At 66.8% G+C, this 53782-nt stretch carries 57 protein-coding genes (1 of these 57 only partly in view); 32 read left to right on the top strand and 25 right to left on the bottom strand.

Annotation, left to right across the window (positions count from 1 at the left end; genetic code table 11):
- On the bottom strand, nucleotides 1-1013 hold the 5' portion of the coding sequence (gene exbB / locus AYB31_RS08300; protein ID WP_068827596.1) for a tonB-system energizer ExbB. 91 nt of this gene lie to the left of the window's left edge; only the first 1013 of its 1104 coding nucleotides appear in the window; it begins with the start codon at nucleotides 1011-1013; the stop codon falls past the left edge of the window.
- 141 nt (nucleotides 1014-1154) lie between these two features.
- Between exbB and AYB31_RS08295 the strand changes: the two genes are divergently transcribed.
- A complete protein-coding gene (locus AYB31_RS08295) occupies nucleotides 1155-2012 on the top strand; it encodes an NAD-dependent epimerase/dehydratase family protein (RefSeq protein WP_068827594.1) in 858 nt (285 codons plus the stop codon).
- A gap of 143 nt (nucleotides 2013-2155) precedes the next feature.
- A complete protein-coding gene (locus tag AYB31_RS08290) occupies nucleotides 2156-3652 on the top strand; it encodes a methyl-accepting chemotaxis protein (protein WP_068827592.1) in 1497 nt (498 codons plus the stop codon).
- On the opposite strand, the gene AYB31_RS08285 is transcribed toward AYB31_RS08290, so the two are convergent.
- Nucleotides 3649-4431 carry an NRDE family protein gene (locus AYB31_RS08285; RefSeq protein WP_068827590.1) on the bottom strand — a complete coding sequence of 261 codons (783 nt, stop codon included), beginning with the start codon at nucleotides 4429-4431 and terminating at the stop codon, nucleotides 3649-3651. The two genes, AYB31_RS08290 and AYB31_RS08285, sit on opposite strands and share 4 nt — an antisense overlap.
- Before the next feature lie 119 nt (nucleotides 4432-4550).
- On the opposite strand from AYB31_RS08285, the gene AYB31_RS08280 reads away from it, so the two are divergent.
- The 10 genes from AYB31_RS08280 (at nucleotide 4551) to AYB31_RS08235 (ending at nucleotide 14662) form a co-directional block, all read left to right on the top strand.
- On the top strand, nucleotides 4551-5333 hold the full coding sequence (locus tag AYB31_RS08280) for a sulfite exporter TauE/SafE family protein (protein WP_068827684.1): 783 nt from the start codon (nucleotides 4551-4553) through the stop codon (nucleotides 5331-5333).
- A gap of 10 nt (nucleotides 5334-5343) precedes the next feature.
- Nucleotides 5344-6129, top strand: a complete 786-nt coding sequence (lgt, locus tag AYB31_RS08275) for a prolipoprotein diacylglyceryl transferase (RefSeq protein ID WP_068827588.1) — start codon at nucleotides 5344-5346, stop codon at nucleotides 6127-6129.
- 79 nt (nucleotides 6130-6208) lie between these two features.
- The gene (locus tag AYB31_RS08270) at nucleotides 6209-7003 is read left to right on the top strand and encodes a thymidylate synthase (protein WP_068827586.1); all 795 of its coding nucleotides are present in this window, start codon (nucleotides 6209-6211) and stop codon (nucleotides 7001-7003) included.
- Nucleotides 7004-7006: 3 nt separating this feature from the next.
- Nucleotides 7007-7867 (top strand): LysR family transcriptional regulator, encoded by an 861-nt coding sequence (locus AYB31_RS08265; protein ID WP_068827584.1) that lies wholly within the window; start codon nucleotides 7007-7009, stop codon nucleotides 7865-7867.
- Nucleotides 7868-8013: 146 nt separating this feature from the next.
- Nucleotides 8014-9054, top strand: coding sequence for a putative 2-aminoethylphosphonate ABC transporter ATP-binding protein (locus AYB31_RS08260; protein ID WP_068827582.1), 1041 nt, complete (start codon nucleotides 8014-8016; stop codon nucleotides 9052-9054).
- On the top strand, nucleotides 9054-10796 hold the full coding sequence (locus AYB31_RS08255; RefSeq protein ID WP_082805248.1) for a putative 2-aminoethylphosphonate ABC transporter permease subunit: 1743 nt from the start codon (nucleotides 9054-9056) through the stop codon (nucleotides 10794-10796). Before AYB31_RS08260 ends, AYB31_RS08255 begins: the two co-directional genes overlap by 1 nt.
- Before the next feature lie 17 nt (nucleotides 10797-10813).
- Entirely contained in the window at nucleotides 10814-11641 is an 828-nt protein-coding gene (gene phnX / locus AYB31_RS08250) for a phosphonoacetaldehyde hydrolase (protein ID WP_068827581.1), read from the top strand.
- A gap of 53 nt (nucleotides 11642-11694) precedes the next feature.
- Entirely contained in the window at nucleotides 11695-12714 is a 1020-nt protein-coding gene (locus AYB31_RS08245) for a putative 2-aminoethylphosphonate ABC transporter substrate-binding protein (RefSeq protein ID WP_068827579.1), read from the top strand.
- Nucleotides 12715-12944: 230 nt separating this feature from the next.
- Nucleotides 12945-14102, top strand: coding sequence for a TIGR03364 family FAD-dependent oxidoreductase (locus AYB31_RS08240; RefSeq protein ID WP_068827578.1), 1158 nt, complete (start codon nucleotides 12945-12947; stop codon nucleotides 14100-14102).
- On the top strand, nucleotides 14099-14662 hold the full coding sequence (locus AYB31_RS08235) for an HD domain-containing protein (RefSeq protein ID WP_068827576.1): 564 nt from the start codon (nucleotides 14099-14101) through the stop codon (nucleotides 14660-14662). Before AYB31_RS08240 ends, AYB31_RS08235 begins: the two co-directional genes overlap by 4 nt.
- Before the next feature lie 78 nt (nucleotides 14663-14740).
- On the opposite strand, the gene AYB31_RS08230 is transcribed toward AYB31_RS08235, so the two are convergent.
- Nucleotides 14741-15652 (bottom strand): LysR family transcriptional regulator, encoded by a 912-nt coding sequence (locus AYB31_RS08230; protein WP_068827574.1) that lies wholly within the window; start codon nucleotides 15650-15652, stop codon nucleotides 14741-14743.
- 85 nt (nucleotides 15653-15737) lie between these two features.
- Here AYB31_RS08230 and AYB31_RS08225 point away from each other — a divergent pair, with 85 nt between their 5' ends.
- The gene (locus tag AYB31_RS08225) at nucleotides 15738-16616 is read left to right on the top strand and encodes a DMT family transporter (RefSeq protein WP_068827573.1); all 879 of its coding nucleotides are present in this window, start codon (nucleotides 15738-15740) and stop codon (nucleotides 16614-16616) included.
- A 15-nt stretch (nucleotides 16617-16631) separates the two neighbouring features.
- Here AYB31_RS08225 and AYB31_RS08220 read toward each other — a convergent pair whose 3' ends face one another.
- From AYB31_RS08220 to AYB31_RS08210, 3 genes are all read right to left on the bottom strand, one after another.
- Nucleotides 16632-17168, bottom strand: a complete 537-nt coding sequence (locus AYB31_RS08220) for a hypothetical protein (RefSeq protein WP_068827571.1) — start codon at nucleotides 17166-17168, stop codon at nucleotides 16632-16634.
- Between the two features lie 167 nt (nucleotides 17169-17335).
- On the bottom strand, nucleotides 17336-18709 hold the full coding sequence (locus AYB31_RS08215; RefSeq protein ID WP_068827570.1) for a GTPase/DUF3482 domain-containing protein: 1374 nt from the start codon (nucleotides 18707-18709) through the stop codon (nucleotides 17336-17338).
- The gene (locus tag AYB31_RS08210; protein WP_082805247.1) at nucleotides 18702-20096 is read right to left on the bottom strand and encodes a DUF2868 domain-containing protein; all 1395 of its coding nucleotides are present in this window, start codon (nucleotides 20094-20096) and stop codon (nucleotides 18702-18704) included. Before AYB31_RS08210 ends, AYB31_RS08215 begins: the two co-directional genes overlap by 8 nt.
- Nucleotides 20097-20220: 124 nt before the next feature.
- Between AYB31_RS08210 and AYB31_RS08205 the strand changes: the two genes are divergently transcribed.
- The 3 genes from AYB31_RS08205 (at nucleotide 20221) to AYB31_RS08195 (ending at nucleotide 22699) form a co-directional block, all read left to right on the top strand.
- Nucleotides 20221-21405, top strand: a complete 1185-nt coding sequence (locus tag AYB31_RS08205) for a GGDEF domain-containing protein (protein ID WP_068827679.1) — start codon at nucleotides 20221-20223, stop codon at nucleotides 21403-21405.
- A 45-nt stretch (nucleotides 21406-21450) separates the two neighbouring features.
- Nucleotides 21451-21963 carry a dihydrofolate reductase gene (locus tag AYB31_RS08200; RefSeq protein ID WP_068827569.1) on the top strand — a complete coding sequence of 171 codons (513 nt, stop codon included), beginning with the start codon at nucleotides 21451-21453 and terminating at the stop codon, nucleotides 21961-21963.
- A gap of 88 nt (nucleotides 21964-22051) precedes the next feature.
- Nucleotides 22052-22699 carry a YitT family protein gene (locus AYB31_RS08195; protein WP_068827567.1) on the top strand — a complete coding sequence of 216 codons (648 nt, stop codon included), beginning with the start codon at nucleotides 22052-22054 and terminating at the stop codon, nucleotides 22697-22699.
- On the opposite strand, the gene AYB31_RS08190 is transcribed toward AYB31_RS08195, so the two are convergent.
- The 4 genes from AYB31_RS08190 to ilvD form a co-directional block, all read right to left on the bottom strand.
- A complete protein-coding gene (locus AYB31_RS08190) occupies nucleotides 22692-23177 on the bottom strand; it encodes a metallophosphoesterase family protein (RefSeq protein WP_236715520.1) in 486 nt (161 codons plus the stop codon). The two genes, AYB31_RS08195 and AYB31_RS08190, sit on opposite strands and share 8 nt — an antisense overlap.
- Entirely contained in the window at nucleotides 23174-23560 is a 387-nt protein-coding gene (locus tag AYB31_RS08185) for a carboxymuconolactone decarboxylase family protein (RefSeq protein WP_068827564.1), read from the bottom strand. Before AYB31_RS08185 ends, AYB31_RS08190 begins: the two co-directional genes overlap by 4 nt.
- Before the next feature lie 59 nt (nucleotides 23561-23619).
- A complete protein-coding gene (locus tag AYB31_RS08180) occupies nucleotides 23620-23988 on the bottom strand; it encodes a MerR family transcriptional regulator (RefSeq protein WP_068827562.1) in 369 nt (122 codons plus the stop codon).
- A 173-nt stretch (nucleotides 23989-24161) separates the two neighbouring features.
- Nucleotides 24162-26000, bottom strand: coding sequence for a dihydroxy-acid dehydratase (gene ilvD, locus AYB31_RS08175; protein ID WP_068827560.1), 1839 nt, complete (start codon nucleotides 25998-26000; stop codon nucleotides 24162-24164).
- 450 nt (nucleotides 26001-26450) lie between these two features.
- Here ilvD and AYB31_RS08170 point away from each other — a divergent pair, with 450 nt between their 5' ends.
- The gene (locus AYB31_RS08170) at nucleotides 26451-27290 is read left to right on the top strand and encodes a poly(ethylene terephthalate) hydrolase family protein (RefSeq protein ID WP_068827558.1); all 840 of its coding nucleotides are present in this window, start codon (nucleotides 26451-26453) and stop codon (nucleotides 27288-27290) included.
- A gap of 142 nt (nucleotides 27291-27432) precedes the next feature.
- On the opposite strand, the gene AYB31_RS08165 is transcribed toward AYB31_RS08170, so the two are convergent.
- Complete coding sequence (locus AYB31_RS08165) at nucleotides 27433-28629, bottom strand: class I SAM-dependent rRNA methyltransferase (RefSeq protein WP_068827557.1); 1197 nt, start codon at nucleotides 28627-28629, stop codon at nucleotides 27433-27435.
- Nucleotides 28630-28760: 131 nt separating this feature from the next.
- Here AYB31_RS08165 and AYB31_RS08160 point away from each other — a divergent pair, with 131 nt between their 5' ends.
- From AYB31_RS08160 to AYB31_RS08145, 4 genes are all read left to right on the top strand, one after another.
- Nucleotides 28761-29627, top strand: coding sequence for an HDOD domain-containing protein (locus AYB31_RS08160; protein ID WP_068827555.1), 867 nt, complete (start codon nucleotides 28761-28763; stop codon nucleotides 29625-29627).
- Nucleotides 29628-29687: 60 nt separating this feature from the next.
- On the top strand, nucleotides 29688-30500 hold the full coding sequence (mutM, locus tag AYB31_RS08155; RefSeq protein ID WP_068827553.1) for a bifunctional DNA-formamidopyrimidine glycosylase/DNA-(apurinic or apyrimidinic site) lyase: 813 nt from the start codon (nucleotides 29688-29690) through the stop codon (nucleotides 30498-30500).
- Between the two features lie 50 nt (nucleotides 30501-30550).
- The gene (locus AYB31_RS08150; protein ID WP_068827551.1) at nucleotides 30551-31129 is read left to right on the top strand and encodes a lysophospholipid acyltransferase family protein; all 579 of its coding nucleotides are present in this window, start codon (nucleotides 30551-30553) and stop codon (nucleotides 31127-31129) included.
- Between the two features lie 84 nt (nucleotides 31130-31213).
- Entirely contained in the window at nucleotides 31214-31552 is a 339-nt protein-coding gene (locus tag AYB31_RS08145; RefSeq protein ID WP_068827549.1) for a multidrug transporter, read from the top strand.
- A 35-nt stretch (nucleotides 31553-31587) separates the two neighbouring features.
- On the opposite strand, the gene ggt is transcribed toward AYB31_RS08145, so the two are convergent.
- From ggt to AYB31_RS08110, 7 genes are all read right to left on the bottom strand, one after another.
- Complete coding sequence (ggt, locus tag AYB31_RS08140; RefSeq protein WP_068827547.1) at nucleotides 31588-33285, bottom strand: gamma-glutamyltransferase; 1698 nt, start codon at nucleotides 33283-33285, stop codon at nucleotides 31588-31590.
- Nucleotides 33286-33350: 65 nt separating this feature from the next.
- Complete coding sequence (locus AYB31_RS08135) at nucleotides 33351-33602, bottom strand: YfhL family 4Fe-4S dicluster ferredoxin (protein ID WP_068827545.1); 252 nt, start codon at nucleotides 33600-33602, stop codon at nucleotides 33351-33353.
- 114 nt (nucleotides 33603-33716) lie between these two features.
- The gene (gene coaD, locus AYB31_RS08130; RefSeq protein WP_068827543.1) at nucleotides 33717-34196 is read right to left on the bottom strand and encodes a pantetheine-phosphate adenylyltransferase; all 480 of its coding nucleotides are present in this window, start codon (nucleotides 34194-34196) and stop codon (nucleotides 33717-33719) included.
- 67 nt (nucleotides 34197-34263) lie between these two features.
- Nucleotides 34264-34635, bottom strand: coding sequence for a phosphopantetheine adenylyltransferase (locus tag AYB31_RS08125; RefSeq protein WP_068827541.1), 372 nt, complete (start codon nucleotides 34633-34635; stop codon nucleotides 34264-34266).
- Entirely contained in the window at nucleotides 34632-36224 is a 1593-nt protein-coding gene (locus AYB31_RS08120; protein ID WP_068827539.1) for a GMC family oxidoreductase, read from the bottom strand. Before AYB31_RS08120 ends, AYB31_RS08125 begins: the two co-directional genes overlap by 4 nt.
- Before the next feature lie 62 nt (nucleotides 36225-36286).
- Nucleotides 36287-36832 carry a twin-arginine translocation pathway signal protein gene (locus AYB31_RS08115; RefSeq protein ID WP_068827537.1) on the bottom strand — a complete coding sequence of 182 codons (546 nt, stop codon included), beginning with the start codon at nucleotides 36830-36832 and terminating at the stop codon, nucleotides 36287-36289.
- A gap of 25 nt (nucleotides 36833-36857) precedes the next feature.
- Complete coding sequence (locus AYB31_RS08110) at nucleotides 36858-38288, bottom strand: coniferyl aldehyde dehydrogenase (RefSeq protein WP_068827534.1); 1431 nt, start codon at nucleotides 38286-38288, stop codon at nucleotides 36858-36860.
- Nucleotides 38289-38433: 145 nt separating this feature from the next.
- Between AYB31_RS08110 and AYB31_RS08105 the strand changes: the two genes are divergently transcribed.
- The gene (locus AYB31_RS08105; RefSeq protein ID WP_068827532.1) at nucleotides 38434-39093 is read left to right on the top strand and encodes a TetR/AcrR family transcriptional regulator; all 660 of its coding nucleotides are present in this window, start codon (nucleotides 38434-38436) and stop codon (nucleotides 39091-39093) included.
- 172 nt (nucleotides 39094-39265) lie between these two features.
- Here AYB31_RS08105 and AYB31_RS08100 read toward each other — a convergent pair whose 3' ends face one another.
- From AYB31_RS08100 to AYB31_RS08080, 5 genes are all read right to left on the bottom strand, one after another.
- Nucleotides 39266-40243, bottom strand: coding sequence for a hydrolase (locus AYB31_RS08100; RefSeq protein WP_068827529.1), 978 nt, complete (start codon nucleotides 40241-40243; stop codon nucleotides 39266-39268).
- A gap of 84 nt (nucleotides 40244-40327) precedes the next feature.
- Complete coding sequence (locus tag AYB31_RS08095) at nucleotides 40328-40543, bottom strand: hypothetical protein (protein WP_068827527.1); 216 nt, start codon at nucleotides 40541-40543, stop codon at nucleotides 40328-40330.
- A gap of 21 nt (nucleotides 40544-40564) precedes the next feature.
- Nucleotides 40565-41152 (bottom strand): 16S rRNA (guanine(966)-N(2))-methyltransferase RsmD, encoded by a 588-nt coding sequence (gene rsmD / locus AYB31_RS08090; RefSeq protein ID WP_068827524.1) that lies wholly within the window; start codon nucleotides 41150-41152, stop codon nucleotides 40565-40567.
- The gene (locus AYB31_RS08085) at nucleotides 41152-42630 is read right to left on the bottom strand and encodes a M16 family metallopeptidase (RefSeq protein ID WP_068827522.1); all 1479 of its coding nucleotides are present in this window, start codon (nucleotides 42628-42630) and stop codon (nucleotides 41152-41154) included. Before AYB31_RS08085 ends, rsmD begins: the two co-directional genes overlap by 1 nt.
- Nucleotides 42627-43994, bottom strand: coding sequence for a M16 family metallopeptidase (locus AYB31_RS08080; protein WP_068827520.1), 1368 nt, complete (start codon nucleotides 43992-43994; stop codon nucleotides 42627-42629). Before AYB31_RS08080 ends, AYB31_RS08085 begins: the two co-directional genes overlap by 4 nt.
- Before the next feature lie 128 nt (nucleotides 43995-44122).
- Here AYB31_RS08080 and ftsY point away from each other — a divergent pair, with 128 nt between their 5' ends.
- The 5 genes from ftsY (at nucleotide 44123) to AYB31_RS08055 (ending at nucleotide 48861) form a co-directional block, all read left to right on the top strand.
- The gene (gene ftsY, locus AYB31_RS08075; protein WP_068827518.1) at nucleotides 44123-45574 is read left to right on the top strand and encodes a signal recognition particle-docking protein FtsY; all 1452 of its coding nucleotides are present in this window, start codon (nucleotides 44123-44125) and stop codon (nucleotides 45572-45574) included.
- Complete coding sequence (gene ftsE, locus AYB31_RS08070; protein WP_068827516.1) at nucleotides 45571-46239, top strand: cell division ATP-binding protein FtsE; 669 nt, start codon at nucleotides 45571-45573, stop codon at nucleotides 46237-46239. The genes ftsY and ftsE overlap by 4 nt, the downstream gene beginning before the upstream one ends.
- A complete protein-coding gene (gene ftsX, locus AYB31_RS08065; RefSeq protein ID WP_068827514.1) occupies nucleotides 46236-47246 on the top strand; it encodes a permease-like cell division protein FtsX in 1011 nt (336 codons plus the stop codon). Before ftsE ends, ftsX begins: the two co-directional genes overlap by 4 nt.
- A 114-nt stretch (nucleotides 47247-47360) precedes the next feature.
- Nucleotides 47361-48215, top strand: coding sequence for an RNA polymerase sigma factor RpoH (gene rpoH / locus AYB31_RS08060; RefSeq protein WP_068827512.1), 855 nt, complete (start codon nucleotides 47361-47363; stop codon nucleotides 48213-48215).
- A 58-nt stretch (nucleotides 48216-48273) separates the two neighbouring features.
- Nucleotides 48274-48861 (top strand): hypothetical protein, encoded by a 588-nt coding sequence (locus tag AYB31_RS08055; protein WP_068827510.1) that lies wholly within the window; start codon nucleotides 48274-48276, stop codon nucleotides 48859-48861.
- A gap of 24 nt (nucleotides 48862-48885) precedes the next feature.
- Here the strand turns inward: AYB31_RS08055 and mtgA are convergent, their stop codons facing one another.
- On the bottom strand, nucleotides 48886-49629 hold the full coding sequence (gene mtgA / locus AYB31_RS08050; protein ID WP_068827507.1) for a monofunctional biosynthetic peptidoglycan transglycosylase: 744 nt from the start codon (nucleotides 49627-49629) through the stop codon (nucleotides 48886-48888).
- A gap of 66 nt (nucleotides 49630-49695) precedes the next feature.
- Here mtgA and AYB31_RS08045 point away from each other — a divergent pair, with 66 nt between their 5' ends.
- The 5 genes from AYB31_RS08045 to AYB31_RS08025 all read left to right on the top strand — a co-directional run bounded on the left by AYB31_RS08045 (nucleotide 49696) and on the right by AYB31_RS08025 (nucleotide 53481).
- Nucleotides 49696-50067: a DUF423 domain-containing protein gene (locus AYB31_RS08045; protein WP_068827504.1), complete on the top strand. Its 372-nt coding sequence runs from the start codon at nucleotides 49696-49698 to the stop codon at nucleotides 50065-50067.
- 93 nt (nucleotides 50068-50160) lie between these two features.
- Entirely contained in the window at nucleotides 50161-50361 is a 201-nt protein-coding gene (thiS, locus tag AYB31_RS08040; RefSeq protein WP_068827502.1) for a sulfur carrier protein ThiS, read from the top strand.
- A 17-nt stretch (nucleotides 50362-50378) separates the two neighbouring features.
- Entirely contained in the window at nucleotides 50379-51170 is a 792-nt protein-coding gene (locus AYB31_RS08035) for a thiazole synthase (protein ID WP_068827500.1), read from the top strand.
- Nucleotides 51171-51304: 134 nt separating this feature from the next.
- Entirely contained in the window at nucleotides 51305-51976 is a 672-nt protein-coding gene (gene trmB, locus AYB31_RS08030; RefSeq protein WP_236715521.1) for a tRNA (guanosine(46)-N7)-methyltransferase TrmB, read from the top strand.
- A gap of 158 nt (nucleotides 51977-52134) precedes the next feature.
- The gene (locus AYB31_RS08025; RefSeq protein WP_068827495.1) at nucleotides 52135-53481 is read left to right on the top strand and encodes a DUF1329 domain-containing protein; all 1347 of its coding nucleotides are present in this window, start codon (nucleotides 52135-52137) and stop codon (nucleotides 53479-53481) included.
- A 49-nt stretch (nucleotides 53482-53530) separates the two neighbouring features.
- Here AYB31_RS08025 and AYB31_RS08020 read toward each other — a convergent pair.
- Nucleotides 53531-53782, bottom strand: a 252-nt coding sequence (locus AYB31_RS08020) for a YMGG-like glycine zipper-containing protein (protein WP_442961796.1), incomplete at its 5' end; no start/stop codon positions are given.

The raw sequence follows: 53782 nt of genomic DNA, 5'->3' as shown, positions 1-53782 counted from the left end.
GAGGCGTCGGCCACCTGGGCCCGGTAGCCGGCGATGGAGCGGGCGAAGACGTTGTAGATGATCACGGCGGGAATCGCCGCGACCAGGCCCAGGGCGGTTGCCAGCAGGGCTTCGGCGATACCCGGGGCGACCACGGCGAGGTTGGTGGTCTGCGATTTGGCGATGCCGATGAAGCTGTTCATGATGCCCCACACGGTACCGAACAGGCCGACGAAGGGCGCGGTGGAGCCGATGGTGGCGAGTACGCCGGTGCCCTGGCTCATGCTGCGGCCACTGGCGGCAACCAGGCGCTCGAGGCGGAAGCTGACGCGTTCCTTGATGCCTTCCTTCTCCTGGCTGCCGGCGGACAGGCGCAGCTCATCGCGGGCGTCTTCGATCAGCACGCTGCTGAAGCTGTGCTTGGCACGGGCCTGTTCGGCGGCTTGGGCCAGGTTGCGTGCGGCCTTGAGCTCGGGCACTTCGCGCTGCAGGCGACGGCGGGCGATGATCAGCTCCAGGCCCTTGGCGATCCATACGGTCCAGGTCAGGATCGAGGCCAGCACCAGGCCGATCATCACGCTCTTCACCACCATGTCGGCGTTGCGGTACATGCCCATGGGCGAGAGGTCGTGCAGCAGGGTCTGGTCTTCCGCCACCACGGCCTCCCCCGCATTCTCGCCGGCCAGCAGCTTGCTCAGGTCCTGGCCCAGGGTCGCTGCGCTGTCCAGCGCCTGCAGGGTCTTGGTGATCTCTTCCGTGGAGGCGCCGGCTTCCGTCAGGTGCTGTCGGGCGGCTTCGCGCAGTTGCTCGGGCGTGGCCTGCGGGCCGAGGGCCTGCAGCTTCTGTAGCAGGGCATCCTGCTGCGGCTCGGCGGCGGCCGGTTGCACTTGCTCGCTGCTGGCAACGGCTTCAGGTCTGGCCAGCGCAGCTTCCTCGGCGAAGGCGCCGAATGGCAGCAGCAGACCCAGCAGCATGGCGGCGAGGGTCAGTCGAGGGGCGAGAGTGGGCTGGGCGCGGAGGGCGGTAGAGTTCATGCTGGCCGGACCTGGAAGTAGAGAGGCCTGTCCCGGGTTCGGGTCAGGTGGAAGGCGCAGTATTATTGCAATTAATTCTTGTTTATGAAAGTAACGATGTAACATTTTCACCCGCAGGACTCCCCCAGAACAGGAACCACGATGACTCAACATACTTTGATGATCGCCGGTTGTGGCGATGTCGGCAGCCGTCTCGGCGAGCGCATCAGCGCACTGGGCTGGCAGGTGCATGGCCTGCGCCGTGAGGTGTCGCGCCTGCCGGCTGGCATCCTGCCGGTGGCGGGCGACCTGCAGCAGCCGAGCTGCCCGCCAGCCTGGCCGAAGGGGCAACTGGATTACCTGGTGTATTGCGCGGCAGCCACTCAGCATGACGAGGCAGGTTATCGGCGCGCCTATGTCGACGGCTTGCGCCATGCATTGACCTGGCTGGGCGAGCACGGCCAGCGCCCGCGGCGTCTGTTGTTCGTCTCCAGTACCGGGGTCTACGCCCAGCAGGGGGGCGAGTGGGTGGATGAAACCGCACCGGCCGAGGCCGAGGGGTATTCCGGGCGGGTGATGCGCGAGGCCGAGCGGCTGGCCCTGGAAAGTGCTGTGCCGGCCACGCTGGTGCGTCTGGCGGGTATCTATGGTCCGGGGCGCGAGTGGTTGCTCGGCCAGGTGCGCCAGGGCTATCGGGTGGCCAGCGAGCCGCCGCTGTACGGCAACCGCATCCATGCCGACGATGCCGCTGGCCTGCTGGCCTTCCTGCTGCAGGCCGATGCGGCGGGGCAGGCGCTGCAGGATTGCTACCTGGGCGTGGACGACGCGCCGGCACCGCTGCACGAAGTGGTCGGCTGGTTGCGCGAGTACCTGGGCGTCAGCCACTGGGCCGAGCAGCAGAGCGTGCGCCGCGCAGGTAGCAAGCGCTGCAGTAACGCCCGGGCCCGCGCGCTGGGCTGGGCGCCGCAGTACCCGAGCTATCGCGAGGGGTACGCCGCGATACTGTCTGGTCAGCGCTAGCACAATCCGCCTCGGTCGCGGCGCTGGGGTGTGAGAAGGGGCGCAGGTATGGGGCGAGGCTGGAGGGTTGGCTATACCTTGTTGTACAGAGTTGCTGTTTTGTACAATATTGCTCGAGTGAGCCGCTGCCAGGTGCCCCTGCCATGAGTCGATCCGCCTTCAACCTCGATGCTCATTACCGCAGGGCCGACCGCATCATGCTGGGCGTGCTCTGGCTGATGGCCCTCTATTCCCTGGGGCTGGCTGCCTGGCATGACACCTGGGCGCAGGCCCTGCTGGTCGGTGGCACTACTGCGCTGGTGCTGACCCTGCTCAATGCCCTGGTCGGTGGCAGCCGCCTCATGCGTTGCTGCATGGCGGCGGCGTTCATGGTGCTGTCGGCGCTGCACATCAATTTGAGCGGCGGGATGCTGGAGATGCATTTCGGCATCTTCGTCCTGCTGGCCTTTCTGGTCTATTACCGCGACTGGCTGCCGATTGTGGTAGCAGCGGGTGTCATTGCGACCCACCACCTGACCTTCTTCGCTCTGCAGCAGCAGGGGGTTGGCGTGTATGTGGTGCCGCAGGGAAGTTGGCCGATCATCTTCCTGCATGCCTTCTATGTGGTACTGGAGAGCGCGATTCTCGTGTACCTGGCGCGACAGGCCTATGCCGAGGCGCGTGAGGGTGAGGCGCTGATGCAGGTGGTGACCAGCATTACCGAGCAGGAGGAGAGCATTGATCTCCGTCAGCGCGCCCAGTCCAGTGGACCTGTGGTCGGACGTTTCAACCATTTCCTCGAGTTGCTGGAGGAAATGGTGGCCGAGGTGGTCATCGACACCGAAGGCCTGGGCCATACGGGCGACAGCCTGAACCGTGCCACCCAGCAACTGCGTCAGGGGTCATCCCGCCAACTGGAAGAAATTTCCCACATGGCGGGGGTCATGCAGGAAATGAGTATGGCCATCGACGAGGTCGCCAAACACGCCCAGCAGGCTGCCGGTGCCACCCAGGGGGCCACGGCCAAGGCGTCGGAAGGGCGGGCTGCGGTTACTCAGAGTGCCAGCGAGATTGCCCGTCTGGCCGAGCTGATCGACGCTACCGATCGTGAGGTGCAGTCACTGGACGAGCAGTCCCAGCAGATCGGCCGGGTGCTGGAAGTGATCCGCGCGATCGCCGAGCAAACCAATCTGCTGGCTCTGAACGCTGCTATCGAAGCGGCACGGGCCGGTGAGCAGGGCCGTGGCTTTGCCGTAGTCGCCGATGAAGTGCGCAACCTGGCGCAGAAGACGGCGACCTCCACGGCCGAGATTCAGGACATCATTGCCCGCCTGCAGCAAAGCAGTGGGCAGGCCGCTCGAGCCATGCAGGACAGCCAGCAGGGTGTGAGCCGTTGTGTGGCGGACAGCCATCGGGCCGGCGAGTTGCTGCTGGCCATCGTCGGTGAGATCGAGGCGGTCAGCCAGATGAGTGACCTGATTGCCGGCGCCACCCATGAGCAGGCCAAGGCCAGTGGCGAAGTCACCCGCTACCTGACGGGAGTGCAGCAGGTGGCCGAGCAGAATGCCGAGGACGCCGAAGTGCTGGATGGCGACAGCCAGCGCTTGCGTGAGCTGGCCCGGCGCCTGGGCGAGTTGAGCGTGCGATTCGTGGTCAGCTAGCGCCGACTGCTTTGGGCGAGCGGAGCGCCGGCGCCCAGGTGCAGTTCGACATCGCCGGTAACCTGACCCTGGGTGTCGTAGCGGCGCTCGACCAGGTGTACCTCGCCGTCTGCTCCCAGTAGCAATGCGCTGCTGGAGCAGGTGCCATAGCCCGGGCCGACGATGAACATGCTCGACAGCAGCAGCTCCCAGTCGACGCCGATGCCGGTATCCGGCAGCAGTGCCCGTGGTGGCTGGCTGCGATCGCGCATCAGCTCCAGCAGGTCGCCCGGTTGCGGCGTTTCCAGGCAGGCGGCGAGGCGTTCGCTGGCGCGCAGCACCTTCGGCCAGGGGGTATCCAGCTCGGCATTGGACAAGCCATAGAGCCCGGGTGCCAGGCGCCGGACCTGGCCTTCCTCGGAATTGAAGTAGTACAGCGCGTGGCGATCACCCAGCAGCAGGTTGAAGCCGCTGTACAGCTCCAGGCGTGGTTGCAGTTCGGCGAGAAAGGCCTCGGCGTCCAGCTCGCCACGGAGGAATTCGACCGGCAGCTCGCCGCGTGAGTTGGGGCCCTTGGCCAGCTGCGGATCGCGAATATTGGTCAGGGCGGCGAAGCGTCCCCGGCCGTTCACGCCCAGCCAGGTGCCGCCGGCCTGCAGGTCGCGCCCGGCATAGACGCCGGGCAGGTCCGGCCATTCGCCCAGCGGCAGGCTGGCGCGGTCATAGAACTCGTCGCGGTTGGCGGCCAGCACCAAGGGCAAGGCATGCTCGGGGCGCCAGGCGAACACGATCAGGCACATGGGACCTCCGGGTCCTGCGGGCGTGGCCGCAGTCTAGCAACAAAGTGGCGGGCGTCACCGCCTCGCTGGAGGGCGGCCAGGGCATCCGTTACCATGCCGCTTCGCATTGGGAGGGCTGCATGGAATTCCTGCTCTATCTGCTATTGGGCGCGGCCGCCGGTGTGCTGGCCGGGCTGTTCGGCGTCGGCGGCGGCATCATCATCGTGCCGGTGCTGGTATTCAGCTTTACTGCCCAGGGCATCGACCCGGCGGTGCTGACCCACCTGGCCGTGGGTACTTCGCTGGCCACCATCGTCTTCACCTCGATCAACTCGATCCTCGAACACCAGCGCAAGGGTGCGGTGCTGTGGCCGGTGTTCGCCTGGATGACCCTCGGCATCCTGCTCGGCGCCGGCCTGGGTTCGCTGACCGCCGCGGCCATCAACGGCCCACTGCTGCAGAAGATCATCGGCGTGTTCGCCATCATCATCGCTATTCAGATGGGCCTGGAGCTGAAACCCAAGGCCGGTCGCGCGGTCCCAGGCAAGCTGGGGCTGACCGCCGCCGGTGGGGTGATCGGCTGGGCCTCGGCGATCTTCGGCATCGGCGGCGGCTCGCTGACCGTGCCTTTCCTGACCTGGCGCAGCGTGCCGATGCAGCAGGCGGTGGCCACTTCGTCGGCCTGCGGCCTGCCGATCGCCGCGGCCAGCGCCCTGAGTTTCATGGTGATCGGCTGGCAGGAGCCGGGGCTGCCGCAGTGGAGCGTCGGTTTCGTCTACCTGCCGGCCATGGCCGGGATCGCCATCACCAGTATGTTCTTCGCCCGTTTCGGCGCGCGTCTGGCGCACAAGCTGTCGCCGCGCCTGCTCAAGCGTCTGTTCGCCCTGCTGCTCTTGGTAGTGGGCGTGAATTTCCTGATCTAAGGAGTTGTGAATGCTGCCTTACCCGCAGATCGACCCGGTGGCCATCGCCCTAGGGCCGCTGAAAATCCACTGGTACGGCCTGATGTATCTGGTCGGTATCGGCGGCGCCTGGCTGCTGGCCTCGCGCCGGCTGGCCCGGTTCGACCCGACCTGGAGCAAGGAGAAGCTCTCCGACCTGGTGTTCTGGGTGGCCATGGGCGTGATCCTCGGCGGCCGCCTGGGCTATGCCCTGTTCTACGACCTGTCGGCCTACCTGCATGATCCGCTGAAGATCCTGCGGGTTTGGGAGGGCGGCATGTCCTTCCACGGCGGCCTGATCGGCGTGATGCTGGCCACCTGGTGGTTCGGCCGGCGCAACGGCAAGAGCTTCTTCCAGCTGATGGACTTTATCGCCCCGCTGGTGCCGATCGGCCTGGGCGCTGGGCGCATCGGCAACTTCATCAATTCCGAGCTGTGGGGCAAGGTCACCGACGTGCCCTGGGCCATGGTCTTCCCCAATGGCGGGCCGGACCCGCGCCACCCCTCGCAGCTGTACCAGTTCGCCCTGGAAGGCGTGGCGCTGTTCCTGATCCTCTGGGCCTACTCGCGCAAACCGCGCCCGACCATGGCGGTGTCCGGCCTGTTCGCCGCCTGCTACGGGGTGTTCCGCTTCATCGTCGAGTTCGTCCGCGTGCCGGATGCCCAGCTCGGTTACCTGGCCTGGGGCTGGCTGACCATGGGCCAGGTGCTGTGCGTGCCGATGATCCTTGGCGGCCTCGGCCTGATGGTCTGGGCGTATCGTCGGGCCAAGGCCTGAATCGCCGGCGATTTAGGTAAACTGCGCGCTTTTTCCGGGTGCCTGGCCAGGCACCCGCGACCTTCCCAGCGGAGCTGAGATGAAACAGTACCTCGACCTGATGCGCCTGGTGCGCGAGACCGGCACCTTCAAGAGCGACCGCACCGGCACCGGCACCTACTCGGTGTTCGGCCACCAGATGCGCTTCAACCTGGCCGATGGCTTCCCGCTGGTGACCACCAAGAAGTGCCACCTGAAATCCATCATTCACGAGCTGCTGTGGTTCCTTCAGGGCGACACCAACATCAAGTACCTGAAGGACAACGGCGTGCGCATCTGGGACGAGTGGGCCGACGAGAACGGCGACCTCGGCCCTGTATACGGCTACCAGTGGCGCAGCTGGCCGGCACCGAACGGCGAGTCGATCGACCAGATCAGCAAGCTGATCGCGATGATCAAGAACAACCCGGACTCGCGCCGCCTGATCGTCTCCGCCTGGAACCCGGCGCTGGTCGACGAAATGGCCCTGCCGCCATGCCACACCATGTTCCAGTTCTACGTCGCCGAAGGCCGCCTGAGCTGCCAGCTGTACCAGCGCTCGGCGGACATCTTCCTTGGCGTGCCGTTCAACATCGCCAGCTACGCCCTGCTGACCCTGATGATCGCCCAGGTCTGCGGCCTCGAACCGGGCGACTTCGTCTGGACCGGCGGCGACTGCCACCTGTACGCCAACCACATCGAACAGACCGACCTGCAGCTGACCCGCGAGCCGCTGCCGCTGCCGACCATGAAGCTCAACCCCGAGGTGAAGGACCTGTTCGCCTTCACGTTCGAGGACTTCGAGCTGCAGAACTACCAGGCCCACCCGCACATCGCCGCGCCGGTCGCGGTGTAAGCCATGCTGGCGGCCGAGCTCAAGGCCTTTCACATGGTCGCGCGCCTGGGCAGCATCACCCAGGCGGCGAAGAAACTCGGCCTCAGCCAGCCCACCGTCACCACGCAGATCCGCAACCTCGAGGCGCAATACGGCGTCGAGCTGTTCTTTCGTGGCGGTCGCCGTCTGACCCTCAGCGACGAAGGCGTGCGCCTGCTGCCGATGGTGCAGCAGCTGCTGCAGCAGGAGGCCGACATCGAGTTCTTCCTGCGCAACTGCGGCCAGGTGCAGGGCAGCCTGCGCATCGCCGCCACCGCGCCCTATTACGTGCTCGACCTGATCAAGCGCTTTCGCGAACGCCTGCCGCAGGTGCAGGTGACGCTGGAGATCGGCAACTCGCAGCAGGTCATCGAGGCGCTGGAGGAATACCGCGTCGACCTGGCCGCCTCCTCGCAGCTGGAGCAGGACGCGCGCTTCACCCGCCTGGTGCTGGGCCAGGACCCGCTGGTGCTGGCCGCGCACCGCAATCACCCGTTGGCCAACCATCAGCGCCTGTCGCCCAGTGCCCTGGCCGGGCACTGTCTGCTGATGCGCGAAGCCGGTTCCAGCACGCGCGTGCTGACCGAACAGATGCTCCGCGAAGCTGGCGTCGCCCCCGGCCCGTTGCTGGAGATCGGCAGTCGCGAGTCGATCCGCGAGGGCGTGCTGCGCAACATCGGCGTCAGCGTAATCGCCCGCCACGAGGTGCCGGGCAACCCCGAGCTGCGGGTGATCGAACTGGACGACGCGCCGCTGATCCCGGAATACCTCTACTGCCTCAAGGAGCGCCGCAGCGCGCGCCTGCCGGCGGCCTTTCTGGCCCTGGCACGGGAAAGCACAGTGTAGAGCTATCACTTCCCCTCTCCCTCTGGGAGAGGGAGCCATACCCAAATCCGCCGATACCACTATCGGCAGCTTTTGCCCAACTGCCATAAAGCCTTAGCACTGCACCCGCAGCATGAGCCTCGTACCGATATTCACGAGGCTCCGCCATGGCTACCGTCGATCTGCAGCTGCGCGACATCCACAAGGGCTTCGGCGCCTTCAAGGCGCTGGACGGTGTGTCGCTGGACATTGCCGCTGGCGAGCTGGTGTGCCTGCTCGGCCCGTCCGGCTGCGGCAAGACCACCCTGCTGCGCTGCATCGCCGGCCTGGAGCAGCAGGACGGCGGCGCCATCCGCTTCGCCGGGCGTGATGTCTCCGCGCTGCCGCCGCAGGCGCGCGACTACGGCATCCTGTTCCAGTCCTACGCGCTGTTCCCCAACCTCACGGTGGCGCAGAACGTCGCCTACGGCCTGGCTGGCCAGGGCCGCGAGGCGATCCGCGCACGGGTGAACGAGATGCTCGAACTGGTCGGCCTGGCCGGCAGCGAGCAGAAGTACCCGGCGCAGCTCTCCGGCGGCCAGCAGCAGCGCGTGGCCCTGGCCCGCGCCCTGGCGCCGGCGCCTTCGCTGCTGCTGCTCGACGAGCCGATGTCGGCCCTCGACGCCCGGGTGCGCGAGCACCTGTGCGGCGAGCTGCGCGCCCTGCAGCGTCAGCTCGGCATCACCACCCTGATGGTCACCCACAACCAAGATGAGGCCATGCTGATGGCCGACCGCATCGCCGTGATGAACCATGGCCGCGTCGAGCAATACGCCTCGCCCTGGGACATCTACCGCGCGCCGGCCACGCCCTTCGTCGCCGAGTTCGTCGGCCAGGGCAACTGGCTGCCGTTCGAGCGCGATGGCGAGCACGCCCGCGTCGGCGACCTCAGCCTGCGCCTGCACGGCCAGCAGCCGCGCGAGCGTGGCCGCCTGTTCTGCCGCCCCGAAGCGGTGGTGATCAACCCGCCGGTGCACGAGGACAACCTGTTCCCGGCGCAGATGCGCGAGATCACCTTCCTCGGCAACCGTTGCCGTATGAGTTTCGAGCTGGACGCCCTGCCGGGCCATGCCCTGCTCGCCGAGCTGGCGCCGGAGGCCATGCCGCGTCTGAGTGGAGCCGAGATTTGGGTGGCACTGCCGCCGCGCAGCCTGCAGGTGTTTGCCTGATGGAACTTGAGTGCCCTCAATCGCGGCTGAAGCCGCTCCCACAGGGGGCGGCGAGGCAAGGTGGGAGAGGCTTCCGCCTCGATGCCTCTCTGGCCGACCTCCTGTTCATTCGCGGCGGCCAGTGGCTGCTGCTGGTCCTGCTGCTGCTCGCCGTGCTGCTGCCGCTGGCGGCCATGCTCTGGCGCGGCCTGGCCGGTGACCCTGCCCAGGGCGGCGGTCTGGCCGCGGCGGCCGAGCTGATCGGCAGCAGCAACTTCCGCTGGCTGCTCGGCAACAGTCTGAAGAGCGCGCTGGCCGTGGTGCTGATCGTGGTGCCGCTGGCCTATGCCTTCGCCTACGCCCTGCAGCGCACCTGCGTGCCGGCCAAAGGCCTGTGGCGCGGCATCTCGCTGCTGCCGCTGCTGGCGCCGTCGATGCTGCCGGGCATTGCGCTGATCTACCTGTTCGGCAACCAGGGAGTGCTGCGCCATCTGCTGACGGACAATATCTACGGCTTCTGGGGCATCGTCCTCGGTCAGGTCATCTACACCTTCCCGCACGCGCTGATGGTGCTGCTCAGCGCCCTGGCCCTGGCCGATGCGCGGCTGTTCGATGCCGCGTCGAGCATGGGCGCGTCGCCCTGGCGGGCATTTCGCAGCATCACCTGGCCGGGCAGCCGGCAGGGCGTGTTCGCCGCCGCCTGCCTGGTGTTCACCCTGTGCGTGACCGACTTCGGCGTGCCGGTGGTGGTCGGTGGCGACTACCAGGTGCTGGCGCTGGAGGCCTACAAGGCGGTGGTCGGCCAGCAGCAGTTCGGCCGTGGCGCGCTGATCGGCATGCTCCTGCTGCTGCCGGCGCTGCTCAGCTTTGCCGTCGACCTGTGGCTGCGCCGCCGCCAGCGTGACGCCATGAGCGGCCGCGCCCAGGTCTACCACCCGCAGCCGCAGCGTGGCCGCGATGGTGCCTTCCTGCTAGTGCTGGTGCTGGTCTGCGCGGCGCTGCTCGGGGTGTTCGGCATGGCCGTGTACTCCTCGCTGGTCAAGTTCTGGCCCTACAACCTGAGCCTGGTGCTCGACCACTACGCCTTCTCCGAACTGCCCGGCGGCTGGCTGGCCTACCGCAACAGCCTGCTGATGGCCGGCTGCAGCGCCCTGTTCGGCGGTCTGCTGATCTTCACCGGCGCCTACCTGCTGGAGAAGACCCGGCAGAGCCCGCTGACCCAGCTGCTGCGCCTGCTGTGCTTCATTCCCATGGCGGTGCCCGGTTTGGTCCTCGGCCTCGGCTACGTGTTCTTCTTCAACCTGCCCGGCAACCCGTTGCACGGCCTGTACGGCAGCCTGGCGCTGCTGGTGATCTGCACCGTGGCGCACTTCCTCACCACCGCGCAGATGACCGCTGCCGCCGCGCTGCGCCAGCTCGATGGCGAGTTCGAGGCCGCCGCGCTGTCGCTCAAGGTGCCGCTGCTGCGCCATTTCCTGCGCGTGACCCTGCCGGTGTGCCTGCCAGCACTGCTCGACATCGTGCGCTACCTGTTCGTCTCGGCGATGACCACGGTGTCGGCGGTGATCTTCCTCTACAGCCCGGACAGCATGCTCGCCGCCATCGCCGTGCTGAACATGGACGACGCCGGCAACGTCGGCGGCGCCGCCGCCATGTCCACCCTGATCCTGCTCACGTCCGCCGGCGTCTCGCTGCTGCTGGCCGGGGCCTCGCGCGGCCTGCTGCGCCGATCCCAGGCCTGGCGCGCGGCGCCTGCTCATTGATCCATCGGAGAACCTTCATGCGCTACCAGCACCCCCACCGCCTGCAAGCCGCCATCCTCGACTGGGCCGGCACCGTGGTCGACTTCGGCTCCTTCGCGCCAACCCGCATCTTCGTCGAGGCCTTCGCCCAGTTCGATGTCGAGCTGAGCCTGGAGGAAGCCCGCGGGCCGATGGGCATGGGCAAGTGGGACCACATCCGCACCCTGTGCGACGTGCCGGCCATCGCCGAGCGCTACCAGCGCCGCTTCGGTCGCCTGCCGAGCGATGCCGACGTGACCGCCATCTACGAACGCTTCATGCCGCTGCAGATCGCCAAGGTCGGCGAGCACTCGGCGCTGATTCCCGGCGCGCTGGAGGCCATCGCCGCCCTGCGCGAGCGTGACCTGAAGATCGGCAGCTGCTCCGGCTACCCGCTGGCGGTAATGGGCAAGGTGGTCGAACTGGCCGCCGCCAAGGGCTACAGCCCGGACCATGTGGTTGCCACCGACGAGGTGCCCAAGGGCCGGCCGAGCCCGGCGCAGGCGCTGGCCAACGTCATCGCCCTGGGCCTCGACGACGTCGCCGCCTGCGTCAAGGTCGACGACACCGAGCCGGGCATCCTCGAGGGCCGCGCCGCCGGCATGTGGACCGTGGCGCTGCGCTTCTCCGGCAACTTCCTCGGCCTTTCCTGGGACGAGTACCAGGCGCTGCCGGCCGAGCGCCGCGCCGCCGAGCGTGCGCGCATCGACGGCCTGTTCGCCACCAGCCGCCCGCACTACCTGATCGACACCATCGCCGATCTTCCCGCGGTGATCGACCACATCAACGCCCGCCTGGCCCGTGGCGAGAGCCCGCAGGCCTGCTGAGCGCAACGCGCCGAACAACCAACGCCAACAGCCACACCACTAGGAGCTTCATCATGTTCAAACGCACCGCTCTGGCCGCCGGCCTGCTCGCCGCCTGCGCCCTGCAGGCCCAGGCCAATACCGAACTGACCGTCTACACCGCGCTGGAAGTCGAGCAGCTCAAGCCTTACCAGGAAGCCTTCGAGCAACAGAACCCGGATATCAAGCTGAAGTGGGTGCGCGACTCCACCGGCATCGTCACCGCCAAGCTGCTGGCCGAGAAGGACCGCCCGCAGGCCGACGTGGTCTGGGGCCTGGCCGGCTCCAGCCTGGCCATCCTCAAGCAGCAGGACATGCTGGTGCCCTATGCCCCGGCCAACCTGGACAAGATTGGCGCCAACTACCGTGACGCCGCCAACCCGCCGGCCTGGGTCGGCATGGACGTGTGGGCCGCGACCATCTGCTTCAACACCATCGAGGCCGAGAAGCAGGGCCTGCCCAAGCCGACCAAGTGGGAAGACCTGACCAACCCGGTGTACAAGGACAAGATCGTCATGCCCAACCCGGCCTCGTCCGGCACCGGCTACCTGGACGTCAGCGCCTGGCTGCAGACCTTCGGCCAGGACGGTGGCTGGGCCTATATGGACAAGCTGCACCAGAACATCGGCCAGTACACCCATTCCGGCTCCAAGCCGTGCAAGCTGGCCGCCGCCGGCGAGTTCCCCGTCGGCATCTCCTTCGAGTACCCGGCCGTGCAGCTCAAGCGCAAGGGCGCGCCGCTGGACATCGTGCTGCCCAAGGAAGGCCTGGGCTGGGAGATCGAGGCCACCGGCATCGTCAAGGGCACCGACCAGCTGGAAGCCGCCAAGAAGCTCGCCGACTTCGCCGCCAGCCGCGAGGCCATGGACCTGTACAAGGCCAACTTCGCCGTACTGGCCCAGCCGGGTATCGCCGAGCGCTTCCAGGAACTGCCGGCCGACTACGAGCAGCGCCTGATCAAGAACGACTTCAACTGGGCCTCGGAAAACCGCGATCAGATCCTCGCCGAGTGGCGCAAGCGCTACGACGGCAAGTCCGAGCCTGTGGCTCAGTAAGTCCGCATCACCCCTCTCCCCTTGGGAGAGGGGCAATCCGGTGCTGTGTTTAGGCACGGTGCGGCTCGCTACACATGCTCCCCTCTCCCTTCGGGAGAGGGGCTGGGGGTGAGGGTTGCCCAGGCAGCTCCGAGTTGCCTATCACACCCTCAGCCTCCGCGGCCCGCCCCACCCCTCTCCCAGGGGGAGAGAGAGTCATAAGTCCGTAGAAATATTTCAGGAGTTTCCCCATGAGTCAGCACGACTGCGATCTGCTGGTCGTCGGCGCCGGCATGCTCGGCCTCGCCCATGCCTGGGCCGGCGCCAAGCGCGGCCTCAAGGTCAAGGTCTTCGAGCGCAGCCACACGCCGCTCGGCGCCTCCATCCGCAACTTCGGCCAGGCCCTGGTCACCGGCCAGCCGCCCGGTGTCATGTCCGATCTGGCGCGCCAGTCGCACGGGCTGTGGGCCGAGCTGGGCCAGGTCGCAGGGCTGGCGCTGAAGCAGCAGGGTTCGCTGCTGCTGGCCCGCACCGAGGCCGAGGAGGCCATGCTCGAAGCCTTCGTCGAAGGCCGTGGCCGTGAGCTGGGTTATCGCACCGAGCTGCTGCGCGGCGCCGCGCTGGACGGCCTGTACCAAGGCCGCTTCGCCCATCACCGCGCCGCCCTGCATGGTCTCGACGATCAGCAACTGTACTCGCGCGAGGCCCTGCCGCAGATCATCGACTACCTGCGCGGCCTGGGCGTCGAGTTCCACTTCTCCACCCTGGTGCGCGATGTCGAATCCGGCAGCGCGCTGACCACGGCGGGGCGCTTCACGGCGCGGCAGATCCTGGTCTGCTCCGGCCACGACTACCAGACCCTGCTGGCCGAACCGCTGGCCGCGCTGAAGCCGTCCGTGTGCCGCCTGCAGATGTTGCGCGCGCGCCTGGAGCGCCCGCTGGACTTGCAGCACGCGGTGCTCACCGGCCTCAGCTGCGTGCACTACGGCGCCTTCGCCGACCTGCCCGAGGCCGAGGCGATCCGCGCGCAGATCCGCCGCGACTACCCGGCGCTGGAAGAGCACGGCATCCACCTGCTGGTCAGCCCGACGCCCTATGGCGAGCTGATCATCGGCGATTCCCACGATTATGGCAGCGACGCCACGCCGTTCAACGCCGAAGGGGTGGACGACATCATGCTGGCGCTGGCCGAACACACGCTTGGCGGCAAACTGCAGGTGCTGGAGCGCTGGCAGGGTGTCTACGGCGCGCGCGGGCCGGGGCCGTTCAGCGTGCTGCGCGCCGCCGAGGGTGTGACTGCCGTGCTGATGCACACCGGCGTGGGCATGAGCGTCGGCCTCGGCCTGGGCGAGCGCACCGTCGCCGCGTTGCTCGGCGAGGCGGCCTGGCCCGAGGCGCAGCCGGCATGAATGCGGCGCAGGCGGTGACCGAGCTGTTCGCCCTGTGCCGCCAGCAAGCCCAGGCCGACTATATCGGCGAGGCGGTCAGCCAGCTGGAGCACATGGTCCAGGCCGCCGAGCTGGCGCGGGACGAGGGCGCCGACGAGGAGCTGATCCTTGCCGCCTTCTGCCACGACGTCGGCCACTTCTGCGCGCCGCTGACAGCGGACAACCGCATGGGCGAGCTGGGTCGCCAGGGCCATGAGCGGGTCGGTGCGCACTGGCTGCGCGGGCTGGGTTTTTCAGCGCGGCTGTGCGATCTGGTGGCCGGGCATGTGGACGCCAAACGCTACCTCTGCGCCCGCGAACCCGGCTACCTCGCCGCACTCAGCCTGGCCAGCCGGCAGACCCTGGACTGGCAGGGCGGGCCGATGAGCGAAGCCGAGGCCGGTGCGTTCGAAACCAGTCCGCTGTGCGCCGATATCCTGCGCCTGCGCCGTTGGGACGAGGCGGCCAAGGTGCCGGGCCGGCCAGTCGAGCTGGCCTGGATCGAGGCGCTGGCCCTGCGCGTGCACGCCGCCCCTGCGTAGGGTGGAAAACGGCCGCAGGCCTTTTCCACCGCCGGGTATCCACGGTGGACAACGCTGCGCGGTTGTCCACCCTATGGATCAACCCGCCAGCCCGGCCGCCAGATGGTCGATCAGCACCCGCAGCTTCGGCGGCAAGTGGCGGTTGGACGGGTACAGCGCCCAGGCGGTGCCGTGGTAGGAGCCGGTGTAGCGCCAGTCGCTCAGCACCTGCACCAGTCGACCGTCCGCCAGCGCCTCGGCAGCGGTAAAGCTGGGCAGGCAGGCAATGCCCAGGTGGTTGAGCGCGCCGTTGAGGCGCACTTCGCTGTGATTGCTGGCGAAGCGGCCACGCACGGCCACCGTGCACTGCTCACCGTCCTTGGCGAAGTGCCAGCGGTGGTCATCCGTACGCTCGTCGAGGTACAGGCAGGGATGGCGCACCAGCTCCTGCGGGTGCTGGGGGCGGCCATGGCGGGCCAGGTACTCCGGCGTGGCGCACAGTACATGTTCGACCTGGCACAGCGGCCGCCCGGCCATGTGCTCCGGCGGCTGCTCGGTGATGCGGATGATCAGGTCGAAGCCCTCGGCGATCGGGTCGGGGCTGCGGTCGCTGAGGTTGAGGCTGACATCCACCTCTGGGTACCTGACCAGGAAGTCCGCCATCAGCGGCGCCACCAGGTACTTGCCGAAGGCCTTGGGCACCGACAGGCGCACCTGGCCGCGGGCATCGCTCATCAGCCGCTCGCCCACCGCCAGCGCGGCGTCGGCGGCGGCGAGCATCTCGCGACATCGCTCGAACACCTCGGCACCGGCCTCGGACAGGCGCAGGCGGCGGGTGGTGCGCTCCAGCAGGCGCAGGCCGAGGTGGGCTTCCAGCTGGGCCAGCTGGCGGCTCAGAGCCGAGGCACTGGTGCCCTGCAGGCGGGCCGCGGCGGAGAAGCTGCCATGCTCGACCACGCGCACGAAGCTGGCCATCAGCGGTAGCAGGGCGGGGTGGTGATTGATGCTCATGGCGAACAAGTCCTGTGCGTAATGACTGGATTATCACGTTGAGCTTCGCAATGAACAATGGCACTCCCCCCGACCGGAGCCCGCCATGACCAGCCTGACCCTCGCCCCCCGTGCCCGCCTGCTGCAACTCAGCGACCTGCTCCTGCTGCTGGTCGCACTGGTCTGGGGTACCAGCTACGGCGTAGCCAAGCAGGCGCTGGAGTTCTACCCGGTGCTGGGCTTTCTCGCCGTGCGCTTCTGCATCACCTTCGTCCTGCTGCTGCCGCAGCTGCGTGGCGCCGGGCGCCAGGCCTGGGCCCCTGGTTTGCCCTCGGGACTGGTGATGCTGGCGATCTTCCTCTGCGAGACCTTTGGCGTGCTGCACACCTCGGCGAGCAACGCGGCGTTCCTGATCAGCCTGTGCGTGGTGTTCACGCCCTTCGTCGAGTGGCTGATGCTCGGCCAGCGTCCGGATAGCCGCCTGCTGCCGGCGGTGGCGCTGTCGCTGCTGGGCACCTGGCTGCTCAGTGGCGGGGTCGACCTGAACTTCAACCTGGGCGACGGCCTGATGCTGCTGGCTGCCGTGGTGCGGGCTTTTGGCGTGTGCCTGATCCGTCGCCTGACCGCCGACAGCCAGGTGCCGCCGCTGGCCTTCACCGCGGTGCAGACCGGGGTGGTCGGCTTCGGCTGCCTGGCCATCGGCCTGGCCCTGCCGGGTGGCCTGCCGGCGCTGCCGACCGCTCCGGCGTTCTGGGCCGGTAGCCTGTACCTGGTGTTGTTCGCCACCCTGTTCGCCTTCTTCGTGCAGAACCACGCCCTGCGCCACAGCAGCCCGACCCGGGTCAGCCTGTTGATGGGCAGCGAACCGCTGTTCGGCGCGCTGTTCGCCGTGCTCTGGCTGAACGAAGCGCTGAGTCTGCAGGCCTGGGCCGGCGGCCTGCTGATCGTCGCGGCGACGCTGTGGACCAGCCTGGCACGGCGCTGATCAGCGGCTGGATCACTAGGACATCAGGACGACCTTCTCTTGCGGGTCGTCGTTGGCCGCAGACACACCTTCGGCTCTTTCCTCGATTTCCTTGGCGGCCTGCAGTTCGGCGCGCTGCTGCATGCGTTCGGCGATCTCGTTCTCGACCGCTTCCTGCTGCTCCGGCGACATGGCGTCGACCTCCTCCTCGGTCAGCCCCATTTCCTTGAGGATGGCGTCGCGCATCTTCTCGGCCGGAGTCATGGCCATGTAGTCATGGAAGGCTTTCAGCGCGGGATCTTCTGCGTCAAGGCTGGCGCTGAGCGTGCCCTGGCCGATGCTGCTTGCCACGCCATCCTCAGTGGCGCGGTGCTGCAGGTTGACCCGCAGTTTGGCAAAGGCCTCTTCGTAGGCTTCTTCCGACTGGTGGTCATAACCGGCCTCGGGCTTGAACGCGGGAGGTGGAGCGCTGGCGGGGGTCGGGCTGGCCAGTTCCGTTTCCCGAAAGCCTTCCTTGTTGCGCAGGCTGGTGAGCGACAGCGCCTGCTGTCCGCCGATTCCACTGATGTTCATGCTGCCTCCTGGATCCGCATGAGTGCGGACAGTGCCAGGAGCAAGCGCGATGCCAGTCGCGAGCTATTGCGCTAAGGCCATGATTATCAAACCTTTGCCCTCATGCGCGTGGTGCGGGAGGCGGCAAGTGCTGGTCCGTAGCGGTAAAGATTTGCCGCCGGCCCGCCTCAGTTGCCGCCCAGCTCCTCGCTCAACCGGAGCACCTGTTCCTGGCGCTCGGCCTGATCCAGGCGTGCAGCGGGGTTCAGCGACGACCACTCGGGATGGGCGCGTGCCTTGCGCAGGGCCTCAGGCAGCTTGGCTTCGCGCCAGGCGTCGTCCTGTGGGTCGCGCAGCTGCAGCGGCGTGGTCGCGGCATGGCCACGGGTGAGCAGCGCGCCGAGCAGTTGGCGCTGGCGCAGGGCGAGCAGGCGCAGCACGTTGTCGTCGATGCTCAGCTCGCGCTGGCCCTTGAGTTTGCCGAGCAGGCGCGAGCCATAGTTGCGCGCGGTCTGCAGGCCGCCGCCGGCCAGTGCGCCGAGCAGGGCGGCGGCGCCGAGGGTGACGCCACCGACCAGCAGATCGATGCCGACTCCGGTGGCGGCGCCGGCGGCCATACCACCGCCGACTTTCACGCCGAGCTGGCGCAGGGTCTCCGGGTTGAACAGATCGTCGCCCCAGCGCCCGTCGGCCAGCGGCAGCGCGCTGGCGCGGGCGTCGTCCGTGCGGAAGGCGTACAGACGCAGCAGGGCCTCGACGCACTGTTGTTCGCGCTGGCGCACGGTCTGGTGCAGAGCGGCGATCTCGCCCTGCTCGATCTGCGGCTGGCTGGCCACGCTGCGGCGGCAGGCGGCGCAGTCGATCAGCAGTTCGGCGATCAGGCGGATGGCGGCCTGGCGGCGATCTTCGCTCTGCTGCTCGTGGTCGAGGACCAGTCGTTCCAGCTGTGGCCGCGCCGACTCGATCAACAGCGCCAGGCTCTCGTACAGGCGCCGTTCGCCGTCCAGCGGCGGGGCCACCGTGTCGAAGCGCACCAGTGCATGCAGGCCCAGGCGGGCCAGGGCCTCGCGCCACTCCCCCTCACGCTGGCTGGCGGCGTTGGTGAAGTTGAGCACCGGCAGCAGCGGCTTGCCGCAGTCGGCCAGCACGGCCAGTTCGTCCTTGTACTTGGCCAGCACCGGCTCGCGGGCGTCGATCACGTACAGCCCGGCATCGGCGGCCAGCAGCTGGCGCAGCACCTTGGCTTCCTGTTCGAAGCGCTGGCGCGCCTCGGCGGTGTCGAGGAAGCGGCTCAGCCGGGCGGGACCGTCCAGGCGTTCGCCGGGGCGCTGCAGGCGCTCCAGGTGGTCGAGCAGGGCGATCGCGTCTTCCAGGCCGGGAGTGTCGTACAGCTCCAGCAGCGGCTCGCCGGCCACCAACAGACGGGCGCCCTCGACATGCCGGGTGGTACTGGGGCGGTGCGACACCTCGCCGAAGTCGACGTCGCGCAGCAGGGTGCGCAGCAGCGAGGTCTTGCCGACATTGGTGTGGCCGACCACGGCCAGTTTCAGCGGCTTAATCATGGCCGGTCTCCAGCCAGCCCAGCGGCGTGCCGTCGGCGCAGGGCAGTTGCAGGCGTTGCAGGGCCTCGTGCCAGTCACCCAGGCGCTGGCTATCCAAGGCTGCGCCGGGCGGTGGCGGCAGCAGCCAGATGCGTGTGGCGGCGGCCGTGCGCGACAGCTCGCCGAGCAGGGCCAGGGTGCCGCGATCCGGCGAGCGCCGTGGGTCGACGGCCACGGCCAGGCGCGCCGGCGGAAAGCGCGTCAGCTGGTCGAGCAGTTGCTGGCGCTGCTCGCGGCTGTCGAGCACGCCGGCATTGGCCACGGTCTTGGGCAGCGTGGGTGGCCAGGGGCGGCTGTCGTCCAGTTCCACCGCCACCAGCAGGGCGCCGTTGCTGCCCAGCGCATGGCTGCCGGCCATGCTCTGCGGCAGTTCTTGTGGTGCGGCGTCGAGGACGCCGAGGTGCTCGCTGGGCGGCTGCAGGCGTTCGGCCAGCAGGCGATAGCTGGCCTGGCGCAGATCCAGTTGCAGGCGCGCCGCACCATGCCACCAGCGCCACAGGCACAGCAGCAGGAGCAGGGCACGGGGCAGCAGGCCAAACACCAGCAACACGCCGAGCAGCCAGCCGGCCCAGGCATGGCGGGCGGCTTCGTCGGTCAGGGCGACTGCGCCGCTGGCGCGAATGGTCTCGACATCCGGCAACGGAAAGCCGAGCAGGGCGGGCAGGCTGCCGAGCAGGTGGGTGAGGGCGACGAAGGTGTCGGCCGAGAGCAGGGTGGTCTCCCAGACAAAGCCGTAGCGGCGAGTGCTGAGCAGCAGGACCAGCATCAACAGGGCGGTGAGCAGGGCGATCAGCCACAGGCTGTGGACCAGGGCGCCGAGCAGCCAGCGATTGAGGCGGCGGCGCTGCAGCAGCAGGATCAGGGCGGGGCCGAGCTGGGCGGCCGCGGCGTCGCGCGCCAGCTTCTCGCTGAGCCACAGCCACAGGCGACCGAGCGCGGCCTGGTGTTCGCCGCTGAACGCCAGGCCGAGCAGCCAGGCGCCGAGGGTCAGCAGGTGCAGACCGAGCAGGCTGCCCAGGGCCCAGTACAGATTGACCGGCCGGCTGCCATCGCCCAGTGCCGCCAGCGCCAGGCCGGCGCCGCTGAGCAGGGCCAGCATCAGCAGGGCCAGCAGCGCCAGGCGCGCGCCCTGCAGCCAGTGTTGTTGAGCCTGGTGTTGGCCGTCGCGCTCGGCGAGAAACAGGGCGCGGGCTTCGATGCGCTTGGCCAGGTCGCTGTCGGCCTGGCGTGCCAGGCGGTTGGCCTCGGCATCTTCCAGGGGGCCGGCATGTTCCTCGCGCAGGCGAATGGCTTCGCAGAGCCAGAGCCGTTGCAGGCGCGAGCGGGGCTGCAGGTGTCGGTCGGTCACGCGGCATTCCGTTGGCGGGCTGAGCAGCAAGCATAACCGCTATGCCGGACATCGGGAAAAACCCGGTTGTGAGCCGGCACTGGCTCCGGCTAGGCTGCGCCAAAGCAATAAGAAGAGCATGGCCATGAAGCTGCCCTCCATCGCCTGGGCCAACCAGGACTCCCCCTATCTGCTGCAGTACCGCGAAGGTTTCCGCCTGCTGTGTTTCGAGGGCGCGCTGGAGGAGAGTTTCAAGCGCTACCACGCCGGCGTCTTTCTGCTGCGCATGCGCTGGGCGTTGCTGGTGGCCGCCGTGCTGTTCCTGCTGTTCGCCGGGCTGGACGCATTCAGCCTGCCGGAGACGGTGCGTCGGCAAACCCTGTTCATCCGCCTCGGCCTGATCGTGCCCATTCTGGTGGTGACCTGGTTGGCCACCTTCATCCGCAACCTGCGCGGCTATCTGCAACTGATCAGCGGCGGCTGCTCGCTGGCCTGTGGGCTGGGTATCGTCGGCATCATCTGGGTGGCGCGGGTGCATGACTTTCCGTTGCCTTATGAAGGCATCATCCTGGCCACGGTGTTCTTCTATTTCCTCACCGGTCTGCGCCTGCCGGCGGCCGCCCTGTGTGGCTGGCTGACCTTCCTCGCCTACCTGCTAGTCGAGGTGAGCACCGGGTTGCCCGGAGCCGTGCTGCTGTACAACCTGTTCTTCCTGGCCACGGCCAACGTGATCGGTTCGGTCGGCTGCTACTTCCTCGAATACGCCACCCGACAGAACTTCCTGGCCCAGGGCCTGCTGCAGGACCTGGCGGAAAAGGATGCCCTCACCGGGCTGTTCAATCGCCGCGCCTTCGGCGAGCGGGCGGAGGCGGCCTGGCGCCAGGCCCTGCGGGATAAGCAGACGCTGGCGCTGGTGATGATGGATGTGGACTTCTTCAAGCGTTACAACGACCACTACGGCCATAGCGCCGGCGACGCGGCGCTGCGTGCGGTGGCCCAGGTCGTCGGCCAGCATGCCCGCAGGCCCATGGATATGGTGGCGCGCTATGGCGGTGAGGAATTCGTCGGGCTCTGGTACGGCCTGAGCGAAGCCGCCATCCTGGCGATCCTGGAAGAACTTCGGGCCGAAGTCGAAGGTCTCGCCATCGCTCACGCCAAGTCCGAGGTGGCGCCGGTGGTCACCATCAGTCTCGGAGTCGCCTGGCTGGCGCCGCAGCCGCACCAGAGCCTGGCCGATGCCCTGCGTCTGGCCGACGTGGCGCTGTACCTGGCCAAGGAGCAGGGGCGCAACCGGGTGATCGGCAAGCGCCCCGGCAATCTGGCGGACTGAGGCTGGCCCTTCATTGATGGCGGCCGAGTCGGTATCCTCGCCGCCATGAACAAGACGCTCCCCCTCTGCCTGATCGCCGCCCTCGCGGAAAACCGCGTGATTGGCCGCGACAACCAATTGCCCTGGCACCTGCCGGCGGACCTCAAGCACTTCAAGACCAAGACCCTCGGCAAGCCGATCATCATGGGCCGCAAGACCTGGGACTCGCTCGGCCGGCCGCTGCCGGGGCGGCTCAATCTGGTGGTCAGCCGCCAGGCCGGGTTGCAGCTGGAAGGCGCCGAAGTCTTCCCGAGCCTGGATGCGGCCATCGTTCGCGCCGATGAATGGGCGCGAGCGCAGGGCGTCGACGAGCTGATGCTGATCGGCGGTGCGCAGCTCTACGAGCAAGGCCTGGCCCAGGCCGAGCGCCTCTATCTGACCCGTGTGGCGCTTGAGCCCGAGGGTGATGCCTGGTTCCCGGCCTTCGACGAGGCGCAGTGGCAATGCCGCGAGCGTGAGGCACAGCCTGCCGTGGAGCCGGCCCCGGCGCATTGCTTCGAGACCTGGCAGCGCCGCTAGGACTTTTCTTCACTGCCATTGACCGACGTCGCCCTCTGCCGAGGGCGGCGCTCCTATGCTTGTGTCTTCTTCCGACAGGTTTCACCGCATGACTGACAACACCGCCGAGCACGCACAGCCGGAAACGATCGCCGCCATCTTCGTCCGCCATCCGCTGTGGGAGGATGCCCTGGCCCTGCTCTTCGGCACCGCACTGGTGGCCCTGGGCATTGCCTTCTACAGCCACGCCGGGCTGCTGACCGGCGGCACTGTGGGCATCGCCTTCCTCGCCAAGTATCTGGCCGGCTGGCCCTTCGGGCTGGTGTTCTGCCTGGTCAACCTGCCGTTCTACCTGCTCGGTATCTGGCGCCTGGGCTGGGGCTTCACCCTGCGCACCGGCTGCGCCGTGCTGCTGGTGTCGCTGCTGGCCGAACTGACGCCGGGCTGGGTGGCCTTTGCGCACTTGAATGAGCTGTATGCCGCACTGTTCGGCGGCGCGGCCATGGGCCTCGGGCTGCTGATGCTGTTCCGCCACAAGGCCAGCCTGGGCGGGGTGAACATCCTCGCGCTGTTCCTGCAGGAACGCTTCGGCCTACGCGCCGGTGCCGTGCAGATGGCCATCGATGCGATCATCGTGCTGGCGGCGATCTTCGTGGTGGCGCCGGACAAGGTGGCGCTGTCGGTGCTCGGTGCGGTGATGCTCAACCTGGTGTTGGCGATCAACCATCGGGCCGACCGCTACATGGGCGTCAGCTGAGCAGGTCGATCAACTCGGCGCTGATGGCGCCGCCGTCGATCTGCAGCAGGGCGAGGCTCACCGGCAGCTTGAAACGCCGTGGCCCGGCACTGCCGGGATTGATCCACAGGCGACCGTCGCGCTCCTCGATCAGCGGCTTGTGCGAGTGGCCGGTGATTACCACGCGCACGCCCTCCGGCAGCTGCGCCTGGACATCGGCCAGCTCATGCACCAGGTACAGGCCGACACCACCCAGCTGCAGCTCGACCTGCTGAGGTAGCTCGACCGCCCAGGCCAGCCCTTCGTCGTTGTTGCCGCGCACCACCGTCAGCGGGGCGATGCAGCGCAGGGCGTCGAGGATCTCGGGCTTGCCGATATCGCCGGCATGCAGGATATGGTCGCAACCTGCGAGCGCGGCCAGCGCCTCCGGGCGCAGCAGGCCGTGGGTATCGGCGATCAGGCCGACACGCAGCGCCGATGCTGTGGGTAGTGCTCTCATGTCACGCTCACGCCGCGTTCGGCAAACACTTCCCTGGCCAGGAACATACCGTTGAGCGCGGCGGGGAAACCGGCGTACAGCGACATCTGCAGGATCACCTCGACGATGGCCTGCGGCGCGCAACCGACGTTGAGCGCGCCGTTGAGGTGAACGCGCAGCTGCGGCTGGCAATGACCGAGGGCGGTGAGGGCGGCGACCGTGGCCAGCTCTCGACTCTGCAGGTCCAGGCCGGGGCGGCGGTAGATGTCGCCGAAGCCGAACTCGATGATGTAGCGGCCGAGGTCCGGGGCAATATCGGCCAGGCTGGCGATGACCCTGTGGCCGGCCTCACCGTCGATTTCGTCGAGTTTGCGCAGGCCGGCTTCGTAGCGTGGGTTGTCCATGGTGGCTCCTTGATGATCAGGGGACACGCGCTACCTTGCGCCTTAGAGTCGACTCTAAGTCAAGCCTCGGTCACATCGGCCGCGAGGCGCCGGTAGTACTCGATCTTCTCCTGCAGCTTGTCCAGGTGTTCCGTCTCCAGGGCGATGCGAGCCTGCAGGGCGGCGGCATGTTCCTGCAGCAGTTGCAGGCGCTGGGCGTGGCTGGCATCACCCTGTTCGCGCAGGTCGGCGTAGCGCTGAATCTGCTCCAGCGGCATGCCGGTGTCCTTGAGGCGCTTGATGAACTCGACCCAGCTCAGGTCGGCGTCCGCGAAACGACGATGGCCGCTGCTGTCGCGGCGGACATGGCGCAGCAGACCGAGCTTTTCGTAGTAGCGCAGGGTATGCGCGGACAAACCGCAGCGTACGGCGAAATGCTGGATGTTCATGGCGTTTTCTCAAGCAGAAAAGCGAAAGCCCGGCACGGGGCCGGGCTTTCAGGATAGGCATGTTGCGCTGCTGATGGCATCCCTGCCGTCGCGCCTTGCATGCAGTGAGCCCCGGTCCGGCCATTCATGGCCGGTCGTTCGCCGGGGCAACGCATGCGTTGCCTTAGTCCGGCTCACCCATCGAGCATGGCCTTGTCGCGCACTGCGCCCTTGTCGGCGCTGGTGGCGAGCAGGGCGTAGGCCTTCAGTGCCGTGGTCACCTTGCGCGCGCGCGGGGCGACCGGCTTCCAGCCCTTCTTGTCCTGTTCGACGCGGCGGGCGGCCAGTTCCTCATCGCTGACCAGGAGATTGATCGAGCGGTTGGGGATGTCGATCAGCACCTTGTCGCCATCACGCACCAGTCCGATGGCGCCGCCAGCGGCGGCTTCCGGCGAGGCGTGGCCGATGGACAGGCCGCTGGTGCCGCCGGAGAAGCGGCCGTCGGTGAGCAGGGCGCAGGCCTTGCCCAGGCCCTTGGACTTGAGATACGAGGTCGGATAGAGCATTTCCTGCATGCCCGGGCCGCCTTTCGGGCCTTCGTAGCGGATGATCACGATGTCGCCCGGCTTCACTTCGTCGGCGAGGATGCCTTTCACGGCGCTGTCCTGGCTCTCGAAGATCTTGGCGTTGCCTTCGAACACGTGGATCGACTCGTCGACGCCGGCGGTCTTCACCACGCAGCCGTCGAGGGCGATGTTGCCGTACAGCACGGCCAGGCCGCCTTCCTGGGAGTAGGCGTGCTCGACCGAGCGGATGCAGCCTTCGGCACGGTCGTCATCCAGGGTGTCCCAGCGGGTGCTCTGGCTGAACGCGGTCTGGGTCGGGATGCCTGCGGGGCCGGCCTTGAAGAAGGTGTGCACCTTCTCGTCTTTGGTCTGGGTGATGTCCCACTCGGCAATGGCGTCGGCCATGCTCGGGCTGTGCACGGTCGGCACGTCGGTGTGCAGCAGGCCGCCACGGGCCAGCTCGCCGAGGATGGAGAAGATGCCGCCGGCGCGGTGCACGTCTTCCATGTGGTACTTCTGGATGTTTGGCGCCACCTTGCACAGCTGCGGCACCTTGCGCGACAGGCGATCGATGTCGCGCAGGTCGAAGGCGATCTCCGCCTCCTGGGCGGCGGCCAGCAGGTGCAGGATGGTGTTGGTCGAGCCGCCCATGGCGATGTCCAGGGTCATGGCGTTCTCGAACGCCTTGAAGCTGGCGACATTGCGCGGCAGCACCGATTCGTCGCCCTCGCCGTAGTAGCGCTGGCACAGCTCTACGGCCAGACGGCCGGCACGCAGGAACAGCTGCTCGCGGTCACTGTGGGTGGCCAGAGTCGAGCCGTTGCCCGGCAGCGACAGGCCGAGGGCCTCGGTCAGGCAGTTCATCGAGTTGGCGGTGAACATGCCGGAGCAGCTGCCGCAGGTCGGGCAGGCGCTGCGCTCGTACTCGGCGACCTTCTCGTCGGAGCAGGAGTCGTCGGCGGCTACCACCATGGCGTCGACCAGGTCCAGGCCGTGGCTGGCCAGCTTGGTCTTGCCGGCTTCCATCGGCCCGCCGGAGACGAACACCACCGGGATGTTCAGGCGCAGGGCGGCCATCAGCATGCCGGGGGTGATCTTGTCGCAGTTGGAGATGCAGACGATGGCGTCGGCGCAGTGGGCGTTGACCATGTACTCCACGGAGTCGGCGATGATCTCGCGGCTCGGCAGCGAATAGAGCATGCCGTCGTGGCCCATGGCGATGCCGTCGTCGACGGCGATGGTATTGAACTCTTTCGCCACGCCGCCGTGCTTCTCGATCTCGCGGGCGACCAGCTGGCCGAGGTCCTTCAGGTGCACGTGGCCGGGCACGAACTGGGTGAAGGAGTTGGCGATGGCGATGATCGGTTTCTTGAAGTCTTCGTCCTTCATCCCGGTGGCACGCCACAGGGCGCGGGCGCCGGCCATGTTGCGGCCGTGGGTGGAGGTCTTCGAGCGATAGTCAGGCATGACGGTTCCTGCGGCTGAATCAGGTGATGTGCGTATGGTGAGCGTCGACTGGACCGGATGCAAACGGCAGATGGCCGTGCCTTCGGATGGGGCCGCAGGACGAAACGGGGTCGCCGTTCGTTCGGCCCGGGCTCACGGGCCCGCCGGGGGATGGTTGGCGAGGAATGGCTCGATTCTACGCCCGCCGCCGCGCTCTGGGAAAGGCTGGCGGCTGGGTGGTATGCCCGCACCCTCCTTCAGGGTCGTGCTTTGGTGGGGTACCGCCGGTCGGCATTCGCCGTTTGGGCGATTGTGGGTATGACCGTGCGGTCACGTAGTTTCTTCCGCGCGCTCCGTGTCCTGTGGGCGCAGCAATCGTCAGCGTATGCAGTGCAGCCCAGTCCGGTGTGGTGGGTCGGGAGGGCCGTGACGAGAGGAATGTCATGACAACAATAATGAGGAATTCTTCCGATGTTCGATTTCAAACTCGCTGGCCTGGCGGCAGCGCTTGCCTTCGCGTCCGGCTCGGCCATGGCCGCCCTGCCAGATACGCCCGGAACGGCTTTCCCGGCGGTTTCCAGCTTCGATAACAGTGGCCCCTATGCCACCACCAGTCAGGCCGAAGGCCCCAACTGCCGGATCTACCGCCCCAGCACCCTGGGACAGAACGGCGTGCGCCACCCGATCATCCTGTGGGGCAACGGCACCGGCGCCACGCCCGATACCTATGCCGCGCTGTTGAAGCACTGGGCCAGCCACGGTTTCGTGGTGGCAGCGGCGGAAACCTCGGACGCCGGGACCGGCCAGGAGATGCTCGCCTGTCTGAGTTACCTGGTGCAGGCCAACGGCAGCAGCTACGGCACCTATGCCGGCAAGCTCAATGCCGGGCGTGTCGGCACCTCCGGTCACTCCCAGGGGGGCGGTGGTTCGATCATGGCCGGGCAGGACGACCGCGTGCGCACCACGGCACCGATCCAGCCCTACACGCTCGGCCTGGGCCACAACAGCAGCTCGCAGAGCAAGCAGAAGGGGCCGATGTTCCTGATGTCCGGTGGCAGCGACACCATCGCGTTCCCCTACCTGAACGCCCAGCCGGTCTATAACCGCATCAATCAGCCGATCTTCTGGGGCGAGCGCCGCTTCGTCAGTCACTTCGAGCCGGTCGGCGATGGTGGCGCCTACCGTGGTCCAGCCACGGCCTGGTTCCGCTACCAGCTGATGAACGACGCGAACGCCGGCAGCACCTTCAACGGCACCTTCTGCAGCCTGTGTGTCAGTCCGTTGTGGACGGTCAAGCGCAAGGGTTTCTGATCCCGCCATAGCGAGCCCCGTCCGCTGCAGCGGGCGGGGCTTTTTATTGCCCTCGGGAAATTATGTAGGAGCGGCTTTAGCCGCGATGGGACATTACGAAAGCATCGCGGCTAAAGCCGCTCCCACGGATCAGTGCCTGGACTCAGCTGTTGGGTAGCAGGCGCACGGTCAGGCTCTTGATGTAGCGGGTCTCGTTGATCGCCGGGTGTACCGGGTGGTCCGGACCCTGGGCGCCGCGCTCGAGCAGCTGGATGTTGCGATCCAGGTGGCGGGCGCTGGTCAGCAGGATGTTCTGCAGGTGATCTTCTTCCAGGTGCATGGAGCAGCTGGCACTGACCAGGATGCCGTCCTTATTGAGCATGCGCATGGCGGTTTCGTTGAGGCGGCGGTAGGCGGCCTCGCCGTTCTTGATGTCCTTCTTGCGTTTGATGAAGGCGGGCGGGTCGGCCACGATCACGTCGAAGCGCTCTTCGGCGGACTTCAGTTCCTTGAGGGCGGCGAATACGTCGCCTTCGACGCAGGTGATCTTCTCGGCCACGCCGTTGAGTGCGGCATTGCGCTCGACGCCATCGAGGGCAAAGCCCGAGGCGTCCACGCAGAACACTTCACTGGCGCCGAACGCGGCGGCCTGCACGCCCCAGCCGCCGATGTAGCTGAACAGGTCGAGTACGCGCTTGCCCTGTACATAGGGCGCCAGGCGCGCGCGGTTCATGCGGTGGTCGTAGAACCAGCCGGTCTTCTGCCCTTCCAGTACCGGGGCCTGGAACTTCACGCCGTTTTCTTCCAGATCGACCCACTCCGGGACCACGCCGAAGGCGGTGTCGACGTAGCGCTCCAGGCCTTCGGCATCACGCGCGGCGGAGTCATTCTTGAACAGGATGCCGCGCGGCTTGAGCACCTGCACCAGGGCTTCGATCACCGCGTCCTTGGCGCGCTCCATGGCGGCGGAGGCCAGTTGCACCACCAGGTGATCGCCGAAGCGGTCGACCACCAGGCCGGGAAGCAGGTCGGAATCGCCGTACACCAGGCGGTAGTGCGGGGTGTCGAACAGGCGCTCGCGCAGGCTCAGGGCGACGTTGATGCGGTGCACCAGCAGCGATTTGTCCAGCACGTGCTTGGTGTCGCGCGACAGCAGGCGGGCGCAGATCAGGTTGTTCGGGCTCATGGCGACTATGCCAAGGGCCTTGCCGCCGGCGGCTTCGAGCACGGCCTGGTCGCCCGGCTGGAACAGGTTCAGCGGAGTAGCCGCCACATCGATTTCGTTGCTGTAGACCCACAGATGGCCCGCGCGCAGGCGGCGGTCGGCATTGGCTTTGAGGCGCAGGCTGGGCAGGGACATGGGGCTACTCCGGAAAAAAGAGCGGAATTATAGCCGCTTCGTACCGCGCGCGGCGGTTACAAAAGTTGGCTGCAGAGTCGAGAACGCTTTGGCTAAACTGTGGCGAATCTCTCATTCCAGTTGCCGTCGCCATGGTCCACGAACTCTCCTCCGAACAGATCCAGCAGGCCCTGCAGGGCATCAGCGTACCGCCGCAGCCGCAGATCATGGTCGACCTGCAGATGGAACAGGTCATGCCCAGCCCGGATCTCAGGACCATCGCCAAGCTGATCAGCCAGGACCCCGGCCTGTCCGGCGCGCTGCTGAAGATCGTCAACTCGCCGCACTTCGGCCTGACCAACCGCATCGCCTCGATCCAGCAGGCGGTCAACCTGCTGGGCTGCAACACGGTGATCAACCTGATCAACGCCCAGTCGATCAAGGGCGAGCTGACCGACGAGGCCATCGTCACCCTCAACCGTTTCTGGGACACCGCCCAGGATGTGGCCAACACCTGCCTGACCCTGGCCAAGCGCATCGGCTACCAGTCACCGGACGAGGCCTACACCCTGGGCCTGTTCCACAATTGCGGCATCCCGCTGATGCTCAAGCGCTTCCCCAACTACATGACGGTGCTCGAGGAGGCCTACTACAACGCCGGCAGCGAGCGCCGCGTGGTGGATACCGAAAACCGCCTGCTCAACACCAACCACGCGGTGGTCGGCTACTTCACCGCCAAGTCGTGGAACCTGCCGCTGCACCTGTGCGAGGCCATCGCCAACCACCACAATGCGCTGTCGTTCTTCGAGGAAGAGGGCGGCCGCGACGCCCAGCTGAAGACGCTGATGGCCATCCTCAAGATGGCCGAGCACATCTGTGCCAGCCACAAGGTGTTGGGCAACCAGGAGGACGACCACGAGTGGGCCAGCATCCAGCAACTGGTGCTGGAGTACGTGGGGCTGTCCGAGTACGACTTCGAGAACCTGCGCGAAAGCATCCGCGAGCTGGGCGTGGCCTGATTTCCCGCTCGCCAGCTTCCTGCTAGGGTGGCGACTGCTCCGTAGTACCCCGAGTTTTTCATGCCCGAACTACCCGAAGTCGAAACCACCCGCCGCGGCATCGCCCCCTATCTCGAAGGCCAGCGCGTCAGCCGCGTGCTGGTGCGCGAACGCCGCCTGCGCTGGCCGATCCCCGAAGACCTCGATGTGCGCCTGTCCGGGCAGCGCATCGAGTGTGTCGAGCGGCGCGCCAAGTACCTGTTGATCAAGGCCGAGAGCGGCACTCTGATCAGCCACCTGGGCATGTCCGGCAACCTGCGCCTGGTGGCGGTGGGCACGCCGGCGGCCAAGCACGAGCATGTGGATATCGAACTGGAGTCGGGCATGGCGCTGCGCTACACCGACCCGCGACGCTTCGGCGCCCTGCTGTGGAGCAGCGACCCGCTGAACCACGAGCTGCTGCTCCGCCTGGGGCCGGAGCCGCTCACCGATCTGTTCGACGGCGAACGCCTGTACCAGCTGTCGCGCGGTCGCTCGATGGCGGTCAAGCCCTTCATCATGGACAACGCCGTGGTGGTGGGGGTGGGCAACATCTACGCCACCGAGGCGCTGTTCGCCGCCGGCATCGACCCGCGGCGCGCGGCCGGCACCATCTCCCGTGCCCGCTACGTGGCGCTGGCGGTGGAGATCAAGCGCATCCTCGCCCATGCCATCGAGCGCGGCGGCACCACCTTGCGTGATTTCGTCGGCGGCGATGGCCAGCCCGGCTACTTCCAGCAGGAGCTGTTCGCCTACGGGCGCGGTGGCGAGTTCTGCAAGGTCTGCGGCAGCACGCTGCGTGAGGTGAAACTGGGCCAGCGCGCCAGCGTTTACTGCCCCAAGTGCCAGCGCTGAAACGAACGACCAAACGCAACACTGCCGAGAATAAGAACAAGAGGTGAATGATGTCCGGCAACTACCTGCCGCCCAACCCGCTGGCCGAGTGGGTCGGGCGTACCGCGCTACGGCTGATGGGCTGGCGTATCGAGGGCGAGCTGCCGAAGCTCGACAAGTTCGTGGTGATTGGCGCCCATCACACGTCCAACTGGGACTTCGTGATCTTCATCGCGCTGAAGTTCGTACTGCGCCTGAATGCCCGCTGGTTCGGCAAGCACAGCATCTTCCGCTGGCCGTTCGCCGGCATCATGCGCAGCTGGGGCGGCATCCCGATCCAGCGCCACCTGCGCCTGAACATGGTGGAGCAGGCGATCCAGGCGTTCGCCGACAACCGCGAGTTCATTCTGGTGCTGTCGCCGGAGGGCACACGCAAGAAGGTCGAGCGCTGGAAGATGGGCTTCTACCATATCGCCCTGGGGGCCGGCGTGCCGATAGTGCCGGGCGCCCTGGACTTCGCCAATCGGCGCGTGGTGATCGGTGCGCCATTCCAGCCCAGCGGTGATGCCGATGCCGACCTCAAGGTTTTGCTGGGTTTTTTTCGCCCTTATGTGCCGAAAAAGCCGCACTACGCATTCCACGGCGATTGACGGCGTTCACGCTGACAATTGCGCGAGCGCTGTTATAGTTACCTGCACCGTTCTGCCATAACGACACTAATGAAGGATCGCGCCATGAACCTGTTTCGCACCACCGCCGCTGTCTTGGCTCTGACCACTGGCCTGCTGGCAATGCCGGCGCAGGCGGACGTGGTTCAGCAGAACACCAGTGGTGACCCCGTCTACACCGTCGAAGCACCACCCGCCTACGCCATGGTGGGTGACCTGATCGTGGCGCGCCCACTGCTGATCGCCGGCACCATCATCGGTGCGGGTGTATTCCTGGTCAGCCTGCCGTTCACCGCCCTGGGCGGTAACGTCAAGGAAGCCGGCGAAGCGCTGGTGGTAGAGCCTGGCATGGCGGCTTTCGTCCGTTGCCTGGGCTGCACCGAGAGCGGCTACAAGAAGGACTGATCCTTCTCTTTCCCGCAGGTTTCACGAAAGCCGGTCTACTGACCGGCTTTCGCGTTTTCAGTCGGCCAGAAATCGGCGCGGCCGATTCCGCGCGGATCGCTGGCTGCTTCGACCTTGCCGTCCTGCTTGTGCCATAGCAGCACCTGCTGGTTGCCGTAGCGCCGGTTCACCTGGGTGAGACGGTGGCCGCGCAACTCCAGGCTGGCGCGCTGGCCGGCACTGAAGGCATCGGGTTCGTACTCGATGACGTCGGGCAGGTACTGGTGGTGGTAGCGCGGCGTGGCCGGCCACTGCGCCACCGGCTTGCCGTCCAGATAATCGAGAACCGCCAGCAGCACCATGCTGGGAATGCGGCTGCCACCCGGCGTGCCGAAGGAGGCCAGCTCCGTCTCGCTCTCGATAAAGGTCGGGCTCATGCTCGACAGCGGTCGTTTGCCCGCGGCGACGGCATTGGCCTGGCTGCCGGCCAGTCCGTAGACATTGCTGCCCTTGGGGTCGGCGGCGAAGTCGTCCATCTCGTTGTTGAGCAGCACGCCGGTGCCCGGCACGGTGAAGGCGGCGCCGAACGGCAGGTTGATCGACAAGGTGGCGGCCACTGCATTGCCCTCGGTGTCGAGCACGGTGAAGTGAGTAGTGTGGTCGCCTTCGCGCCAGGCCGGCGCCGCTGGCAGGCTGCTGCTGGGGGTGGCGTGCTGCAGTTGGATGCCTTTGGCCAGGCCCTGCAGGTAGTTGGCGTCTAGCAATTGCTCGAGTGGGTTGCGCACCTGGTCGGGGTCGCCCAGCAGGCCGCGATCACGGTAGGCGCGGCGCAGCACCTCGGTCACGTAATGGCTGCGCTGCACGTCGCCGGACTTCTGCCAGGGCAGTTGCTGCAGCATCGCCAGGCTCTGGGCGATGGCTACGCCGCCGGCCGAGGGTGGTGGGGCACTGATCAGCTCGCGCTTGCCCTGCAGGGGAAAGCGCAGGGGCTGGCGCTCGACCACCCGGTATTCGCGCAGATCGCGCTCGCTCCAGATACCACCGGCAGCGCGTACGCCCTCCACCAGCCGGCGCGCCGTTTCGCCGCCATAGAAGCCGGCATGGCCGCCGTCGGCCAGGCGTTGCAGGGTGCGCGCCAGCTCGGGCTGGCGCAAAAGGCCATGGAGGGCGGGCAGCTGGCCCTGGTCGAGGAAGATGCGTGCGGTCTCGGCATCGTTCTGCATGGCCGCCAGGCGCCATTCGACTCGTTCGCGGTAGACCCGGTCGATGCCGACGCCGTCGCGGGCCAGGCGCATCGCCGGGGTCAGCGAGTGGCTCAGCGGCAGCTTGCCATAGCGCTCGGCGAGCAATGCCAGAGCCGCCGGCAGACCAGGTATGGCCGCCGCCAATGGGCCGTTCAGCGAGAGTTCGCGCTGCACCTGGCCGTTACGTCGATACAGGTCGGGGCCGGCGCTCAGCGGCGCACGCTCGCGGGCGTCGAGGAAACGATAGATCGGCTTCTCGCCGGCCTGGCGCAGGAGGAAGAAACCACCGCCGCCGAGACCGGAGCCATAGGGTTCGGCGACTGCCAGGGCTGCCGCGACGGCAATCGCCGCGTCGAAGGCATTGCCGCCCTGGGTCAGGGTTTCCAGGCCGGCGACTGTGGCGGCCGGATGGGCGCTGGCGACGACGGCCTGTTGCGGTTTGACCGGCGCGGCCTGAGTGGCCAGCGTGCAGGTCAGCAGCAGGCAGGTGAGAAGAAGCTTGGCGGGCATGGGCGGCGATCCGTGCAATACAGGCCTGACAGCCTAGCGAAGATCGCCCGGGTGTGGGGAGTGAATCAGGCCTTGCCGGTGATGATCAGGTACTTCTGCATCAGCTCGTCCTTGCTCTCGACATTCGCTTCGTCGAGGGGGATGCAGTCCACCGGGCAGACCTGCTGGCACTGCGGCTCGTCATAGTGGCCGACGCATTCGGTGCACAGGTTGGGGTCGATCACGTAGATCTCTTCCCCCTGGGAGATAGCGCCGTTGGGGCACTCGGGCTCGCAGACGTCGCAGTTGATGCAGTCGTCGGTGATCTTCAGGGACATCGGGCAACTCCTGCCACGCCCGATGGGCGCGGCACTTTCAGGCATTCAATGGGGCGAATTGTGCCGGATCGGCGCGACCGGCGCCATGCGCGAGGCATGGGCGGTCGCTTCGGTTCAGCGCTGGAAACGCTCGGACAGCGCCTGGGCCACGGCCGGGTGGACGAACTTGGTGATGTCGCCACCGAGGGCGGCGATCTCGCGCACCAGGGTCGAGGAAATGAAGGAGTACTTCTCCGACGGGGTGAGGAACATGCTCTCCACGTCCGGCGCCAGCTGGCGGTTCATGTTGGCCAGCTGGAATTCGTATTCGAAGTCCGACACTGCACGCAGGCCGCGCAGGAGGATGTTGGCGTTCTGCTCCTTGACGAAGTGGGCGAGCAGGGTGGAGAAACCCACCACCTCGACGTTCGGCAGGTGCTTGGTGACCTCCTGAGCCAGCGCCACCCGTTGTTCCAGGGGGAACAGGGGGTTCTTCTTCGGGCTGGCGGCGACGGCGATGACCACGGTGTCGAACAGGCGCGAGGCACGTTCGATCAGATCGCCATGACCTTTGGTGATGGGGTCGAAGGTACCCGGGTACAACACTCGATTCATCGCATCGTCCTGCTCGGAGCGGTAAGAGTCGCGGATGGTAGCGCAGTGCTTCCCCGGGGGAAAAGGCTCAGGGCGCGCGCAGGTGCAGCGCCAGTGCCGGCAGCAGGCAGGCCAGGGCTACCCAGTCGGCTACCACCACACGGCGCAGGGCCTCGTTGTAGAGCGGTGCGCTCCAGGCCAGCAGGAGGAAGCTGATGACGCTGATCAGCCCGCCGAGCAGGGCCAGGCTGCGCAGCCCCGGTACGAAGGCCGCGGCCGCCAGCAGGGCGCCGAGCAGGCCGAACAGCACGGCGCGGTGGCGCATCAGGATCTGCAGGTTGGGCTCGTCCAGCGTCAGGCCGTAGAGGGCGTTGAGCCGTTCGCCGCCGAGCACGCCGGCCAGCGGCAGCAGGTGGATGACACCGGCGACCAGCAGCAGAACGGCGATCAGCTTGCTCATGCCTTGAGGCGTTCGGCCAGCAGACTGGCGAGCTTGGCGGTGAGCCCGTAGATCGACAGCTGCGGGTTGGCGCCGATGCTGGTGGGGAACAGCGAGCCGTCGTGGATCGACAGGTTTTCCAGCTGATGGTGCCTGCCCAGGCTGTCGGTGACCGCCATTTTCGCGTCTTCGCCCATGGCGCAGCCGCCCATCACATGGGCGCTGCCCAGGCGGGTCTGGTACAGCACCAGGTCGAGGCGATCGATCAGGCTCTTGGCCTCGGCCAGGGTCTTCACGTAGTCGGCCGCGGCATGCTGTGGCAAAACGGCCTTGGCGCCGGCGGCGAACTGGATCTCGGCCATGCTGTGGAAGGCCCGACGGATGCCGTCCCAGGTGTAGTCGGTCATGCGGTAGTCGAGCACTGGCGTGCCGTCGCCGCGCAGTTCCACCGTGCCCTCGGCACTGTCCGGGTGGAAGCCGTCGCGCAGCAGCGCCAGCATCACGTTGGTGTGTGGCAGCTGCTCCATGCGCAGGGCATTGTCGACGCCGAAGCGGCCGAGCAGGGTGGCGGTCAGCGCCGGCTGCAGCGGCGGGACTTCCAGCTTGTAGGACATCTGCCCGGCGGCGCCGTCGGTCCATTGGAAATGGTCGGAGTAGATCGACTGCGGCGCGCCATAGAAGGGGTTGATGACCTTCTCGAACTGCGCGGCGGAGAAGTTGACCACGTGCAGGAAGGTGCGCTTGCCAGCCCGCTCATGCGGGTCGGGCGCCTTGGAGCGCATGAGCAACGCCGGGCTGTTGATGCCACCGCCGGCCAGCACGTAGTGGCGGGCCTTGACCATGATGCGGCGACCATTGGGCGCCACGCAGCGCGCGTCCATGCCCAGGCATTCCAGGCCGCTGACCCGCTCGCCGTCGTGGATCAGGCGTTCGGCGCGGGCGAGATAGAGCAGGCTGCCGCCCTTGTCCAGGGTCGCGGGAATGGTGGTGACCAGCATCGACTGCTTGGCATTGGTCGGGCAGCCCATGCCGCAGTAGCCGAGGTTCCAGCAGCCGCGCACGTTGCGCGGGATGACGTGCCAGCTGTAGCCGAGCTTCTCACAGCCGTCCTTGATCACCTGGTTGTTGGGGTTCGGCGGGATGGCCCAGGGCGCGACACCCAGGCGCTGCTCCATCTTCTCGAACCAGGGCGCCATCTCGGCCGGGCTGTGGCCCTTGACGTCGTGGACATCGGCCCAGTGCTGCAGGGTCGGCTCCGGGGTGCGGAAACTGGAGGTCCAGTTGACCAGGGTGGTGCCACCCACGGCGCGGCCCTGCATGATGGTGATGGCGCCGTCCTTGCTCATGCGCCCGATGCCTTCCTGGTACAGCTGCGGGTAGGCGTCGGCCTCCTGCATCTTGAAGTCGCTGCTGGTCTTCAGCGGGCCTTCCTCGATCAGCAGCACCTTGAAGCCGGCGGCGCTGAGGATCTCCGCGGTGGTGCCGCCGCCGGCGCCGCTGCCGATGATGGCGACGTCGGCTTCCAGCAGCAGATCCTGCTCCAGGCGCGAGCCGTCGTAGGTGGTCCAGCCGCGGGCCAGGCCTTCGCGGAAACTATCGGGTACAGGCATGTTCAGGCTCTCATTCTTGTCATTGTGCGCAGGGCGTGGCCGGGTGCGTGTGCAGCCGGCGGCTAGACCGTGGGCGGCCCGGGGTAGCCACAGTGGGCCCAGGATTGCGGCCGGGCGTACCAGGACATCAGCACCATCTGCAGCAGTGCGGCATGGCCCATGCGCAGCAGGTCCAGCGAACTGTGCTCCCAGCGGGCGAGGAACTGGCGGACATCTTCGGCGCTGGCGCTGTCCCAGTCGCCCCAGACGCCGGTCAGCGGGCCGCGGGTGATGTCCATGGCCAGCACGTCGAGCAGTTGCTGGGTGAGCTTGAGCAGCTCCGGCGAGACATGGTTGAGGTTGTGGTCGATGCCTTGCAGGGTGGCGTCCACTGCCGCCGGCATGGCGCCGTCGGCGACCGCACCTTGCAGAATCACCGGGATCAGCGCACGCAGGCTGGGCAGATCGCTCTCGCGCAGCACGGCGAAACCCGTGGCCGTGCCCGGCGCCGAGCAGCCACTGAGGCTGGCGGCCAGGCCGGCGGTGGCCAGGAAGGCACCGCCGAACAGGCCGACTTTGAGCAGGCCGCGTCGCGAGAGCGACACGGCGTTGGCGGGGGTATCGATCATTGTTGTTATGGCCCCGTATGGCGTATCAGCGAAGGAAGAGTTTCTGGACCAGCTTCTGCAGCGGCTTGCCGTATGGAGGGTAGATCAGCCTGGCGCCATTGAAGCGCTGCTTGATCAGCACCGCCTTGGCCTTGCTGAAGGTCAGGAAGCCCTCGTGGCCGTGGTAATGGCCCATGCCGGAGGGGCCGATACCGCCGAACGGCATGTCGTCCTGGGCCACGTGCAGCATGGTGTCGTTGATGCACACGCCGCCGGAGTGGGTCTCGCTCAGCACGCGCTCTTGCTCGGCCTTGTCGTAGCCGAAGTAGTACAGCGCCAGCGGCCGCGGCCGGTCGTTGACGTAGTTGAAGGCCTGCTCGATGCCGCGATACGGCACGACCGGCAGCAGCGGGCCGAAGATCTCGTCCTGCATCAGCTTCATGTCGTCATTGGTGTTCAGCACCAGGCACTGGGCCATGCGGCGGTCCTGGTCCTTGTCGAACAGGCGGATGACCTGCGCGCCCTTGCTCTCCGCGTCGCTGATATAGCCCTTGAGGCGGCTGAGCTGGCGCTCGTTGATGATGGCGGTGTAGTCCGGGTTGTTTTCCAGCTTGGGATAGAAGCGCTGCACCACCTGCCGGTAGGTGTCGATGAACTCCTCCACGCGGCCTTCCGGCACCAGCACATAGTCAGGCGCCACGCAGGTCTGGCCGGCGTTCATGGTCTTGCCGAAGGCGATGCGCTCTGCGGCGTCGGCCATGGGCACGTCGGCGGCAATGATGGCTGGCGACTTGCCGCCCAGCTCCAGGGTGACCGGCACCAGATTCTCGGCGGCGGCGCGCATCACATGCTTGCCGATGCTGGTGGCGCCGGTGAACAGCAGATGATCGAAGGGCAGGCGGGAGAAGGCCTGGCCGACTTCGGCCTCGCCCAGCACCACGGCGACCAGGTCCTCGGGGAAGACCTTGGCCAGAATGTCCTTGACCAGTTGCGAGGTGACCGGGGTGGCCTCGCTCATCTTGATCATCACCCGGTTACCGGCGGACAGCGCACCGATCAGCGGGCCGAAGGCCAGGAACAGCGGGTAGTTCCACGGCGAGATCACGCCGATCACGCCCAGCGGCTGGTAGATCACCTTGGCCTTGGCCGGCTGGAAGGACATATCCACCGAGCGCTTCGACGGCTTCATCCACTTCTTCAGGTTCTTGCTGGCGTAGTGGATGCCGTTCAGGCTGGCCATGATCTCGGCCAGCATGGTCTCGCTCTCGGCGCGGTTGCTGAAGTCGGCGTGTAACGCGGCGATCAGCGCGTCTTTCTCCTGATGGATCAGCTCGCGCAGGGTCTTGAGCCAGGCCAGGCGCTGCTCGGCAGACGGCATCGGATTGGCGCGGAACGCGGCGCGCTGCGCAGCCAGTAGGGGCTCCAGGGCATCGATCTGCTGTTGGTTTTGTTGTAGGTAGGCGACATCGGCAACCATGGCGGGCATCCTCTCGGGAGTGCAGCGGCGGATAAGTAGAATGATTTTTAGAGTAATTGCTCTAAACTGTCAATCGAGCCCCGTGCCGGTCGTCAGAACCCGCGCATCCCTGTACTTTTGCCGAAACGCTTAACCGAGCCGAACCATGGCCCCGAAGAACAAGACCCGCGACCGCATCGTCGACGCCAGCCTGGAGCTGTTCAATGCCCAGGGCGAGCGCAACGTCACCACCAACCACATCGCCGCGCACCTGGGCATGTCGCCGGGCAACCTGTACTACCACTTCCGCAACAAGCAGGCGATCATCGCCGAGCTCTTCGCCCAGTACGAAAGTCGCGTCGATACCTTCCTGCGCCGCCCCGAAGGACGCGCGCTGACGGTGGAGGACAAGACCTTCTACCTGCAGGCCCTACTGGCCGCCATGTGGCATTACCGCTTCCTGCACCGCGACCTGGAACACCTGCTGGAAAGCGATGCCGAACTGGCCGAGCGCTACCGCGCCTTCGCCCGCCGCTGCCTGCTGGGCGCCACGGACATCTATCGGGGCTTTGCCGAGGCCGGCATCCTGGCCATGGACGCCCAGCAGATCGAGGCGCTGACCCTCAACAGCTGGATCATCCTCACCTCCTGGGTGCGCTTCCTGTGCACCATGCGCAGTGATTCCGGTGACCTCAACGAAGAGATGATGCGCCGCGGCATCTACCAGGTGCTGGCGCTGGAGGGCGGCTATACCACTGCCGAGGCGCGGGAAGGGGTGCAGGCGGTGTACCAGAGCCTGCATGTGCCGCTGGACCGAATTTTCTAAGCAGGCCCTGGCAGGCTACTGGAAAACACTGCGCTGCCTGGCCGCTGTTAAAAACAGTCTTCCAAGAAGACTCAGAAGTGCCGTCATTCCCGCGCAGGCGGGACTCCAGATGGCGGTGGCACCTGGGCTCCTGCCTTCGCGGGAGCGACAGTAAGGGCTTTTCAGAGCGTCCCTAACAGGCCAGCCAACTGGGAATTCGCCGCTCCAGGTAATACTCCGGCAGGCGTGGCGAACCGCCGATAAAGCCGACGTGGCCGCCGCGGGTGTGCAGCTCCAGGCGGGTGCTGGCCGAGAGTTCGTGGGCCTGGGGCACGCTGTAGGGGAAGACGAAGGGATCGTCGCTGGACTGGATGATCAGTGTGCGGGTGCGGATCTGCTCCAGGTAGTAACGGCTGGAGGCGCGGCGGTAGTAATCGTCGGCGTCGGCGTAGCCGTGCAGCGGGGCGGTGAAACGACCGTCGAAGTCCCAGAAGGTGCGCATGCCTTCCAGCGGGCCGAGCGCCTGCAGCGCGGCCAGGCGTTCGTGATGGCCTTCGTCGGTGAAGCGCTGTTGCTTGTCGCGCACGTAGGCGACCAGCTCACGCATGAAGTGCGCCTGGTAGACCTTGGAGAAGCCGCGGTCGATGCGCTCGGCGCAGTGGTCCAGGCGAAACGGCACCGACACTGCGACTGCGCCCTGCAGGCCGGAAGCCGCGCCGCTTTCGCCCAGGTACTTGAGCAGCACGTTGCCGCCCAGCGAATAACCCACCGCATACAGCGGCGCCAGCGGCCGCTGGGCCTGCAGGTGCTGAACCACGCTGACCACGTCCTCGCTGACCCCGGAGTGGTAGCCGCGCGGCAGCAGGTTCGGCTCGCCCGAGCAGCCGCGCCAGTTTAGCGCGACGCTGGCCCACCCCTGGGCGGCCAGCTGCTGCTGCAGGCCGAGCACATAGTGCGAGCTGGAGGAGCCGGTCAGTCCGTGCAGCACCAGCACCAACGGCGCGCCGGCCTCGTGCGGGCCATACCAGTCGAGGTCGAGAAAGTCGCCGTCTTCCAGCCACAGGCGCTCGCGTTGGCGCTCAAGGCTAGGCGGTGTGCGGCACAGCGAGCCCCACAGGGTCTGCAGGTGCGGGCTGGGCAGCCACCAGGCGGGTTGGAAGTCGGTCGTCATGGGCGGTTTCGGGTGTGGCTCAAGGCATCAGGCTAGAGCCTGGCGTGGCAAAGCGGAAGAACCATTGGCCGGGCGAATGAAGACTCAGCGGCGCCTGTTGAGCCACATCTTGCGCATAACCAACAGCAGGACCAGGGCGGCGACCAGCCGTTGCTCGGTCAGCCCCAGCACCGGGCCGCGTGATGGCTCCATGACGCTGCGGGAGACGCCAAAGGCGATCTCCTTCTCGGCGAACAGCAGTAGCAGGGCCAGCGGTGCGACCAGCAGGTAGGGCAGGTTGTCGTAGATGAAGTTCTTCACCGACGGCTTCTTCGCGCCAGCTCAGCCGCGTTGCCACAGCGAGTAGTACACCTGACCGGCTTTCTGCTCGCGGTGCAGGCGCCAGTTGCCGGGCAGCGTCAGGGCCGAGGGGGGCGCCTCGCTTTCGGTGTAGATCCAGGCGTCTGCGGCCAGCCAGCCTTTCTCTTCCAGCAGATTGCAGGCCGGGCCGAGCAGGTCCTGGCCGAAGGGCGGGTCGAGGAAGACCAGGTCGTAGGGCGTGGCCGCCTGGTTTTCCAGGTACTGCAGGGCGTTGGTCTGCAGCAACTGGCCGTTGTCGCACTTCAGCGTGGTCAGGGTCTGGCGCAGGCTGGCGATGGCGCTGTTGTTGCTGTCCAGGGCCAGGGCGCTGCTGGCGCCGCGCGACAGGGCTTCGAGAAACAGCGCGCCGCTGCCGGTGAAGCAGTCCAGCACATGGGCGCCCGGCACATAGGGTGCCAGCCAGTTGAACAGGGTTTCGCGCACCCGGTTCGGCGTCGGCCGCAGGCCGTGGGCCATGGGGAAGCTGAACTGACGGCTGCGCCATTCGCCGCCGATGATGCGCAACTGGCCGCTGGCGGCGGGTTCGGGTTTCTTGCTGGGCTTGCGCATCAGTGCTCCGGGACGCCGGCGGGCTGCTCGGCGGGTTTGTCGGTGGGCGGCGGCAGGGGCTTCTGCTCGACGGTGGGGCCGGCGGTGACGATCACCAGCTGGTCGGCATCCAGGTGCTTGTTCATGGCGGCCTTGACCTGCTCCACGCTGAGCTTCTGCACGGCGGCCATGAAATCGTCCAGGTAAGTCAGCGGCAGGTCGTAGAAGCCCATGCTGCCCAGCTGGCCGACGATGTCGGCGTTGCTCGCGGTGCTCAGCGGGAAGCTGCCGAGCATCTCGCGCTTGGCGTCGTCCAGCTCCTTCTCGGTCGGGCCCTCGGCCAGGTAGTCGCGCAGGATGTCCTGCACCAGCTTGAGGGTGCCTTCGCTCTGCTCGGCACGGGTCTGCAGGCTGATCATGAACGGGCCGCGCGCCTGCATGGCGCTGAAGCCGGAGTACACGCCGTAGGTAAGGCCGCGCTTCTCGCGCACTTCCTCCATCAGGCGGGTGCCGAAGCCACCGCCGCCGAGAATCTGGTTACCGATGGATAGGGCAGCGTAATCCGGCTCACGGCGGTCGACACCGAGCTGGGCCAGCAGCAGGTGGGTCTGGTTGGATGGGAACTCGATATGGCTGAGGCCGGCCTTGGGTTCCTGCGGCTGCGCGATGTGCGGCAGCGCCGGGCCCTTGGGCAGGGCTGCGGAGACCTCGGCGGCGATGCTTTCGGCCTCGGCGCGCGACAGGTCGCCGACCAGGGCGATGACCACATTGCCGCTGGCATAGGCGCGCTGGTGGAAGACACGTAGCTGTTCAATGGTGATCGGCGGGATCGATTGCTCGGTGCCTTCGCTGGGGTGGGCATAGGGGTGCGAGCCATAGAGGCGCTCGAACAGCTGCAGACCGGCCAGCTTGCCGGGGTTCTGCTTCTGGTATTCGAAGCCGGCCAGCAACTGGTTCTTGATCCGTGCCAGGGAGTCGGCGGGGAAGGTCGGTTGGCCGATCACCTGCTTGAACAGGGCCAGTGCCGGTGCGCGCTGCGCCGGTTCGCTGAGGCTGCGCAGGCTGGCGACGGCCATGTCGCGGTAGGAGCCGTTGCCGAACTCGGCGCCGAGGCCCTCGAAGCCCTCGGCGATGGCGGTGACGTCCTTGCCGGGCACGCCCTCGTTGAGCATGGCGTTGGTCAGCGCGGCGAGGCCGGGTACGCCGTCATCATGGCTACTGCCGGCGGCGAAGGTCAGGCGCAGGTCGAACATCGGCAGCTGGCGGGCCTCGACGAAAAGCACCTTGGCGCCTTCGGCCGTTTGCCACTGCTGGATATCCAGGGTGCGCTTGCTCGGTGCCTGGCCGTTGAGCTGGGCCAGGGACTCCAGTTGGGTGGTCGGCGCCGCTGCCGGCGTCGGGGCTTCGGCAGGGCGGCTGGCGATCAGGGTCAGGGTGCCGACCAGCGCGATCACGCCAAGGCCGAGCAGGCCGTAGCGCATGCCATTGCGCTCGCTCATGGCTGTTCTCCTTGTGCGGCTTTGCTCTCGGGCAGGATATGGGCGACGGCCAGGCGCGTACGGGTGAAGTAGATCTGTGCGGCCTGCTGGATGTCGGCCGGGGTGACGGCTTCGAGGGCGGCGAGGTCCTGGTCCATCAGCTTCCAGGACAGGCCGACGGTCTCCAGTTCGCCGATGGTGGTGGCCTGGCTGGTGATGGAGTCACGCTCGTAGACCAGGCCGGCGATCACCTGGGCGCGCACGCGGGCCAGTTCCTCGGCGCTGGGCGGGTTCTGCTTGAGCTCGTCGAGTTGCTGCCACAGACCAGCCTCGACCTGCTCCAGGGTCTTGCCCTTCTGCACGTTGGGGGTCGCGGAAAGCATGAACAGGCTGTCGCCGCGGGCGAAGGGGTCGTACCAGGCCGAGGCGCCGGACACCAGTTCCTCGCCGCGCTCCAGGCGTGCCGGCAGGCGTGCGCTGTAGCCGCCGTCGAGCAGCGCCGAGAGCAGGCGCAGGGCATGTACCTGGCGGGCATCGGCGGCGCTGGCCAGGCCGGGCACGTTGAAGCCCATCAACAGGCTGGGTAGCTGGGTCTTCACGTGCAGGCTGATACGCCGTTCACCGGGCTCGGCCAGTTCCAGCGGGGCCTTGGCGGGCGGTACGGCGCGGCGCGGAATGGCGCCGAAGTATTTTTCGGCCAGGCCCTGTACTTCTTCCTTGGAGACATCGCCGACCACCACCAGGGTGGCGTTGTTCGGCGCGTACCAGGCCTGGTACCAGGCGCGTAGCTCGTCGACCGTCATGCGCTTGAGGTCGGCCATCCAGCCGATGGTCGGAGTGTGGTAGCCGCTGGCCGGGTAGGCCATGGCCTTGAAGCGCTCGTAGGCCAGCGCGGTGGGCTTGTCGTCGGTGCGCAGGCGGCGTTCTTCCTTGATCACCTCGATCTCGCGGGCGAACTCGTCGGCGGGCAGCTTGAGACTGGCCAGGCGGTCGGCCTCCAGTTCCAGGGCCACGGCCAGGCGGTCGCGCGACAGCACCTGGTAATAGGCGGTGTAGTCGTCGCTGGTGAAGGCGTTTTCCTCGGCGCCGAGCTCGCGCAGGATGCGCGAAGCCTCACCTGGGCCGAGCTTGCGGCTGCCCTTGAACATCATGTGTTCGAGGGCGTGGGACAGGCCGGTCTGGCCAGGCGTCTCGTAGCTGGAGCCGACCTTGTACCAGATCTGCGAGACCACCACGGGGGCGCGGTGATCCTCGCGGACGATGACCTTGAGGCCGTTGTCCAGCTGGAATTCGTGGGTGGCTTGCGGCTCCGCGGCGAGTGCGGCCAGGGGCGCACACAGGGTAATGAGGAGCAGGCCGGCGCAGCGGCGGGCGAGTGATGGCATAGGGAGTCTTGACCTGTCAGGCGGCCCGGGCGGTCGTACCGCCGGCGGGCGAAGAGGTGCTAGGATACCGCATCCTTTTCCGGGGCGGCGCGGCTCGCCGTGCGGCTCCCCTGAGATGCCCAAGACCCATGTTTGGTTCCAACGACGACAAGCCCTCGCCGGATAACGCCGGCGAAAAGAAATCCCTGTTCGGCTGGCTGCGCAAGAAACCGCAGGAAGAGCCCTCCGCGCCTGTAGCCCCGGCCCCGCAAGCCGAGCAACCGGCCGTCGCGCCGGAGGTACCTGAGCCGGCAGCGCAGCCCGACACGGTTGCCAGTTCCCCGGCCACCCCCATCATCGAGCCGGCTCCGGCTCCGGCTCCGGCTCCGGCGGCCAGCACTGCGCAGCAGGCGCCGGTCGTCCCGGTCGCCGAGCCTGCGTCGGCTGCCCCCGTGGAGCCGCCTCCATCCCCGGTCGCCGAGGCAGTCGCCCCGGCCGTTGCGCCGGAGGAGGCCAAGCCGGCCTTTTCGCGCTTCCGCATCAATGCCGGCAGCGAAGTCACCCATCCGGTGCATGAGCAGCCCGTGCCGGTCGTGGTTCAGCCTGAACCGCAGCCGCCGGTCGAGGTCGCGCCGGTACAGGCCGAACAGAACAAGCCTGGCGACAATCAGGGCGGCTGGTTCGCCCGCCTCAAGCAGGGCCTGTCGAAGACCAGCGCCAGCCTGGGCGAGGGCATGGCCAGCCTGTTCCTCGGCAAGAAGGCCATCGACGACGACCTGCTCGAAGAGCTGGAAACCCGCCTGCTGATGGCTGACGTCGGTGTTGAAGCCACTACCGCCATCATCGGCAGCCTGACCAAGCGCGTGGCGCGCAAGGAACTGGCCGACAGCGGCGCGCTGTACCAGGCCCTGCAGCAGGAGCTGGCCGGCCTGCTCAAGCCGGTCGAGCAGCCGCTGCAGATTCCCGCCGAGAAACAGCCCTACGTGATCCTGGTGGTCGGCGTGAACGGCGTCGGCAAGACCACCACCATCGGCAAGCTGGCCAAGAAGCTGCAGGGCGAGGGCAAGAAGGTCATGCTCGCGGCTGGCGACACCTTCCGCGCCGCTGCTGTCGAGCAGCTGCAGGTGTGGGGCGAACGCAACAACATCGCGGTGATCGCCCAGCACACTGGCGCCGACTCCGCTTCGGTGATCTTCGACGCCGTCCAGGCCGCCAAGGCCCGTGGCGTCGATGTGCTGATCGCCGATACGGCCGGACGCCTGCACACCAAGGACAACCTGATGGAGGAGCTGAAGAAGGTCCGTCGGGTGATTGGCAAGCTGGACGACACGGCGCCGCACGAAGTGCTGCTGGTGCTGGATGCCGGCACCGGGCAGAACGCCATCAACCAGACCAAGCAGTTCAACCAGGCCGTGACCCTTACTGGCCTGGCCCTGACCAAGCTGGATGGCACCGCCAAGGGTGGGGTGATCTTCGCCCTGGCCAAGCAGTTCGGCCTGCCGATCCGCTATATCGGCGTCGGCGAGGGCATCGACGACCTGCGCAGTTTCGTCGCCGAGGATTTCGTTCAGGCTCTGTTTGCGGAAAGGGAGCGCGCATGATTCGTTTCGAGCAAGTCGGCAAGCGGTATTCCAACGGCCATGTCGGCCTGCACGAACTGAGTTTCCGCGTGCGTCGCGGCGAGTTCCTCTTCGTTACCGGCCATTCCGGTGCGGGCAAATCCACCCTGCTGCGCCTGCTGCTGGCCATGGAACGTCCGACCAGCGGCAAGCTGCTGCTGGCCGGTCAGGACCTGTCGCAGATCACCAATGCGCAGATCCCCTTCCTGCGCCGGCAGATCGGCGTGGTGTTCCAGAATCACCAGTTGCTGTTCGACCGCTCGGTGTTCGACAACGTCGCCCTGCCGCTGCAGATCCTCGGACTGTCCAAGCCGGACATCGCCAAGCGGGTCAGCTCGGCGCTGGAGCGCGTCAGCCTGAGCGACAAGGCCGAACAGTTCCCGGCCGACCTATCCACCGGTCAGCAGCAGCGCGTCGGTATCGCCCGTGCCGTGGTGCATCGCCCGGCCCTGCTGCTGGCGGACGAGCCCACCGGCAACCTCGACCCGCGCCTGGCCGCCGAGATCATGGGTGTCTTCGAGGACATCAACCGCCTCGGTACCACGGTGTTGATCGCCAGCCACGACCTGGCGCTGATCGCGCGTATGCGTCACCGCATGCTGACCCTGCAGCGCGGTCGCCTGATCGGCGACGGGGAGGCCGCATGAGCGAGCCGCAGCGCAATATCAAGGCCGCCGAGCGGGTTGGCGCGGTCCAGGCCAAGGCCGACAAGCCGATCAAGGAAGGCCCGGAGTTCTCCGCCCTGTTCGCCGCCTGGGTGGAAAGCCACCGCGCCAGCCTGATCGATAGCCTCAGTCGCCTGGTGCGTCAGCCCATCGGCAGTTTCTTCACCTGCCTGGTCATGGCCGTTGCCTTGTCCCTGCCCATGGGCCTGGCGCTGCTGCTGGACAATGTCGAGCGTCTGGGTGGCTCCTGGCAGAAGGCGGCGCAGATTTCCCTGTACCTGAAAGTGCAGGCTGGTGACGACGCCGGTCTGCAGTTGCGCGACGAAATCGCCGACCTGGAGGATGTCGCCCAGGCCGAGTTCATCGGCAGCGAGGCCGGCCTGGCCGCTTTCGAGGAACAGTCCGGGCTGGGCCAGGCGCTGCGCGAGCTACCGGAGAATCCGTTGCCGGCCGTGGTGGTCGTGACCCCCAAGGAGATCGACAAGGCGCGTCTGGAGGCTTTGCGCGAGCGGCTCAGCGAGATGCCCGGCGTCGACCAGGCGCAGCTCGACCTGCAGTGGGTGGAGCGCCTGAGCGCCATTCTCGGCCTTGGGGACCGCTTCGTCTTCGGCCTGACCCTGCTGCTGGTCATGGCCCTGTTGCTGGTGATCGGCAATACCATTCGCCTGCACATCGAGAACCGTCGCAGCGAGATCGAGGTGATCAAGCTGGTCGGCGGCACCGATGGCTATGTACGCCGGCCCTTCCTTTATATGGGCGCGCTGTACGGCATCGGTGCCGGGCTTCTCGCCTGGGCGCTGCTGGCCTTCGGGCTGGACTGGCTGAATGGTGCCGTGGTGCGCCTGGCTGGGCTCTACGGCAGCGATTTCGCTCTGGGCGGCGTACCGGCTGCCGATGGTCTGTCGCTACTGTTGGGGGCGTTGTTCCTCGGCTATATTGGCGCCTGGCTGGCCGTGGCACGGCACCTGAGTGAGCTGGCGCCACGGTAACAGTTGATAATTTTTGTCGTAATCAGAGCATCTGTAACGGAACTTTTGCACGGGTTCCCTGCTCTGAAAGTGCAGTGCTAGACTGCGCGAGCCCTGTAATACCGGAGGTTTTTGATGACCACTTCTCTGCAACCTGTACATGCCCTAGTCCCAGGCGCCAACCTGGAGGCCTATGTGCATGCGGTGAACAGCATCCCGCTGCTCTCCGTCGAGCAGGAGCGCGAGCTGGCCGAGAGTCTCTACTACGAGCAGGATCTGGAGGCCGCGCGCCAGCTGGTGCTGGCCCACCTGCGTTTCGTCGTGCATATCGCCCGTAGCTATGCCGGTTATGGCCTGGCCCAGGCTGACCTGATCCAGGAAGGCAACGTCGGCCTGATGAAGGCTGTCAAGCGCTTCAACCCGGAAATGGGTGTGCGCCTGGTGTCCTTCGCCGTGCACTGGGTCAAGGCCGAGATTCACGAGTTCATCCTGCGCAACTGGCGCATCGTCAAGGTCGCCACCACCAAGGCGCAGCGCAAGCTGTTCTTCAACCTGCGCAGCCAGAAGAAGCGTCTGGCCTGGCTGAACAACGATGAAGTGCATGCCGTGGCCGAGAGCCTGGGCGTGGAGCCGCGCGAAGTGCGTGAGATGGAGAGCCGCCTGTCGGGCCATGACATGGCCTTCGACCCGGCGGCGGAAGACGACGATGAAAGTGCCTTCAAGTCGCCGGCCAACTACCTCGAAGACCATCGCTACGACCCGGCCATGCAGCTCGAGGCGGCCGACTGGAGTGATAGCTCCAGCGCCAGCCTGCACGAGGCGCTGGAAAGCCTGGACGAGCGTAGTCGCGATATCCTCCAGCAGCGCTGGCTGGCCGAGGAGAAGGCGACCCTGCACGACCTGGCCGCCAAGTACAACGTCTCCGCCGAGCGCATTCGCCAGTTGGAGAAGAACGCCATGAACAAGCTGAAAGGCTCGATCCAGGCGTAAGTTGCATCACCTGAAAAGCCGCACCCTGGTGCGGCTTTTTTCTGCCCGGAGTTTGCTCGTGAAGCGTCGTCCACCTGCTCTGCTGTTCACTTGCGTGGCTGTGGCCAGTTGTCTGCTCGGCTATTGGCTGCTGCTGCCGCGCGAGCAGGCCGAGCCATTGCCGCAGATGCAGCAGTGGGATGCCGAGCTCTTTCGTCCGCAGTTCGATGAGCGCCTGACGGTTGCCCAGCTGAGCCAGTTCCTACCCAATGCCGAACTGTGGCTGCAGCCACGCATGGATGGTCCGCACCTGCTGCTGCGAGGCGAGCGGGATCGCTGGCAAGTGGAGGGCGAGCTGGACCTGAGCGATAACCAGCGCGCCAGCCTGACCGAGGTCAGTGGTGCGCGGCCAAATGATCCGGAACAGCCGCTCTCGGCGGGAATGCTGGAGCAGCTGTCCGGGCAGCATATCGAAGGGCTCAACCTGCTGCCGCAGCACAGGGTAATGGCAACGGCACTGAGCGCCAGCCTGGGGGAGCCGCGTCTGCGTCTGCAATTGCCCAAGGGCGAGGCCTGGGTCTACCCGCAGCAGGGGCTGACCGCGCATATCGAGGGCGATCGTTTGCGCCTGCTACGCGTCGTGCCCAAGCGTTTGCTGCAGCACTGACGGCTGCGCTCGCTCGGGCGCTGCTCAGAGCTTCGGTAACCAGTCAGGCCACCACTGCGGCAGGGATGGCGACGCAGACAGCTGGTTGAGGTAATGGCTGCCGCCCAGCTGGTAGCTCTGCTGGCGAATCCAGGCGGCGCGGCGCTGCACGTAGGCGTTTGGCCGGCTGGCGCTCCAGGCGCGCGGGTTGGGCAGCACGGCAGCGAGCAGGCTGGCCTGCTGGCGCGACAGGTAGGGCGCGCCGACCTTGAAGTGGTGACGTGCGGCCGCTTCGGCGCCGAATACGCCGTCGCCCCATTCCACACTGTTGAGATACACCTCGAGGATGCGCTGCTTCGGCCAGAGCAGCTCGATCAGCCCGGTGAACCAGGCTTCCAGGCCCTTGCGTGGCCAGCTGCGGCCGGACCAGAGGAACAGGTTCTTGGCCACCTGCTGGCTGATGGTGCTGGCTCCGCGCAGGTTGCCGCCTTCGGCGTTATGGGCCAGGGCCTGGCGAATGGCTGCGACATCGAAGCCCCAGTGCTCGGCGAACTTCTGGTCCTCGCCGGCGATGACCGCGATCTTCAGGTCGTCCGGCAGTTCGCTCCAGGGCCGCCAGCTGCGCTGCAGGTCGATGGGCTGGTCGTCGGTCCAGGACTGCACCTTGCGCTCGATCATCAGGGCCGTGCCCGGCGGGTCGATCCAGCGCAGGGCAAGTACTATCAGGGCGCTGCCTGCGGCTAGCCACAGCAGCAGTTTGGTCAGTCGGCGAAACAGATTGCGCAACATGGCTTGGCCCGGTCCTGGGGAGCGGGCCATTATAGCGGCCGCGTCGCCGTCGTCCGGGAGTGAATCATGTTGCGCGTTTTTCTGTTGTTGGCCGCCCTGGCTGGTTTCACCGGTGTGGCTCTGGGCGCCTTTGCTGCGCATGGCTTGAAAGGCCAGCTCGGTGCGCAGTACCTGGCGGTGTTCCAGACCGGCGTGCACTACCAGTTGATTCATGCCCTGGCCTTGTTTGGCGTGGCACTGCTGGCCGAACGCCTGCCGGGGCGCTTGCTCAAGGTGGCCGGCAACCTGTTCGCGGTCGGTATCCTGCTGTTTTCCGGCAGTCTCTACCTGCTGGCTCTGAGCGGTATCGGCAAGCTCGGCATGATCACGCCATTGGGCGGGCTGTGCTTCCTCGCCGGCTGGCTATGCCTGGGGCTGGCGGCCTGGCGCGCACGCTGAGCCGGGGTAGCGGACAAATGGTGTGTCGGCGCCTTGGTCGCTGCCCGCTATCGGGCTAGAATGCCGACCCCTTCATGTTCTGACTGCCTAACCATGCACATCCAGTTGAATGGTCAATCCTTCGAGCTGCCCGATGGCGCCACCGTCGCCGACCTGCTCGTGCGCCTGGATGCTGCCGGCAAGCGCGTGGCGGTCGAGCTCAACCTGGACATAGTGCCGCGCAGCCAGCACGGCGCCACCGTCCTGCACGACGGCGACCAGCTGGAAGTCGTCCACGCCATCGGCGGCGGCTAGTCGCCCGAGGAACTGCCATGAGTGCCATCATCGACAAGCCTTTCACCCTGGCCGGGCGTACCTATGAGTCGCGCCTGCTGGTGGGTACCGGCAAGTACAAGGACCTCGAGGAAACCCGCCTGGCCATCGAGGCTTCGGGTGCCGAGATCGTCACCGTGGCCGTGCGCCGGACCAATATCGGGCAGAACCCGGGCGAGCCGAACCTGCTGGATGTGATCTCGCCGGACAAGTACACCATCCTGCCCAACACCGCTGGCTGCTATGACGCCGCCGAGGCGGTGCGTACCTGCCGCCTGGCCCGCGAGCTGCTCGATGGCCACAAACTGGTCAAGCTGGAAGTGTTGGCCGACCAGAAAACCCTGTTCCCCAACGTGATCGAAACCCTCAAGGCTGCCGAAGTGCTGGTCAAGGAAGGTTTCGACGTGATGGTGTACACCAGCGACGACCCGATCATCGCCCGCCAGCTGGCCGAGATGGGCTGCATCGCGGTGATGCCGTTGGCCGGCCTGATCGGCACGGGTCTGGGTATCTGCAACCCCTACAACCTGTGCATCATCCTCGAAGAGGCGACCGTTCCTGTGCTGGTCGATGCCGGCGTGGGCACCGCGTCGGATGCCACCATCGCCATGGAGCTGGGCTGCGAAGCGGTGCTGATGAACAGCGCCATCGCCCATGCCCAGGACCCGATCCTGATGGGTGCGGCAATGAAGCACGCAATCATCGCCGGGCGCATGGCCTACCTAGCCGGACGCATGCCGAAGAAGTTGTACGCCAGCGCATCCTCGCCGCTGGACGGCTTGATCAAGTAAGAGCCCTTGATTCGCTGCGAGTCGGCCCTGCGTTGTTGAGCGCGGGCTCCGGCTCGCGAACCCTAAACAGGCTCCAAGAGAATCCGATGAGCGAAGTAATAGAACCCGCAGACGAAGGCGCTGCCGAGCGGCCGCTGCGCGGCATCAAGAGTTTCGTCATGCGCTCCGGGCGCATGACCGAGGGCCAGCAGCGCGGCCTTGACCAAGGCTGGCCGAAGTACGGCCTTGAGCTGGCCGACGGCCTGCGCGACTTCGACCAGGTGTTCGGCCGTAGCGCGCCGCGCACCTTCGAAATCGGTTTCGGCATGGGCCACGCCACCCTGGAGATGGCCGCCGCCGCGCCGGAGCAGGACTTCATCGGCGTGGAAGTGCACAAGCCGGGCGTCGGCGCCCTGCTCAACGGCATGCTCACGCAGAATCTGAGCAATATCCGCGTCTACAGCTGCGATGCCCTGGAAGTGCTGCGCGACTGCGTGGCCGATGCCAGCCTCGACCGCGTGCTGCTGTTCTTCCCCGATCCCTGGCACAAGGCGCGTCACCACAAGCGCCGCATCGTCCAGCCGGCCTTCGCCGAGCTGGTGCGCAGCAAGCTCAAGGTCGGCGGTGTGCTGCACATGGCCACCGATTGGCAGCCATACGCAGAACATATGTTGGAAGTCATGTCGCTGGCGCCGGGCTACCATAACCTTGCCGGCGCGGCCGGTTACGTCGAGCGCCCCGGCGAGCGCCCGGTCACCAAGTTCGAGAAGCGCGGTGAGCGCCTCGGTCACGGGGTCTGGGACCTCAAGTTCCAACGTAGCGAATGATCATGCAAGGCCGCGCAGGACGCGTGGCCAACTTGACCGGGACCACCCGGCGCCAGGATGGCTTCTGCCTCACCCACCAACGGCAATCTGCATGCGCGACCTACACTGGTCGTACGAATAAGAGCAGCGGCGCCTCAGAGTGCCGCGAGGAGAACGTTGTGCTGAGAACTATTGCAGTCCTGTCGCTGACAGCCGCTGTGTCCCTGCCCGCGCACGCCCGTGTCGATGCGACCCAGGCCGCGCGCCTGGGCCAGGATCTGATGCCACTGGGCGGCGAGCGTGCCGGTAATGCCGCCGGTACCATTCCGCCGTGGGAAGGTGGCGTGGCCACGCCGCCGGCCAACTATCAGCCTGGGATGCACCATCCGGACCCCTTTGCTGCCGATACCGAACTGTACCGGGTCGACAGGAACAACATTGCCCAGTACAAGGCCCAGCTGACGCCGGCCTACCAGAAGCTGCTGGAGCGCAATCCGGACTACTTCCTGCGCGTGTTCCCCACCCGTCGCAGCGCGGCCTCGCCCCAGCGCATCTACGACGCCACTCGCTTCAATGCCACCAATGCCTCGCTGATTTCCGGCGGTAACGGCATCGAGGGCGCCGCGGCAGGGGTTCCCTTCCCGATTCCGCAGAATGGCCAGGAAGCCATCTGGAACCACATCACCCGTTATCGCGGCGAGCAGCTGCGCATGGAAACCAACCAGGCGGTGGTGTTGACCGGCGGTAGCTACGTGCTGCTCAAGCGCGACCGCGACATCATGTTCGTCTACGGCCGCGAAGGCATGACCCCCGGCGACCTGGACAACACCCTGTTCTACTACAAGTACGTGATCACCGCGCCGAGCAAGCTGGCCGGTTCCGCCCTGGTGGTGCAGGAGACCCTCGACCAGGTGCTGGCGATCCGCAAGGCCTGGCGCTTCAGCCGTGGCGAGCGTCGCGTGCGTCGCCTGCCGATGCTCGCCTATGACGCCATGCAGCCGGACACCAGTGGCATGGCCACCGCCGACGTGGTGGATACCTACAACGGCGCGCCGGACCGCTACGAGTGGACCCTGCAGGGCAAGCAGGAAATGCTCATGCCCTACAACAGCTATGCCGTGCACCAGAAGGGCATTCCCTACGACAAGATCCTGCAGAAGTCGCACATCAACCCCGAGTTGCTGCGCCATGAACTGCACCGTGTCTGGGTCGTCGAGGCCGACCTGCGCAAGGGCTTCAGCCACCCCTACGCCAAGCGCCGCTTCTATCTCGACGAGGACAGCTGGCAGATCCTCGCTGTCGACCTGTACGACAAGAATGGCGACCTGATCGGCCTGCAGGAAGCCCATCCGATCAGCTACTACGATGTGCCGGTGTTCGCCAGCACCCTGGAGACCATCTACGACTTCAAGGGTGACCGTTACTTCGTCGACGGCCTGGACAACAACGAGCCGATGTACGACTACAACGTGCAGCTGAAGAAGAGCGACTTCACCGCTGCCGCGCTGCGTAGCGGTGGCATCTGAGTCCGACTGGTCGGCAAGAAAAAGCCCGCGTTCAGCGGGCTTTTTCGTTTCAGTCGTGGTCGTGATGACCCTTGTGTTTCTTGTGGTGCTTCTTGTGCTTCTTGTAGTGACGATTGTCATCGTCATGATCGTCGCCGTAGTAGTTGCCCAGCGCACCGCCGGCACCGCCACCCACCGCCGCGCCGACCACGCCACCGGTGCTGCCGCCGACCTTGCTGCCGATCACCTGGCCGCCGGCCGCGCCGATGCCGCCACCTATCGCCGCCTCGGTCCGGTTGCGCTTGTCCGCGCCGACCGCACT

Origin of the sequence: Pseudomonas sp. BMS12 (assembly GCF_001592875.1) — a bacterium.
In the GTDB taxonomy this organism is placed as follows: domain Bacteria; phylum Pseudomonadota; class Gammaproteobacteria; order Pseudomonadales; family Pseudomonadaceae; genus Aquipseudomonas.
The sequence above is the reverse complement of the archived record's forward strand: the minus strand, read 5'-3'. Positions and strand labels throughout refer to the sequence as shown.

Coding starts and splice junctions, on each gene's coding strand:
- AYB31_RS08295 (WP_068827594.1), top strand. CDS start 1,155: ATGACTCAACATACTTTGATGATCGCCGGTTGTGGCGATGTCGGCAGC.
- AYB31_RS08290 (WP_068827592.1), top strand. CDS start 2,156: ATGAGTCGATCCGCCTTCAACCTCGATGCTCATTACCGCAGGGCCGAC.
- AYB31_RS08285 (WP_068827590.1), bottom strand. CDS start 4,431: ATGTGCCTGATCGTGTTCGCCTGGCGCCCCGAGCATGCCTTGCCCTTG.
- AYB31_RS08280 (WP_068827684.1), top strand. CDS start 4,551: ATGGAATTCCTGCTCTATCTGCTATTGGGCGCGGCCGCCGGTGTGCTG.
- lgt (WP_068827588.1), top strand. CDS start 5,344: ATGCTGCCTTACCCGCAGATCGACCCGGTGGCCATCGCCCTAGGGCCG.
- AYB31_RS08270 (WP_068827586.1), top strand. CDS start 6,209: ATGAAACAGTACCTCGACCTGATGCGCCTGGTGCGCGAGACCGGCACC.
- AYB31_RS08265 (WP_068827584.1), top strand. CDS start 7,007: ATGCTGGCGGCCGAGCTCAAGGCCTTTCACATGGTCGCGCGCCTGGGC.
- AYB31_RS08260 (WP_068827582.1), top strand. CDS start 8,014: ATGGCTACCGTCGATCTGCAGCTGCGCGACATCCACAAGGGCTTCGGC.
- AYB31_RS08255 (WP_082805248.1), top strand. CDS start 9,054: ATGGAACTTGAGTGCCCTCAATCGCGGCTGAAGCCGCTCCCACAGGGG.
- phnX (WP_068827581.1), top strand. CDS start 10,814: ATGCGCTACCAGCACCCCCACCGCCTGCAAGCCGCCATCCTCGACTGG.
- AYB31_RS08245 (WP_068827579.1), top strand. CDS start 11,695: ATGTTCAAACGCACCGCTCTGGCCGCCGGCCTGCTCGCCGCCTGCGCC.
- AYB31_RS08240 (WP_068827578.1), top strand. CDS start 12,945: ATGAGTCAGCACGACTGCGATCTGCTGGTCGTCGGCGCCGGCATGCTC.
- AYB31_RS08235 (WP_068827576.1), top strand. CDS start 14,099: ATGAATGCGGCGCAGGCGGTGACCGAGCTGTTCGCCCTGTGCCGCCAG.
- AYB31_RS08230 (WP_068827574.1), bottom strand. CDS start 15,652: ATGAGCATCAATCACCACCCCGCCCTGCTACCGCTGATGGCCAGCTTC.
- AYB31_RS08225 (WP_068827573.1), top strand. CDS start 15,738: ATGACCAGCCTGACCCTCGCCCCCCGTGCCCGCCTGCTGCAACTCAGC.
- AYB31_RS08220 (WP_068827571.1), bottom strand. CDS start 17,168: ATGAACATCAGTGGAATCGGCGGACAGCAGGCGCTGTCGCTCACCAGC.
- AYB31_RS08215 (WP_068827570.1), bottom strand. CDS start 18,709: ATGATTAAGCCGCTGAAACTGGCCGTGGTCGGCCACACCAATGTCGGC.
- AYB31_RS08205 (WP_068827679.1), top strand. CDS start 20,221: ATGAAGCTGCCCTCCATCGCCTGGGCCAACCAGGACTCCCCCTATCTG.
- AYB31_RS08200 (WP_068827569.1), top strand. CDS start 21,451: ATGAACAAGACGCTCCCCCTCTGCCTGATCGCCGCCCTCGCGGAAAAC.
- AYB31_RS08195 (WP_068827567.1), top strand. CDS start 22,052: ATGACTGACAACACCGCCGAGCACGCACAGCCGGAAACGATCGCCGCC.
- AYB31_RS08190 (WP_236715520.1), bottom strand. CDS start 23,177: ATGAGAGCACTACCCACAGCATCGGCGCTGCGTGTCGGCCTGATCGCC.
- AYB31_RS08185 (WP_068827564.1), bottom strand. CDS start 23,560: ATGGACAACCCACGCTACGAAGCCGGCCTGCGCAAACTCGACGAAATC.
- AYB31_RS08180 (WP_068827562.1), bottom strand. CDS start 23,988: ATGAACATCCAGCATTTCGCCGTACGCTGCGGTTTGTCCGCGCATACC.
- ilvD (WP_068827560.1), bottom strand. CDS start 26,000: ATGCCTGACTATCGCTCGAAGACCTCCACCCACGGCCGCAACATGGCC.
- AYB31_RS08170 (WP_068827558.1), top strand. CDS start 26,451: ATGTTCGATTTCAAACTCGCTGGCCTGGCGGCAGCGCTTGCCTTCGCG.
- AYB31_RS08165 (WP_068827557.1), bottom strand. CDS start 28,629: ATGTCCCTGCCCAGCCTGCGCCTCAAAGCCAATGCCGACCGCCGCCTG.
- AYB31_RS08160 (WP_068827555.1), top strand. CDS start 28,761: ATGGTCCACGAACTCTCCTCCGAACAGATCCAGCAGGCCCTGCAGGGC.
- mutM (WP_068827553.1), top strand. CDS start 29,688: ATGCCCGAACTACCCGAAGTCGAAACCACCCGCCGCGGCATCGCCCCC.
- AYB31_RS08150 (WP_068827551.1), top strand. CDS start 30,551: ATGTCCGGCAACTACCTGCCGCCCAACCCGCTGGCCGAGTGGGTCGGG.
- AYB31_RS08145 (WP_068827549.1), top strand. CDS start 31,214: ATGAACCTGTTTCGCACCACCGCCGCTGTCTTGGCTCTGACCACTGGC.
- ggt (WP_068827547.1), bottom strand. CDS start 33,285: ATGCCCGCCAAGCTTCTTCTCACCTGCCTGCTGCTGACCTGCACGCTG.
- AYB31_RS08135 (WP_068827545.1), bottom strand. CDS start 33,602: ATGTCCCTGAAGATCACCGACGACTGCATCAACTGCGACGTCTGCGAG.
- coaD (WP_068827543.1), bottom strand. CDS start 34,196: ATGAATCGAGTGTTGTACCCGGGTACCTTCGACCCCATCACCAAAGGT.
- AYB31_RS08125 (WP_068827541.1), bottom strand. CDS start 34,635: ATGAGCAAGCTGATCGCCGTTCTGCTGCTGGTCGCCGGTGTCATCCAC.
- AYB31_RS08120 (WP_068827539.1), bottom strand. CDS start 36,224: ATGCCTGTACCCGATAGTTTCCGCGAAGGCCTGGCCCGCGGCTGGACC.
- AYB31_RS08115 (WP_068827537.1), bottom strand. CDS start 36,832: ATGATCGATACCCCCGCCAACGCCGTGTCGCTCTCGCGACGCGGCCTG.
- AYB31_RS08110 (WP_068827534.1), bottom strand. CDS start 38,288: ATGGTTGCCGATGTCGCCTACCTACAACAAAACCAACAGCAGATCGAT.
- AYB31_RS08105 (WP_068827532.1), top strand. CDS start 38,434: ATGGCCCCGAAGAACAAGACCCGCGACCGCATCGTCGACGCCAGCCTG.
- AYB31_RS08100 (WP_068827529.1), bottom strand. CDS start 40,243: ATGACGACCGACTTCCAACCCGCCTGGTGGCTGCCCAGCCCGCACCTG.
- rsmD (WP_068827524.1), bottom strand. CDS start 41,152: ATGCGCAAGCCCAGCAAGAAACCCGAACCCGCCGCCAGCGGCCAGTTG.
- AYB31_RS08085 (WP_068827522.1), bottom strand. CDS start 42,630: ATGAGCGAGCGCAATGGCATGCGCTACGGCCTGCTCGGCCTTGGCGTG.
- AYB31_RS08080 (WP_068827520.1), bottom strand. CDS start 43,994: ATGCCATCACTCGCCCGCCGCTGCGCCGGCCTGCTCCTCATTACCCTG.
- ftsY (WP_068827518.1), top strand. CDS start 44,123: ATGTTTGGTTCCAACGACGACAAGCCCTCGCCGGATAACGCCGGCGAA.
- ftsE (WP_068827516.1), top strand. CDS start 45,571: ATGATTCGTTTCGAGCAAGTCGGCAAGCGGTATTCCAACGGCCATGTC.
- ftsX (WP_068827514.1), top strand. CDS start 46,236: ATGAGCGAGCCGCAGCGCAATATCAAGGCCGCCGAGCGGGTTGGCGCG.
- rpoH (WP_068827512.1), top strand. CDS start 47,361: ATGACCACTTCTCTGCAACCTGTACATGCCCTAGTCCCAGGCGCCAAC.
- mtgA (WP_068827507.1), bottom strand. CDS start 49,629: ATGTTGCGCAATCTGTTTCGCCGACTGACCAAACTGCTGCTGTGGCTA.
- AYB31_RS08045 (WP_068827504.1), top strand. CDS start 49,696: ATGTTGCGCGTTTTTCTGTTGTTGGCCGCCCTGGCTGGTTTCACCGGT.
- thiS (WP_068827502.1), top strand. CDS start 50,161: ATGCACATCCAGTTGAATGGTCAATCCTTCGAGCTGCCCGATGGCGCC.
- AYB31_RS08035 (WP_068827500.1), top strand. CDS start 50,379: ATGAGTGCCATCATCGACAAGCCTTTCACCCTGGCCGGGCGTACCTAT.